Annotated in this window: 54 protein-coding genes and 1 tRNA gene (1 of these 55 only partly in view); 16 read left to right on the top strand and 39 right to left on the bottom strand. The window is 70.7% G+C overall.

The window, feature by feature from the left end; all coding sequences use genetic code 11:
- The 7 genes from QSK37_RS46195 to QSK37_RS46165 form a co-directional block, all read right to left on the bottom strand.
- Positions 1-1,999, bottom strand: partial view of an FUSC family protein gene (locus tag QSK37_RS46195; protein ID WP_285634864.1) — the 5' portion only. Its footprint begins 155 nt before the window's first position; only the first 1,999 of its 2,154 coding nucleotides appear in the window; it begins with the start codon at positions 1,997-1,999; the stop codon falls past the left edge of the window.
- Between the two features lie 102 nt (positions 2,000-2,101).
- Positions 2,102-3,223 (bottom strand): S8 family peptidase, encoded by a 1,122-nt coding sequence (locus QSK37_RS46190; RefSeq protein WP_285634861.1) that lies wholly within the window; start codon positions 3,221-3,223, stop codon positions 2,102-2,104.
- A 121-nt stretch (positions 3,224-3,344) separates the two neighbouring features.
- The gene (locus tag QSK37_RS46185) at positions 3,345-3,812 is read right to left on the bottom strand and encodes a SixA phosphatase family protein (protein WP_285634858.1); all 468 of its coding nucleotides are present in this window, start codon (positions 3,810-3,812) and stop codon (positions 3,345-3,347) included.
- A gap of 154 nt (positions 3,813-3,966) precedes the next feature.
- Positions 3,967-4,137, bottom strand: a complete 171-nt coding sequence (locus tag QSK37_RS46180) for a hypothetical protein (RefSeq protein ID WP_285634856.1) — start codon at positions 4,135-4,137, stop codon at positions 3,967-3,969.
- 154 nt (positions 4,138-4,291) lie between these two features.
- A complete protein-coding gene (locus QSK37_RS46175) occupies positions 4,292-6,703 on the bottom strand; it encodes a sodium-translocating pyrophosphatase (RefSeq protein WP_285634853.1) in 2,412 nt (803 codons plus the stop codon).
- A 405-nt stretch (positions 6,704-7,108) separates the two neighbouring features.
- Positions 7,109-7,555 (bottom strand): ATP-binding protein, encoded by a 447-nt coding sequence (locus QSK37_RS46170; protein WP_285634850.1) that lies wholly within the window; start codon positions 7,553-7,555, stop codon positions 7,109-7,111.
- Positions 7,556-7,562: 7 nt separating this feature from the next.
- Positions 7,563-7,916, bottom strand: coding sequence for an STAS domain-containing protein (locus tag QSK37_RS46165; protein WP_285584522.1), 354 nt, complete (start codon positions 7,914-7,916; stop codon positions 7,563-7,565).
- A 229-nt stretch (positions 7,917-8,145) separates the two neighbouring features.
- Between QSK37_RS46165 and QSK37_RS46160 the strand changes: the two genes are divergently transcribed.
- Both QSK37_RS46160 and QSK37_RS46155 read left to right on the top strand, forming a co-directional pair.
- Positions 8,146-10,479: a DEAD/DEAH box helicase gene (locus tag QSK37_RS46160; RefSeq protein WP_432705669.1), complete on the top strand. Its 2,334-nt coding sequence runs from the start codon at positions 8,146-8,148 to the stop codon at positions 10,477-10,479.
- Positions 10,480-10,554: 75 nt separating this feature from the next.
- Positions 10,555-10,962 (top strand): hypothetical protein, encoded by a 408-nt coding sequence (locus QSK37_RS46155; protein WP_285634847.1) that lies wholly within the window; start codon positions 10,555-10,557, stop codon positions 10,960-10,962.
- Positions 10,963-11,046: 84 nt separating this feature from the next.
- Here the strand turns inward: QSK37_RS46155 and QSK37_RS46150 are convergent, their stop codons facing one another.
- The 3 genes from QSK37_RS46150 to QSK37_RS51565 form a co-directional block, all read right to left on the bottom strand.
- Positions 11,047-11,841: an SDR family NAD(P)-dependent oxidoreductase gene (locus tag QSK37_RS46150; RefSeq protein ID WP_285634844.1), complete on the bottom strand. Its 795-nt coding sequence runs from the start codon at positions 11,839-11,841 to the stop codon at positions 11,047-11,049.
- A 560-nt stretch (positions 11,842-12,401) separates the two neighbouring features.
- Positions 12,402-13,586, bottom strand: coding sequence for a hypothetical protein (locus QSK37_RS46145; protein ID WP_285634842.1), 1,185 nt, complete (start codon positions 13,584-13,586; stop codon positions 12,402-12,404).
- Between the two features lie 310 nt (positions 13,587-13,896).
- Positions 13,897-14,292 (bottom strand): Rv3654c family TadE-like protein, encoded by a 396-nt coding sequence (locus tag QSK37_RS51565; protein ID WP_349498048.1) that lies wholly within the window; start codon positions 14,290-14,292, stop codon positions 13,897-13,899.
- 262 nt (positions 14,293-14,554) lie between these two features.
- Here QSK37_RS51565 and QSK37_RS46140 point away from each other — a divergent pair, with 262 nt between their 5' ends.
- Complete coding sequence (locus QSK37_RS46140; RefSeq protein ID WP_285634839.1) at positions 14,555-14,704, top strand: hypothetical protein; 150 nt, start codon at positions 14,555-14,557, stop codon at positions 14,702-14,704.
- A 28-nt stretch (positions 14,705-14,732) separates the two neighbouring features.
- Here the strand turns inward: QSK37_RS46140 and QSK37_RS46135 are convergent, their stop codons facing one another.
- The 14 genes from QSK37_RS46135 to QSK37_RS46070 form a co-directional block, all read right to left on the bottom strand.
- Positions 14,733-15,146, bottom strand: coding sequence for a TadE family type IV pilus minor pilin (locus tag QSK37_RS46135; protein WP_285635349.1), 414 nt, complete (start codon positions 15,144-15,146; stop codon positions 14,733-14,735).
- Between the two features lie 569 nt (positions 15,147-15,715).
- Complete coding sequence (locus QSK37_RS46130; RefSeq protein WP_285584512.1) at positions 15,716-15,907, bottom strand: DUF4244 domain-containing protein; 192 nt, start codon at positions 15,905-15,907, stop codon at positions 15,716-15,718.
- 296 nt (positions 15,908-16,203) lie between these two features.
- Complete coding sequence (locus QSK37_RS46125) at positions 16,204-16,944, bottom strand: type II secretion system F family protein (RefSeq protein WP_285634836.1); 741 nt, start codon at positions 16,942-16,944, stop codon at positions 16,204-16,206.
- A gap of 448 nt (positions 16,945-17,392) precedes the next feature.
- On the bottom strand, positions 17,393-18,109 hold the full coding sequence (locus QSK37_RS46120; protein WP_285634834.1) for a type II secretion system F family protein: 717 nt from the start codon (positions 18,107-18,109) through the stop codon (positions 17,393-17,395).
- A 454-nt stretch (positions 18,110-18,563) separates the two neighbouring features.
- Positions 18,564-19,718 carry a TadA family conjugal transfer-associated ATPase gene (locus QSK37_RS46115; protein ID WP_285634831.1) on the bottom strand — a complete coding sequence of 385 codons (1,155 nt, stop codon included), beginning with the start codon at positions 19,716-19,718 and terminating at the stop codon, positions 18,564-18,566.
- A 96-nt stretch (positions 19,719-19,814) separates the two neighbouring features.
- Complete coding sequence (gene ssd / locus QSK37_RS46110; protein ID WP_285634828.1) at positions 19,815-20,891, bottom strand: septum site-determining protein Ssd; 1,077 nt, start codon at positions 20,889-20,891, stop codon at positions 19,815-19,817.
- Positions 20,892-21,003: 112 nt separating this feature from the next.
- Positions 21,004-23,502 carry a CehA/McbA family metallohydrolase gene (locus QSK37_RS46105; protein ID WP_285634825.1) on the bottom strand — a complete coding sequence of 833 codons (2,499 nt, stop codon included), beginning with the start codon at positions 23,500-23,502 and terminating at the stop codon, positions 21,004-21,006.
- Positions 23,499-24,959 carry an APC family permease gene (locus QSK37_RS46100; protein WP_285634822.1) on the bottom strand — a complete coding sequence of 487 codons (1,461 nt, stop codon included), beginning with the start codon at positions 24,957-24,959 and terminating at the stop codon, positions 23,499-23,501. The genes QSK37_RS46105 and QSK37_RS46100 overlap by 4 nt, the downstream gene beginning before the upstream one ends.
- Positions 24,866-26,545: a PucR family transcriptional regulator gene (locus QSK37_RS46095; RefSeq protein WP_285634819.1), complete on the bottom strand. Its 1,680-nt coding sequence runs from the start codon at positions 26,543-26,545 to the stop codon at positions 24,866-24,868. The genes QSK37_RS46100 and QSK37_RS46095 overlap by 94 nt, the downstream gene beginning before the upstream one ends.
- Before the next feature lie 44 nt (positions 26,546-26,589).
- Positions 26,590-26,949, bottom strand: a complete 360-nt coding sequence (locus tag QSK37_RS46090) for a cupin domain-containing protein (RefSeq protein WP_285634816.1) — start codon at positions 26,947-26,949, stop codon at positions 26,590-26,592.
- Positions 26,936-28,564: a N,N-dimethylformamidase beta subunit family domain-containing protein gene (locus QSK37_RS46085; protein WP_285634813.1), complete on the bottom strand. Its 1,629-nt coding sequence runs from the start codon at positions 28,562-28,564 to the stop codon at positions 26,936-26,938. The genes QSK37_RS46090 and QSK37_RS46085 overlap by 14 nt, the downstream gene beginning before the upstream one ends.
- A gap of 24 nt (positions 28,565-28,588) precedes the next feature.
- Positions 28,589-29,551: an agmatinase gene (speB, locus tag QSK37_RS46080; RefSeq protein WP_285634810.1), complete on the bottom strand. Its 963-nt coding sequence runs from the start codon at positions 29,549-29,551 to the stop codon at positions 28,589-28,591.
- 34 nt (positions 29,552-29,585) lie between these two features.
- A complete protein-coding gene (locus QSK37_RS46075; RefSeq protein WP_285634807.1) occupies positions 29,586-31,022 on the bottom strand; it encodes an aminobutyraldehyde dehydrogenase in 1,437 nt (478 codons plus the stop codon).
- A 1,015-nt stretch (positions 31,023-32,037) separates the two neighbouring features.
- Positions 32,038-32,820, bottom strand: coding sequence for a Fic family protein (locus QSK37_RS46070; protein ID WP_285634804.1), 783 nt, complete (start codon positions 32,818-32,820; stop codon positions 32,038-32,040).
- Between the two features lie 142 nt (positions 32,821-32,962).
- On the opposite strand from QSK37_RS46070, the gene acs reads away from it, so the two are divergent.
- From acs to QSK37_RS46050, 4 genes are all read left to right on the top strand, one after another.
- Complete coding sequence (gene acs, locus QSK37_RS46065) at positions 32,963-34,930, top strand: acetate--CoA ligase (RefSeq protein WP_285634801.1); 1,968 nt, start codon at positions 32,963-32,965, stop codon at positions 34,928-34,930.
- Between the two features lie 217 nt (positions 34,931-35,147).
- A complete protein-coding gene (locus QSK37_RS46060; RefSeq protein ID WP_285584499.1) occupies positions 35,148-35,579 on the top strand; it encodes a phage holin family protein in 432 nt (143 codons plus the stop codon).
- Between the two features lie 3 nt (positions 35,580-35,582).
- On the top strand, positions 35,583-36,500 hold the full coding sequence (locus tag QSK37_RS46055; RefSeq protein ID WP_285634798.1) for an alpha/beta fold hydrolase: 918 nt from the start codon (positions 35,583-35,585) through the stop codon (positions 36,498-36,500).
- Positions 36,497-36,970: a DUF309 domain-containing protein gene (locus QSK37_RS46050; RefSeq protein ID WP_285634795.1), complete on the top strand. Its 474-nt coding sequence runs from the start codon at positions 36,497-36,499 to the stop codon at positions 36,968-36,970. Before QSK37_RS46055 ends, QSK37_RS46050 begins: the two co-directional genes overlap by 4 nt.
- Before the next feature lie 4 nt (positions 36,971-36,974).
- On the opposite strand, the gene QSK37_RS46045 is transcribed toward QSK37_RS46050, so the two are convergent.
- The 3 genes from QSK37_RS46045 to nth all read right to left on the bottom strand — a co-directional run bounded on the left by QSK37_RS46045 (position 36,975) and on the right by nth (position 39,655).
- A complete protein-coding gene (locus QSK37_RS46045) occupies positions 36,975-38,171 on the bottom strand; it encodes a MarP family serine protease (RefSeq protein ID WP_432705668.1) in 1,197 nt (398 codons plus the stop codon).
- 81 nt (positions 38,172-38,252) lie between these two features.
- A complete protein-coding gene (locus QSK37_RS46040) occupies positions 38,253-38,918 on the bottom strand; it encodes an NUDIX hydrolase (protein ID WP_349497929.1) in 666 nt (221 codons plus the stop codon).
- Positions 38,915-39,655: an endonuclease III gene (nth, locus tag QSK37_RS46035; protein WP_285634792.1), complete on the bottom strand. Its 741-nt coding sequence runs from the start codon at positions 39,653-39,655 to the stop codon at positions 38,915-38,917. Before nth ends, QSK37_RS46040 begins: the two co-directional genes overlap by 4 nt.
- 160 nt (positions 39,656-39,815) lie before the next feature.
- Here nth and QSK37_RS46030 point away from each other — a divergent pair, with 160 nt between their 5' ends.
- Positions 39,816-40,502, top strand: coding sequence for a Crp/Fnr family transcriptional regulator (locus QSK37_RS46030; protein WP_285584491.1), 687 nt, complete (start codon positions 39,816-39,818; stop codon positions 40,500-40,502).
- A 38-nt stretch (positions 40,503-40,540) separates the two neighbouring features.
- Positions 40,541-41,122, top strand: a complete 582-nt coding sequence (locus QSK37_RS46025; protein WP_285634789.1) for a hypothetical protein — start codon at positions 40,541-40,543, stop codon at positions 41,120-41,122.
- Positions 41,123-41,257: 135 nt separating this feature from the next.
- Here the strand turns inward: QSK37_RS46025 and QSK37_RS46020 are convergent, their stop codons facing one another.
- Positions 41,258-41,737: a MarR family winged helix-turn-helix transcriptional regulator gene (locus tag QSK37_RS46020; protein ID WP_285634786.1), complete on the bottom strand. Its 480-nt coding sequence runs from the start codon at positions 41,735-41,737 to the stop codon at positions 41,258-41,260.
- A 114-nt stretch (positions 41,738-41,851) separates the two neighbouring features.
- Here QSK37_RS46020 and QSK37_RS46015 point away from each other — a divergent pair, with 114 nt between their 5' ends.
- Positions 41,852-42,736: an alpha/beta fold hydrolase gene (locus tag QSK37_RS46015; RefSeq protein WP_285634783.1), complete on the top strand. Its 885-nt coding sequence runs from the start codon at positions 41,852-41,854 to the stop codon at positions 42,734-42,736.
- An 84-nt stretch (positions 42,737-42,820) separates the two neighbouring features.
- Here the strand turns inward: QSK37_RS46015 and solA are convergent, their stop codons facing one another.
- From solA to QSK37_RS45980, 7 genes are all read right to left on the bottom strand, one after another.
- A complete protein-coding gene (gene solA / locus QSK37_RS46010; RefSeq protein WP_285634782.1) occupies positions 42,821-43,975 on the bottom strand; it encodes an N-methyl-L-tryptophan oxidase in 1,155 nt (384 codons plus the stop codon).
- 7 nt (positions 43,976-43,982) lie between these two features.
- Positions 43,983-44,744, bottom strand: coding sequence for an MBL fold metallo-hydrolase (locus QSK37_RS46005; RefSeq protein WP_285634779.1), 762 nt, complete (start codon positions 44,742-44,744; stop codon positions 43,983-43,985).
- A complete protein-coding gene (locus QSK37_RS46000; RefSeq protein WP_285634776.1) occupies positions 44,744-45,580 on the bottom strand; it encodes an NUDIX hydrolase in 837 nt (278 codons plus the stop codon). The genes QSK37_RS46005 and QSK37_RS46000 overlap by 1 nt, the downstream gene beginning before the upstream one ends.
- A 54-nt stretch (positions 45,581-45,634) precedes the next feature.
- The gene (locus QSK37_RS45995; protein WP_285634773.1) at positions 45,635-46,093 is read right to left on the bottom strand and encodes a RidA family protein; all 459 of its coding nucleotides are present in this window, start codon (positions 46,091-46,093) and stop codon (positions 45,635-45,637) included.
- 34 nt (positions 46,094-46,127) lie between these two features.
- Positions 46,128-46,283: a Sp36 family protein gene (gene sp36 / locus QSK37_RS45990; protein ID WP_285584477.1), complete on the bottom strand. Its 156-nt coding sequence runs from the start codon at positions 46,281-46,283 to the stop codon at positions 46,128-46,130.
- 28 nt (positions 46,284-46,311) lie between these two features.
- On the bottom strand, positions 46,312-47,190 hold the full coding sequence (locus QSK37_RS45985) for a TY-Chap domain-containing protein (RefSeq protein ID WP_285634770.1): 879 nt from the start codon (positions 47,188-47,190) through the stop codon (positions 46,312-46,314).
- A gap of 80 nt (positions 47,191-47,270) precedes the next feature.
- The gene (locus QSK37_RS45980) at positions 47,271-48,257 is read right to left on the bottom strand and encodes a slipin family protein (protein WP_285634767.1); all 987 of its coding nucleotides are present in this window, start codon (positions 48,255-48,257) and stop codon (positions 47,271-47,273) included.
- A gap of 125 nt (positions 48,258-48,382) precedes the next feature.
- Between QSK37_RS45980 and bagA the strand changes: the two genes are divergently transcribed.
- Positions 48,383-49,378, top strand: a complete 996-nt coding sequence (bagA, locus tag QSK37_RS45975) for an ATPase BagA (RefSeq protein ID WP_285634765.1) — start codon at positions 48,383-48,385, stop codon at positions 49,376-49,378.
- Complete coding sequence (gene bagB / locus QSK37_RS45970; RefSeq protein WP_285634762.1) at positions 49,375-50,514, top strand: ATPase BagB; 1,140 nt, start codon at positions 49,375-49,377, stop codon at positions 50,512-50,514. The genes bagA and bagB overlap by 4 nt, the downstream gene beginning before the upstream one ends.
- Before the next feature lie 44 nt (positions 50,515-50,558).
- Here bagB and QSK37_RS45965 read toward each other — a convergent pair whose 3' ends face one another.
- Complete coding sequence (locus tag QSK37_RS45965) at positions 50,559-50,867, bottom strand: WhiB family transcriptional regulator (protein ID WP_285584468.1); 309 nt, start codon at positions 50,865-50,867, stop codon at positions 50,559-50,561.
- Positions 50,868-51,135: 268 nt separating this feature from the next.
- Here QSK37_RS45965 and QSK37_RS45960 point away from each other — a divergent pair, with 268 nt between their 5' ends.
- On the top strand, positions 51,136-53,382 hold the full coding sequence (locus QSK37_RS45960; RefSeq protein WP_285634758.1) for a penicillin-binding protein: 2,247 nt from the start codon (positions 51,136-51,138) through the stop codon (positions 53,380-53,382).
- Here the strand turns inward: QSK37_RS45960 and QSK37_RS45955 are convergent.
- The gene (locus QSK37_RS45955; RefSeq protein ID WP_285634755.1) at positions 53,375-53,803 is read right to left on the bottom strand and encodes a MarR family winged helix-turn-helix transcriptional regulator; all 429 of its coding nucleotides are present in this window, start codon (positions 53,801-53,803) and stop codon (positions 53,375-53,377) included. The two genes, QSK37_RS45960 and QSK37_RS45955, sit on opposite strands and share 8 nt — an antisense overlap.
- Before the next feature lie 61 nt (positions 53,804-53,864).
- On the opposite strand from QSK37_RS45955, the gene QSK37_RS45950 reads away from it, so the two are divergent.
- Positions 53,865-54,296, top strand: coding sequence for a MarR family winged helix-turn-helix transcriptional regulator (locus tag QSK37_RS45950; RefSeq protein ID WP_285634752.1), 432 nt, complete (start codon positions 53,865-53,867; stop codon positions 54,294-54,296).
- Between the two features lies 1 nt (position 54,297).
- Here QSK37_RS45950 and QSK37_RS45945 read toward each other — a convergent pair whose 3' ends face one another.
- Positions 54,298-54,756 (bottom strand): GatB/YqeY domain-containing protein, encoded by a 459-nt coding sequence (locus QSK37_RS45945; RefSeq protein WP_432705667.1) that lies wholly within the window; start codon positions 54,754-54,756, stop codon positions 54,298-54,300.
- A gap of 67 nt (positions 54,757-54,823) precedes the next feature.
- On the opposite strand from QSK37_RS45945, the gene QSK37_RS45940 reads away from it, so the two are divergent.
- Entirely contained in the window at positions 54,824-55,717 is an 894-nt protein-coding gene (locus tag QSK37_RS45940; protein ID WP_285634749.1) for a metallophosphoesterase, read from the top strand.
- Positions 55,718-55,798: 81 nt separating this feature from the next.
- Positions 55,799-55,872 (top strand) — tRNA-Pro (locus QSK37_RS45935).
- An 88-nt stretch (positions 55,873-55,960) separates the two neighbouring features.
- On the opposite strand, the gene QSK37_RS45930 is transcribed toward QSK37_RS45935, so the two are convergent.
- On the bottom strand, positions 55,961-56,590 hold the full coding sequence (locus tag QSK37_RS45930) for a hypothetical protein (protein ID WP_285634746.1): 630 nt from the start codon (positions 56,588-56,590) through the stop codon (positions 55,961-55,963).
- Between the last annotated feature and the right edge of the window lie 458 nt (positions 56,591-57,048).

Genomic DNA, 57,048 nt, shown 5'->3' with positions numbered 1-57,048 from the left:
GATCCAGGCCGGACAGGTGGTCGTCGAGCTCCTCCAGCAGACCGCCCAGGTCGAGGGCGGCCTCCGGCTCGGCGTCGGACACCAGTGCGTCGGCGCGGGCGTCGAGGTGGTCGGCGACCCGGTCGAGGATCGTGCCGACCGGCCCGGGGTCCACGTCCTCCTCCGCGAGCGCGACCAGCGTCTTGAGGTCGTCGCGGACGCTCCGCGCGGCCGCGGTGGCCTCGCGGACCCGCCGGAGGAGGTCCTCCGGCGGGATGGGCTCGCGGCCGAGGCGGTTCGTCGTGTCCTCCAGTTCGGTCTCGGCGGCCACGGCGTCCTCGGTCCGGCGTCGGATCGGGGTCTCGATGTCGCCGCCGAAGCGCGCGGCCACCGCGCGTACGAGCCGGGCGTGGGAGCGCAACAGGTCGGCGAGCTCCGCCGGGATCAGGCGGAGCTGGCCGGTCGGCCACAGGGTGCGGGCGGCGACCAGCGCGATCAGGCCGCCGGCGAAGGTGAGACCGATCCGCCACCACGCCGCCGACCAGTACAGCGCGTTGGAGAAGTCGACCAGCAGCAGGAGCATCGGCGTGCCGAACGTCATCCAGTAGGCGTGGTTGACCGACCGGTACGTGAAGCCGAAGACCGCGCCGACGAAGACCAGGGCGACGAGCGTCGGCTCCCCCGGCGCGATCGCCAGGGCAAGCGCGGCGATGATCGCGCCGATGCCGGTGCCGCCGACCCGCTTGACCACCCGTTTCACGGTGTCGCCGTAGGAGTCGCGCAGACTGATCAGGACGGTGATCGTCAGCCAGTGGCCGTACGTCAGCTTGAGCCCGGTGGCGAGTGCCATCGTCGCCGCGACCGCGACGCCGACCCGTACGGCGTGCCGGAAGCCCGGCGACCTGGTCACGACGTCCTGCTTCAGCCGCGTCCAGCCGCCCTCCGGCCGTTCGAGAAGGCGCGGGACCTCCAGGCCGAAGGACAGGCCCCGCTCGACGATCTGCCGCGACCGGTCCACGGCCCCGGCCATGCGGACGACGGTCTGCCGTACCCGCAGCAGGAGCGCGGTGGAGATCAGGTCGCTGTGCTCGGCGAGCCAGTCCTGGCGCACCTCTTCGGTCGCCCGGCCGAACCGTTCCAGGGCGACGCCGCCGCTGCCGCCGAGTGGCCGTTGTCCGCGCACCTCGATCGCCCCGGCGAGCAGCCGCAGCCGCGCGGCGACGGAGGAGATCGCGACCCGGAGTTCCTGCTCCCACTGCTCGGGCGGCGGCTCCGCGCGGAGCGCGCCGAGCGTGGCGCGCAGCGCGACCCCTTCGTCCATCGCGCGCCGGAACGTCTCGATCAAACGTCGCGGGCGCTCCTGGTCGTCGCGCCCGCCCGTACGGTAGAGCCCGTAGGTGACGCGTGCCTGCCGGACCGCCTCGTACGCCTTGGCGCGTCGGCGGATCCACTCGTCGTCCGGTCCCGGGTCGGGCAGGACGTCCAGCGCGGAGGCGACCGCGTTCGCCGCCTCGGCCAGCGACATCCGCAGCGGCCTGAGCCGATGCGTGATCCACGGCGCGAGCAGCAGCACGGACATGAACAGGCCGCCGGCCATCTCCAGGAAGCCGTTGAAGATCACCGGACTGCTCGATGGCCGGACCACCGCGAGCACGGTGCACAGCGTGGCGGTCGCGCCCAGCCACGGCAGCATCGAGGCGAGCGTCGCGACCACGGGCACGACCGCCACGGCGAGCCAGGGATGGCCGCTGACCACACCACCGAGCCAGGTGAAGACGGTGACGACCGCGACCGCGACGAACAGCGCACGGGCACGGGCGCCGTACGGCCCGCCGGGCGCGGCGATGGCGACATAGAACGCGCCCAGGGCGGCCAGCACGCTCTCCGAGGCGTGCCCGGTCAGCAGGCCGACCAGGAGGGGAACGACGATGCCGACCGCGGCGACCGCGCCGTAGACCGGCGCCGGCTGCCCCTCCGATTCGGAGTACGTGTCACGCAGCCATGCGAACGAGACCCGCATGACCACCCGACCCCTCTCGTACGTCCGTTATGTCACCGTCTAATACAACATGACGCCGGGGTCCCGTGGGAGCCCCGGCGTCGGTCGATACGAGCTGAAGGCCTACAGGCCGCCCGTGTTGAGCAGCGTGTTGGAGGTGTCGCCGGGCACGCCGCTGAGCGCGTTCCGCACGGCGTGCCCGGTGAGCCAGGCGGTGACCGTCGCCGCCGAGGCGTCGCCCGCGACCTCCTCGTACAGCGCGGCCACCCCGGTGACGTGCGGGGACGCCATCGACGTGCCGCTGACCGCCCTGACCGCGCCGGCCAGCCAGTCCGAGGTGATCTGGACGCCGGGCGCGTAGAGCCGTACGCACCGGCCGTGGTTGCTGAAACCGGCCGAGGCGTCGGCCCGGTCGGAGGCCGCGACGGCGAGCACACCGGACGCGCCGGACGGGGAGTAGCCGCAGGCGTCCTCGCCGCCGTTGCCCGCGGCGACCGCGAGGAACATCCCGGACCCGGTGAGCCGCGCGGCGGCGGCGTCGACCGCCGTCGACTTCTCGCCGCCGAGGGACATGTTCGCCACGGCGGGCCGCTGGGCGTGCTGAGCCAGCCAGTCCAGGCCGGCGACCACGTCGGCGTCCGTGCCCTGCCCCTGGCAGTCCAGGACCCGTACGGCCCGGAGCGTGACGGCCTTGGCCACGCCGTAGGTCAGGCCGCCGATCGTGCCCGCGACATGGGTGCCGTGCCCGCTGCAGTCCCGGCCGTCGCCGCCGGTCGCGTCGTAGGCGGTCGACGCGCGGCCGCCGAAGTCGGCGTCGGAGGCGTCGATCCCCGTGTCGATGACGTACGCGGTGACGCCCTTGCCGGTGTGGTGGAACGTGTACCGCTGGTCGAGCCCGGAGGCGGCGTCGATGCGGTCCAGGCCCCACGGCGCGCCGGCCTGGGTGTCCTGGGTGTGCATGGCGACGACCGGGACCACCGAGACGACGTCGGGGTCGTGGCGCAGCCGCTCCAGCTGGGACGCGTCGAGCCGGGCGGAGAACCCGTTGAGGACTCGGGTGTAGACGTGGGTGACCGCGGTCCGTGGCACCGTTGTGATCGCCCGACGCACGCCGCCCGAACGGACGGTCACGATGTACTGCCCGGCGGCCGGAACTCCATGGGCCGCCGCCGGTGTCGTCGCGGGTACGGCGGCGTGCGGTGTCGCGAGCACCGGCAGGGCGAGGAACAGGGCGAGTCTCTTCACGGTCTCTCCGTCCGTACTGACGCGCGACTCAGCGGACGCGCGTGGTGACAGACAGTCGTCCCCGACTTGATCGCCGAGCACGCTGACGGTGAAGAGAGAGGTTGATGGCCTGGTCGGGAGATCAGCCGCCGGGGGTCCAGAGCGAGACCAGCCGGCCGCCGCCCGGCCACAGGTCCGTCCACGCTCCGTCGAACTCGATGACCGCCGTCGCCGCGGTCGGAAAGTGATCGCCCGCCCCGCCGGTCAGGCCGAACACGAGCTGGTGCATCGAGGGATTGTGCCCGATCAGCAGCAGCGTGCCCAGGTCGTCGGGCTGCTCGCGCAGCAGCCCGAGGATCTCCTCGGCGTCGTTGTCGTACACCCGCGACTCGAAGTCGACGGGCGCGTCGAGCGCGAGCCCGTCGAGGGTCTGCCGGGTGCGCAGGGCGGTCGAGCAGATGACCCGGTCGGGCAGGCGGCTCGCGGTCCGCAGCTCCTCGCCGACCCGGGCGGCGTCGGTGCGCCCCCGCCCGGCGAGCGGGCGTTCGATGTCGGGGGTGCCGAGCGGCGAGGCCGCCTTGGCGTGCCGCAGCACGATGAGCGTCGGCATCAGCGCGGCGAGAGGAGCACGGCGACCACCATGATCGCCAACACGATCGCGACCATCACGCCGATGAGCAAAGCGAAGCCCTTGGCCCCGGACGGCTGGGAGTTCTGCATCCCCCCAGTCTGCCTTGCCGCCACGGTGTTCCGTCCACCACCCGTCATCGCGTACCGGCCCCGACCGGACGCTGGTGCACGACGTCGGCGTGCCGGCCCACGGTGTGCGCCGCGAACGCCCCGGCGGGCGAGGCCAGACCGCCCAGCAGCCCGAGACCGCTGAGCGCGACGAAGACGGCGAGAGGACGACGGTTACGGGAGCTCTTGGAGTTCATGCTGGAAACGCTAGGCGCGGCCCGAGGCCCCATCGATAGGGCGAAGTCCACTTCCGTGGTGGGCCTGGCACCACCCCGCGCCCTCCGGCGTACGGGACCGGAGACGACGAAAGGGCCGGGTGTCGCCACCCGGCCCTTTCCGCTCGCTCCTACGTCAGGAGGCCTTGGCGGAAGCCGTCTCCTCGTCCGCCTCGGTCGCGTCTCCCTCGGCGTCCGGCTCGCCGGTCACCTCGGCCGGCTCGCCCTCGTCCTCGATCGAGGACGCACGGCGCTTGGAGATCACGATCGCGCCGACGATCACCACGACGGCGATCACCGTGACGATGATCCGCAGCACGTCGTTCGCCGCGTACGTCACGACCGCCTGGGCGATCAGCAGGGCGACCAGGTTCATGACCTTGATCAGCGGGTTGATCGCCGGGCCTGCGGTGTCCTTGAACGGGTCGCCGACCGTGTCGCCGATGACCGTCGCCGAGTGCGCCTCAGAGCCCTTGCCGCCGAGGTTGCCCTCTTCGACGAGCTTCTTGGCGTTGTCCCACGCGCCACCGGAGTTGGACAGGAACACCGCCATCAGGGCGCCCGCCGCGATTGCACCGGCCAGGTAGGCGCCCAGCGGCGCGTACCCGAGTGCGAAGCCGACCGCGATCGGCGTCATGATCGCCAACAGAGCCGGCGTGGCCAGCTCGCGCTGGGCGTCCGCGGTGCAGATGGCGACCACCCGGCCGTAGTCCGGCTTCTCCGTGTAGTCCATGATCCCGGGCTTGGTACGGAACTGGTTCCGCACCTCCATCACGACGCGTCCGGCCGCGCGGCCGACCGCCATGATCGCCAGACCGGAGAACAGGAACACCACCGAGGCGCCGATGATCAATCCGATCAGCACGTTCGGGTTGTCGACGCTCAGGGTGAAGTTACGGAAGACCGGGCCCAGCGCCTTCTGCACATCCTTGATCGGATGGTCGGGGTTGTTGACCTTCGCGAGCTCGGATTCGATCGTCGTACGGAACGAGCCGAACAGCGCGGTCGCGGCGAGCACGGCCGTCGCGATCGCGATGCCCTTGGTGATCGCCTTGGTCGTGTTACCGACGGCGTCGAGGCTCTCCAGGACGCTCGCGGCCTCGCCCTCGACGTCACCGGACATCTCGGCGATGCCCTGCGCGTTGTCGGAGACCGGGCCGAAGGTGTCCATGGACACGATCACGCCGACCGTGGTCAGCAGGCCGGTACCGGCGAGCGCGACCGCGAACAGCGCCAGAGTGGTGTTGCTGAAGCCGAGCAGGAACGCGCCGTACACGGCGGCCGCGATGACCAGCGCCGTGTAGACCGCCGACTCGAGGCCGAGAGAGATACCGGACAGGATGACCGTCGCCGGGCCCGTACGGGCCGAGTTGGTGACGTCCTTGACCGGGCGCCGGTTGGTCTCGGTGAAGTAGCCGGTGAGCAGCTGGATCGCGCTGGCCAGAACGATACCGACGAGCACGGCACCGAGCGCCACCCACCGCGGGTCGACGTCGGCCAGGTGCGGGTCACCGGCGACCTGCGAATCAACACCGTGCATCTTGGCGAAGGAGCTCGGCAGGTACCAGAACGTCGCCACGGCCACGAGGATCGCGGAGATGATCGCGGAGATGAAGAAGCCGCGGTTGATCGCGCTCATGCCCGAGCGGTCCTTGGCCCGCGGCGCCACCGCGAAGATGCCGATCACCGCGGTGATCACGCCGATCATCGGCACGATCAGCGGAAAGACCAGGCCCTCGGTGCCGAAGGCGACCCGGCCGAGGATGAGGCTCGCCACCAGCGTGACGGCGTAGGACTCGAACAGGTCGGCCGCCATGCCGGCGCAGTCACCGACGTTGTCACCGACGTTGTCGGCGATGGTGGCGGCGTTGCGCGGGTCGTCCTCGGGGATGCCCTGCTCGACCTTGCCGACCAGGTCGGCGCCCACGTCGGCGGCCTTGGTGAAGATACCGCCGCCGACACGCATGAACATCGCGAGCAGCGCGGCGCCGAAACCGAAGCCTTCGAGCACGGCAGGGGCGTCGCCCTTGTAGATGAGCACGACGACGGCCGCGCCGAACAGGCCCAGGCCGACGGTGAACATGCCGGCGACGCCGCCGGTGCGGAACGCGATCCGCATCGCGAGCTTCTCGCCGTTCTCACGAGCCGCCGCCGCCACGCGGACGTTGCCGCGCACCGCCAGCCACATGCCGGTGAATCCCGTAGTGCCGGAGAACAGCGCACCGATGACGAAGAAGACCGATCTACCGATCCTTACTCCCCATTTGTGCTCCGGCAACAGGAGCAACAGAAAGGGAATCAGGATCACGAAGATACCGACCGTACGGAACTGGCGCTTGAGGTACGCGAGCGCACCTTCTTGCACCGCTCCGGCGATCTCTTGCATCTTCTCGGTGCCCTGGCCCGCCGCGAGAACCTCGCGGACCAGGACGCCGGCGACGGCCAGCGCAAGCAGAGCGATCACACCGACAACGACCACCAGAGTCAGGTCGCTGCCGCCGAGATTCAATTCCGCACTGGCCTGGGCGGGCACATGAAGCCCAGACATGCATCCTCCTCGACAGGGCGTTAGGTCCGGTCGCCTACGAGGGCTGACCGGCCATTACCACGCGTCAGGCGGGCAATGGTGCCGGGAGTCTACGCATGCGTAGCCGGAATTAGAAGCCTGCTCGATTGCTTAACGATATCGGGATAGAGATGTGACGTCACCTACACCTGACCTTAATCTGCAGGTGTTAGGTAAAGGCGTCTTTCCAGGTCAATGGCGCGCGCCTCGCAAATTAGTCAATTCGCAGTAGACCATGCGCCTTACCCAATGTGATCATATTGGGCCGCTTAAACGGACATTATACACACGACCCGAAAACCTCCTTTACAGGGGGTGGCCGGGCGAACACAAAGAGCCCCTCCGGGCCGCGGCGGTGCGCGGCCCGGAGGGGCTCTCGTCGGCGACTCAATCCTTCTTGGCCGGCCAGCTCATCGTTATCTCGACACCCGACGGCGTCGAGGAGATGTTCACATCGTCGGCGAGCCCGGCGATCACGGCGAACCCCAGGTTGAGGTTGCCGTTGAGTTCGGCCAGGTCGGGCGAGACCTCAGGGGTCCCTCCGGCGGCCGGGTCGTCGTTGGGCACGCGATCGGTCACCACGACCTCGAAACGGTCCGCCCCGTCCCGCAGCTCCACCCGGACGGGCTCGGCGGGGCACTGTTGCTGGTGTGCCTCCACCGCACGCGAGCAGGCCTCACCCACCGCCAGCCGTACCTCGTCGAGCAGGGTCTCCTCCACCCCGCCCCGCCGGGCGACGGCGGTGGCGACGAGCCGCGCGGTGCGTACGTGCACCGGCAGAGGGCTGAAGGTGAGCTCGACGGTCGCTGTCCTGGGGGCTATCTCGGGCGCCATCCCCGGCCTACTTCTGCTTCTTGCGGTTCTCTCGCGCGTCGTCGACCGAGTCGAAGATGCCGAAGACCTTGGTCAGGCCGGTGATCCTGAAGATCTTGAGGATGCGCTCCTGCGTGCAGACGAGCTCGAGGGATCCGTCGTGCGCCCGCACCCGCTTGAGGCCACCGACGAGGACGCCCAGACCGGTCGAGTCGAGGAACTCCACCTTCTCCATGTCAACGAGGAGGTGGTACTTCCCCTTGTTCACCAGGTCGATGAGCTTCTCGCGGAGCTTCGGCGCGGTGTAGACGTCGATCTCTCCCTCCACGTTGATGACGGTGAGGTCATCGTCAGTGGTGTAGTCGCTAACCTTCAGGTCCACAGATCCTCCTGCGCCGTACCGCGTATAAAAGTCGGGGCACGGGACCCCGCCGTGATTCAACCACGCTCCGCCACCGTGTCTACACGAAATCGGCACACAGGGCGACTTCCCCCACGTGCCGCGGGTCTCATGTGAGCCCTGGGGGGCACCACGGACGGCGGTTCAAAGCGTTGTGCCCAGGATGCCAGACTGGAAACCTCCACACGCCGAACCGCTCCGATGAGAAGGAGTGACGCAGGCCATAGACACCTCGCAGTCCAGCGGCACGCGGACGCCGCCCTCCCGGCCGACGTCCGACGTCCTGCGCCGGCTTCTGAACGATCCGCGCAACCGCGAGCGCATCACCCACGTCGAGAACGTCCCGGCACGCGAGGGACGACACGCCGAGTGGCCCTCGTGGGCACCCCGGCTGCTCCTCGACCGCCTGCGCCACGCGGGCATCGAGCGTCCCTACGAACACCAGGTGCGCGCCGCGGAGCTCGCGCACGACGGCACCTCGGTGATCGTCGCGACCGGTACGGCCTCGGGCAAGTCGCTGGCGTACCTGCTGCCCGCCCTCGACGCGGTGTTCGACGGCGGCGCCGTCCTCTACCTCTCGCCGACCAAGGCGCTGGCCGCCGACCAGCTCCGCGCGCTGCGCGGGCTCAAGCTGGCCCAGCTGCGCGCGTCGACCTTCGACGGCGACACGCCCCCCGAGGACCGCACGTGGGTCCGGCAGTACGCGAACTACGTACTGACCAATCCCGACATGCTGCATCGCACCGTCCTGCCGGGACACGCCCGTTGGGCCCCGTACCTGCGCCGCCTCCGCTACGTCATCGTCGACGAGGCCCACGGCTACCGCGGTGTCTTCGGCTCCCACGTCGCGCAGGTGCTGCGGCGGCTGCGGCGGGTCTGCGCGCGGTACGGCACGACGCCCGTGTTCATCCTCGCCTCGGCGACCGCGTCCTCGCCCGGCGCCGCCGCGTCCCGCCTGACGGGCGTGTCCGTCGCGGAGGTGTGCGACGACGCCTCGCCGCGCGGCGCGACCTCGTTCGCGCTGTGGGAACCACCGCTGACCGAACTGCGCGGCGAGCACGACGCGCCGGTACGCCGTACGGCGACCGCCGAGGCCGCCGACCTGCTCGCCGACCTCGTGGTCGAGGACGTCCAGACCCTGGCCTTCGTACGCTCGCGGCGCGGCGCCGAGTCGGTCGCGCTGGGCGCCAAACGGGCGCTGGCCGAGATCTCGCCGTCACTGCCCGCGCAGGTCGCGGCGTACCGGGCGGGCTTCCTGCCCGAAGAACGCCGCGCGCTGGAGAAGGCCCTGCGCTCGCGGTCGCTGGTGGGCCTCGCCTCGACGAACGCCCTCGAACTCGGCGTCGACGTGTCCGGGCTCGACTCGGTGATCGTCTGCGGCTGGCCGGGCACGCGCGCGTCGCTGTGGCAGCAGGCGGGCCGCGCCGGCCGGGCCGGCCAGGACGCGCTCGCCGTGCTCATCGCCCGCGACGACCCGCTCGACACCTACCTCGTGCACCACCCGTCGGCGATCTTCGGCACGCCGGTGGAGGCGACGGTCCTCGACCCCGACAATCCGTACGTCCTGGCCCCGCACCTGTGCGCCGCCGCCGCCGAACTGCCGCTCACCGAGGCGGACCTGCCGATGTTCGGCCCGTCGGCCGCCGAGGTGCTGCCCGACCTCGTACGCCGGGGCATGCTGCGGCACCGCCCGGCGGGCTGGTTCTGGACGAAACGGGAGCGCGCCAGCGAGCTGGCCGACATCCGCGGCGCGGGCGGGCCACCGGTGCAGGTGGTGGAGGCGCCGACCGGACGCCTCCTGGGCACGGTCGACGAGCCGTCCGCGCACACGATGGTCCACGAGGGCGCGGTCTACCTGCATCAGGGCGAGACGTACGTCGTGCGGACCCTGGACCTCTCCGACTCCGTCGCCCTGGTCGAGGCCGCCGACCCCGACTACACGACGACCGCGCGCGACGTCACGGACATCTCCATCCTCGAGACGCTGCGCTCGACGTCGTGGGGCGAGGCGACCCTGTGCTTCGGCACGGTCGAGGTGACGCAGCAGGTCGTGTCGTACCAGATGAGGCGGCTGGCGAGCGGCCAGGTGCTCGGCGAACGGCCGCTCACCCTGCCGCCGCGCACACTCCGTACGCGGGCCGTGTGGTGGACGCTGCCGGACACGTCGTTCCTGGGCGACGCCGACGTGGGCGGCTCGGCGCACGCGGCCGAACACGCCTCCATCGGCCTGCTGCCGCTGTTCGCGACGTGCGACCGCTGGGACATCGGTGGCGTGTCGACGGCGCTGCACCCGGACACCTCGCGGATGACGGTCTTCGTGTACGACGGCCACGAGGGCGGCGCGGGCTTCGCCGAGCGCGGTTACGAGCGCGCGGCGTCGTGGCTGCGCTCGACTCGCGAGGTCATCGCCGCGTGCGAGTGCGACCACGGGTGCCCGTCATGCATCCAGTCGCCCAAGTGCGGCAACGGCAACGAGCCGTTGGACAAGGCCGGCGCGCTGGACCTGCTCGACGCTCTGCTGAAACAGGCGCCCCAGGAATCATGACTTGACCGGATCGCCACTTTGGTTGGATGGTGTCACGTCTTACCGGTTTCCTCGCCGATGAGGGGATAACGTCCGATGATCTTGGTGGGCCTCATCCTGGCCGGCGCCGCCGTCTGCGTGGCCGTCGGCATCATCGCCGAGAACACCGCCCCGGCGACACTCAGCGTGTTCGGACAGCACGTGCCCGGAGTGACGTCGCAGGCCCAGGTCTTCGTCGCCGGCATCATCGTCACGATCTTCTTCGTCATCGGCCTGACGATCTCGTCGCTGGCCCTGGGCCGCTCGATGCGCGTCCGACGCGAACTTCGCGAACTGCGGGAAGAGCATGAGGAGTCGCTGACCACGCTGGAGATGGAACGCCAGCAGTTCCAGCGCGAACTCGCCCGAGCCCGCGCCCGCGGCGGAGTCCCCCAGACGACGAGCGACATCCCGGTCGCCGGCCACCGCGACCCGGTGTCCCCGTTCTTCGACCAGTCCGCCTGACAGCCCCACCGCCTGGTACAGAAAAACGTGCAGAGGTGATCACCATGCCGGCTGCCGTGACATACCTCGCTTGGTGATCGTGCTTTACGGAACCGGGGTAATGCCGCCGTCGACGCGCAGGTCGATGCCGTTGATGTAACCAGCCGGCGGACTGGCCAAAAAGGCCACCGCGGCTGCGACATCGTCCGCGGTACCGAGCCTTCCGCTGGGGTTCGGCGCGTACTCGGCCAGCACCTGCGGCTCCAGGTCGGCCCACGATGCGCGTCGGCCCTGCGCCGCCGAGCGGTCCTCGAACATCCGCCGCATGCCCTCGGTGACGATCACACCTGGGCTCACGGTGTTCGCCGTGATCCCCGAGCCGGCAAGGTGACGGGCCAGCCCGGTGGTCATGTTGACCACGGCGGCCTTCGCGGCCGAGTAGTCCACCATGTTCGGCAACGGGCTCGTCGCCGCACGACTTCCCACATTGATGATCCGCCCCCAGCCGCGCTCGCGCATCGGTGGTACGAGCGCGCGAATCAGCCGCACCGCCGAGACGACGTTGCCGTTCATCGCATCCAGCCACGCCGACGGCTCGACGGTGTCCCAGTCGTGCTCGACGAACGGCCCTGCGTTGTTCACGAGTACGTCCACGCCCCAGGAGCGGGCCCGCGCGGCCACCTCCGCAGCGGCCTTGTCGTCGGTGAGGTCGCCCAGCACCACCTCAGCCTCACCACCCTCAGCGCGCACCCCGTCGGCGACCTCCGTGGCCCGCGCGGCGTCACGGCCATGCACCAGCACCGCACATCTCTCATCGGCCAGCCGCCGAGCCACCACCGCGCCGATACCACTACTGCTCGCCGACACCAGCACGCGCCGCCCTGAGAGCTCAAGATCCATGGCTGGCAGCCTAAATAGGACCTCCGACACTCAGCCCACCGATCGCCAGCACATCGACCGGGCAGCCACGAGCCTGCACGATTATCCGTACTCGCCTACGCATCTGTAGGAGTACGCCGACACGGCTCGCCTTTGCCAGAGCACGGAGAACCGGCCGCACCGGCGGACCGGCTGGCTACAACCCCACCTCAGGGCTCAAAGGCATTCACCAGCCCCCGGCCGAAACCTCGCACCGGCTGGCTAAAACCCACCACAGGGCCCAAAGGCACTGAACAACCCTCGGCCGAAATCAAGAAACCCGCACCGACCGGCCCGCGGCTACCCCGCTGCCCGGTCACTTGGGCGACCCGACAGCCACCTGCCGAAACGCCGGAACCGGTCGACAGCCGGGCTTTCGCCCGGTCGGCGCCTCAAGGCGGCCCGGGGCGTCCGGATTGCAACGACGTTGCCCGTCATGCTCGGATGACCCGGCCGAAGCTCGTCGCCTCCAGCTCACCGACCGAGTCGGTGGAGCCACCCACGGCCGGTCCGATTGAACCGCTCTGGCCGTGTCGGACGGCTCAGTTACGGCGGCGGCGTCCTTGGTAGCCACGGCTCGAACCGCGGCGGCGCGAGGCGGACCCGTCCGGCGCCGTGCCGTCCGCCTGCTGGCCATCGGTGGTGTTGGCCTGGTCGACGGTCTCCGCCTCGTCGGGCACCTGGTCGGTGTCGACGGGCTCACCGAGATCGAGCGTGTCGGCGTCGGACGGCTCCGCCACTTCGGCCGTGCCCGACGCATCGGTGGTCTTGAGCGCGGCGGACGGTGTGTCAGAGTCGACCGCACTGGAGCCCGTCGCGGCCGACGAGGCTTCATCGGCCACCGGCTTGGTGAGAACACCCGTCGCAGCCATCGTCGCGGTGGCCTTCCGGCTCCTGCCGCGCTTGGCCTTCAGCCCTCCACGGCCGGCCCGCTTGCCGCCGCCGATGGCGCGTGCCCCTTCGGCGGCGAGGCGCTGGCGGCGGGACCACATGCCCAGGTGCGCCGAGATGATCAGCAGCACGAGCGCGATGGCGAGGCTCTGCCCCCACTTGATCGGGGTTGTCTGGGAGACGTTCCGCGCGACCGGCTGGGACAGCGGTGAAGCGACCTGCGGTTCAGGGCTGGGGTACTCGAAGCCCAGCCCGGAGCCGTCGGGCGCGACGGACGGAAGGCTGAACGGTGAAGCGCCGTTCAGCGGGTTGTTCCCGATCGTGGCGCCGTTGCCCACGTTTCCGGTCGGCAGCGAACCCGCACCGGACGACGTGCCGTTGCTGCCCTTGCTGCCACTGCCAGAGGTGGGAGTCTTGCTGGGCGCGGCGGTGTGCGTCGACTTCGCCGGCGATGGCCGCGCCTTCACCGAGAAGCCCTCGGTCTTGTACGTGCACCCGGTGCCGTTGCCGATGACCGCCAGCGTGAAGGCACCGGCTTTGGGAACAGTGACGTCGCCCTCGATCTTGCCGGACATGACGCTGTTGCCGACCTGCTGGTCCAGGCCGGGCCCGGAGATCTGCAAGTGGGCCCTCAGCAGCATCAGGCCGCTGATCTGGGCACCGACGTGAACGCTCGAACCCGCCGTGACGGTCCCAGAAGGAGCCGTGATGGTCGCGCTCCCGAGTGGCGGACACGACTCGGCGGCATGCGCGGGCTGGCTGAGACCGACGGCGATCGCTGCGGCGGCCATCGGGGTCATCAGGCCGACCGTGGCTGCCTTGCGGACCCTCGTCACGACGCCGTCCCTTCGTCGAGAACCCTTCATCGTCACTGGCCAAGCGGCACCAGACGACCAGCACCGATCCCCGAGTCGGCGGCCCCATGATGCCGGAGGGGTTCATCAGCCCCCGGTCGACCGCGAACCAAGTGATCACCGAAAGCCGATAGTCACCCTATCGGACTCTGTCTCTAATAGAGTCACGGTTTCCCACAAAATGCAACGATCGCAGTCGATCTCAGTAACGAACCCCCCGCGATTTCCCCCACTCACGCCGCGAACGCTCCGAACCGCGCGAACGCGAACGCTCTCCGACCCGCGGCAGCAGTCAACCGCCGGAGTGCCGCCTGGTCGCAGCCGCCGGGAGCCTCTCCGGTCCGGCACGAGCGCGCGCGGTAGCGGTCAGACGTCGAAGCGCCGGGACTTTTGCCACCCCGGAACTGACGATCACCTCCGAAATCCGCCCGTGCAGCACGCATCTACGCAGCCGGCCGCCGGAACCCCGGGCTATACGAGCGGCCAGGCCACAAGCGGCCCGTGGCCCGTCCGCGGAGTGCGAGGCGGCGGCGAGCGCCGCGAGATCCGCAGCGGCGTAGGCACGATGCCGAGCAGCACGCACCCCGCCGACCGTCATCGCCATCATGGCCAGCGCCCACGTCAGACCGATCAGCGCGAGCATCCAGACGGTTCCCGAGCCCCGATCGCCCACTCGACGGTCACGCATCGCCCTACCTCTCTCGCTCCGACGAGAACCGCGGACACACCGAACCCACTTGCCGAAGACGCCAGTCGCCCATTGCCGCTCAGGCCGACGCCCCCGGCGAAGGGGATCTGGCGGCTGAGAATGCTCAGAGCGATCTTGAAAGAACTGCGCCCCCGCCGGACCACGGCATACCGCCATCGCCGACGCGTGCCATGGACGGCGGCCGTGACCGGTCACACGCGGATGACGCACAGCGTGGCGGGCGATACCGAACGCTCCTGCCATGGCCGGATCCACCGTTCTGCAGTTCGCGGCCGACGGCACGAGCTGGACGGCGATCACCCACGGCGCGACCGACACGAAGGCGTACTTCGGCACCCCCGCGAAGGCCACGGCCGGCACCCCGAGAGGCCGGTCACGCAATCGGCGATGAGCGTCGCCCCCGCACGTACGCGTCTCGATCACTCGTCCGGCGGCACGTTGGCGTCTCCCTTCTTTGCTCCGGTCGGAATCGGTGGTGCACCGCCGTCCTCGGGCGGGCCGGTGTCGTTCGGTTGGGGTTCTGTGGCGGCGATGGCCTGGGCTTCGAGCTGCAAGGCGGGAAAGAGACCTCGCAGCGGCGAATCGGCCTGTGCCTGGACGACGACCTTCGTGGTGGTCTCGTCGCGGCTCAGGGCGACTCGGGCGTTCGGCGGCGCGGCGCGCAGCACCGCCGAACGCACCTCTGCCTGCGGCTCTCCTCGTGCCGCCGCCCTCGCCCCGGCGCGCGCCGCGTCGAGACAGGCGATCTGCGCGGCCGCCGCGCTCACACCCCACAACGCGACCGCCATGACGACCACCAGCGCGGGCAAGGCGACGGCCGTCTCAGCCGTAATCGAGCCACGCTGGCCCCATAAGAGCGGGACGCCCCGACCACCCGTCGCCGTACCGCGTCGCGCCCTTCGGCCAAGGCGCCGAGAAAACGCACTCCGGATGCGCACGTACCCTGACCACCGGCCCGCTGCGTAGCGGCCGGCGACCCACCCGCCGCCGCGCGGCCCGCCTACCGGCGGCCCGACCGCTGGCGGCCCCACAGCGCCCACACCCCCACTGCACAGCTGTGGGCAAGCCGTCGATTCCCGGCCCGCCTTGCCGCTGCCGCGCCTCCAGCGGCAGCGTGCGCACCTGGCGCATCGCCGATCAACCCTGGTAGGCGTGCGTGCACCGGACAGCCGTGGGCGGTCGTCGCCGGTGGGCGGACCTGCGCCACACGGCTGTGGGCCATAATCTGCGGCCGGTGCGCCTGCGCCGCTCGGCTGTGAGTGGTGATCCCCGGCGGGCAGGTGTGCACCGGACCGTTGTGCACGGCGTTGTCCGGCCCTCGGTCGGCCTGACGGAGGCGTCGGGGCTGCCACACGTGCGTCGGGGTACTCAGCCGAGGTGGCGCGAGCGTGGCTGAATCGGCTCATCCGACCAGGTTGAGCGCTCGATGGATGATCACTAAGAGCATCTTTCGGACTTCCGAACTGGTTACGATCTTGAACAGCACACCGGCGAAAGCCGCGGCCGCGACTGTGCCCACTGCGTACTCCGCGGTGGACATGCCTCGATCGCCGTAGTGGCGGCATCGACGCCACAGTGCGGACAGCTTGTGCATGAGATCCCTCCTCACGTGGTGGGCGCGGGAGCGCCATGACTCAGCGTGACGGAGCTGTTCCTGCCAGACCAGATGAATGCGGTTCTGTGGATAACTCGGTGACCTCGGCCAAGTCGTAGGCCGGACAAGCGGAGCTCCAGTGGTGAGCTCGGAGCTGAACGTGGATCTTGGGGAGTCGCTCACCCCAGTCGTAAGCGATCCGACAACAGGCCGTCCATCGCTGTGGTGCCGATGGGGGGTACGGCTGGCGGATCCTCGGTGGGGATCCCCGGATCCCCGGATCCACGGCCAGACTCTCAGGGGAGTAGCACGTTGCCGGCCATGCCGGCGATGGCCGGGACGATCCCCAGGAGGATGAAGGCGGGGAGGAAGCAGAGGCCCAAGGGGGCGACCGCGCGAATGCCGGCGGTGCGGGCTCGGGCCGAGGCGGCGGCGCGGGCGGTACGTCGTTGGTCGCGGGCCAGGCGGGCCAGGGTCGTGGCGACCGGGGCGCCTCCGGTGGCGGCTCTTGCGGCGGCTCGGCCCAGAGGGGCCAGGGTGGGGTCGTTGGCGAGGTTCAGCCATTCCCGGGCCGGATCGGCGCCCAGGCGGACGCGGGCCGCCACTCCTGCCAGCGCCTCGCCGAGTGGGCCGCCTACCGCTTCCGCGACGGCCTCTACCGACGCGTGCCACGCACCGCCGCCGCGTAGGCATGCGGCGAGCAGGTCGATCGCCAGAGGGAGTTCGGAGATGATGCGGGCTCGGCGCTGCCTCACGGCTCGGGGTTCGAGGCGGGAGAGCACGCGTATGCAACCCACGGTGATCAGAACGCCGGCCGTCCAGCCCGCGACTCCACCGATCAGCCAGCCGGAGACGAAACCGGCCAGGCCTCCGACCGCCCAGCGCATGCGCGCGTCTCGTTTGCCGTGTTGAGCGGCGACCGCGGTCGGGGTGAGAGAAATCCTGGCCAGTCGCCTGGTGGCCTCGTTGCCGGGTACGGCCAGGAAGCCTGCGGCGCCGCAGCAGAGTACGGCCAGCAGCGTCGTCGCCATTGTCATCGCTCGGCTTTGCGGGACAGGCCCGCCTGCGATGGGCGCCGGCCCCCTCCGTCGGCCCTCGGCGCGTCCCAGCGGCGAACGCCAGCGCGGCGGAACAAGTCCGGCCACGGACAGACTCTGCCGACAGGCGACCGTGCGATCAGATGCCGAGTACGGCGGAACGGATTCGGGAGCGGCCGGTGTACGCGACGGGAGGAGTGGAGGGCGGCAGCGCGTCGTCGGGATGGGGTTTCGGCCTGTACGGGCCAGGGGCCGACACCCCAGGACGATGACGGCGAACGCTTCGCCCGCGCAGGCAGAGCGGCGATGGCCGTGCCGCTGTGCTCCGTCGTGCTGCCGTGCCTCTTCATGGTGTCGCCGCTCGGTGGGGCGGCCCGGCGACCAAAGGGGATGGCTGACCTGTCCTGGCTTGTCGTCATGTGAGTGCTCTCGGTGCGTGGTTCGGCGGTCATTGGAGGTGTTCCGCTGACGTGGCCAGGTGGGAGGTCCACCACAGGCCCAGGGCGTCGAGTGCGGCGCCCAAGCAAAGGCAGAGGGCACCCGGCAGTGAGCCGAACAGGAACGTCCATGGCTTCGCGCCCAGGGCGGCGGCCATCGCCAGGCCGAGCGCGGGTAGGACGGCCAGGAGCCGGGCCGTCGCTCGCGGACCGGCCAATTGCAGGGCGATGTCCTCGCGGTGGGACTGCTCGTCGCGGAGAGAGTCGGCCAGCCCGTCGATGACGGCGGCGAGCATTCCGCCTCGGTCGACGCCGATGCGCCAGCAGCCGGCGAGAAGGCGTAACGCCTCGTTGCCCTGCGTTTGCGAGGCTCGGATCAGTGCCTCGGCCACGTCGTCGCCGTTCCGGGCGGCGTCGGTCACGGCGCTGAGGCCCGGCACGTCCTGGAGGGCTTCGGCGGCGGAGGTCAGGGCGGTAGCCGCCGGGCGGCCGGCGGCGAGTTCCGTCGCGATGGCGTCGCAGAGTTCGATGACGGCGCTACGCCGGGCGGCCAGCCGTTTTCGGCGGCCGGTCAGAGAGCCGGCCGTACCTCGCAGCCGGGCGATCACGGCGCTCGGCACCGGTCCCGTGGCGCCTGCCGGTCTCGACCCGAGGACCGCGGTCAGGCGGAACGCCGCCCGGGACGGCAACGACACCACCCACACCGCGACGAACACACACACCGCCATCGCCAAGACGATCACCGCGCCCACCCCGCGAGAACAGACGCGCCAAAACGGACATCCAGGTCGCCACCAAGGCGGTCATCGCGGGCGTCCGACGAGGCGGGTTCGCGACGTGGGCATGCCCGGGCCGTGGACGATGCCGCCGTCCGAGCCGAACAGGACGGCGGGGACGGCTCCACCACGCCCGCAGACACCGACCCGAACCTCAACCTCAGGCGGAACACCGCACGGGACGACAGCGACTGCGCCCCTACCGGAACGGACATACAGACCTCCGCCAAGACGATCACCGCAGGCATCCGACGAGGCGAGTCTTGTGGAGCTGAACAGAGCGACGGGGACGGCTCCACCACGCCCGCCGACACCGACCCGAACCTCAACCTCAGGCGGAACACCGGTGGGGACGACGGCGACAGTGTCCGCGCCAGGACGGGCGTGCAAGCCGGCGCCGAGGCGGTCATCGGGGGCGCCCGGTGAGGCGGGTTTGCAGACTGGGCATGCCTGGGCCGTGGGTGGTGCCGCCGTCCGAGCTGAACAGGACTGCGGGGACGGCCTGCACCAGACCGGTTTCGGTGCGTTCGAAGACGCAGATCTCCGCGACGCGGCGGCGGCCGCCTGGGGGCTCGCGGACCAGGTGGATCACGGCGTCCAGGGCGGCGGACAGTTGGCTGTGCACGGCGTCGCGGGTGAGGCCGGCCGCGCAGGCCAGAGCCTCCAGGCGGGCGGGGACGTCGGCCGGGGTGTTCGCGTGGACGGTGGCGCAGCCGCCCTCGTGGCCCGTGTTCAGGGCGGCCAGCAGGTCGACCACCTCGCGTCCGCGTACCTCTCCGACCACCAGGCGGTCGGGGCGCATGCGCAGTGCCTGGCGTACGAGGTCGTGGAGGGTGACGCCACCGGCGCCTTCGACGTTGGGCGGACGGGCCTCAAGCGTGACCACGTGCGGGTGGGCGGGGCGGAGCTCGGCGGAGTCCTCGACCAAGATGAGGCGCTCGCCCGGATCGGCCAGGGAGAGCAGGGACGACAAGAACGTCGTCTTGCCTGAGCCCGTGCCGCCGGTGACCAAAAACGCGACACGGGCTGCCACCAGGCCGCCGAGCAGGACGGCTCCGGCCGCGGGGACCGCGCCGGCAGACACCAGCTCGTCGAGGGTGAAGGCGCGGCGTCTCGGCAGCCGCAGGGACAGCGTCGTGCCGGCGGACGCGATCGGGGGCAGGACCGCGTGCAGCCGTATGCCGCCGGGCAGGCGGGCGTCGGCGTACGGGGCGGTGTCGTCCAGGCGGCGTCCGGCCAGGGCGGCCAGGCGCTGGGCCAGACGTCGTACGGCGGACTCGTCGGCGAAGCGCACCTGGGTCAGGCGGAGACCGTCACCCGCGTCCACCCATACCTCGCCGGGGCCGTTGACCAGGACGTCGGTGACGCCGGGGTCGCGTAGGAGGGGTTCGAGCGGACCGGCGCCGACCAGGTCGGCGCGTACCTCGTCGGCCAGGGAAAGGATCTCGGTGTCGCCCAGCATGCGGCCTTCGGCGCGTAACGCGGCGGCCACCTGGGCGGCGGTCGGCTGTACGCCGGCACCGATGAGGCGGGCACGTACGGCGTCGGTGAGGTCATTCATCTGCTACCTCCGAGGGCAGGGAAGAGCAACCGACGTCCGGTGGAGCCGGCGTATGGCGTTCGGCGTCGGTCGGGGCTGCGCGAGCGGTGATCTACATCAGGAGGCCTGGTCGTGGATGCGGGGGCGGCGGGCCTGGGCGAGACCGCCGAGGAAACGGGCGCAGAACGCGTTGAGCGGACCGCCGGTGCCCGGGGGCTCGCCGCGTTCGATGGCGGCGGCCAGGCGCCGGTCGGCGGACATGACGCCGGCCAGTGGCAGTCGCAGCGACTCCGCGATGACGCCGGGCTTGAGGCCGCCCGGCGCGGGGCCGCGCACGACGAGGCGGAGGTCTCGGGTGTAGGGACGGGCCTGGTCGGCGACGCGGTCGGCGGCCACGGCGGCTCGTACCTCGGCGGGAACGACGATCAGCGTCATGTCGGCGGTGGCCAGGGCCTCGGCGCTGGCGTCGGTGAGCTGGCGGGGCAGGTCCGTGACGACCAGGTCGAAACCCCGGGCGCCGGCGTCGAGGACTGATCGCATGGTGTCCGGAGCTACCGGTTCGACGGCTCCGCGGTGCCACGACAGGATGGCGAGACCCCCGCGGGCCGGTAACGAATCGTGCAGGGCGGTGCTGCTCAGGCGGCCTCGGCGCTCGGAGTAGTCGGACCATCGGGCGCCCGGAGCGCCTTCCGCGCCCAGGACCAGGTCGATGCCGCCGCCGAGCGGGTCGCCGTCGACGAGCAGCGTGCGGAGCCCGCGTTTCGCCCCGCAACTCGCCAGGGCCGCCGCGAGCACGCTGGCGCCAGCACCGCCACGGCCGCCCAGGACGGCGATCGTGGTCGCCCCGGAGACGGATGGCTCGGTGGCGGCGGCCATGCGTTCGACCAGCCAGGTCTCCGCGTCGGGGAGAGCGGCGACGTCTTGCGCGCCGATGTCGACGGCGAGACGGTAGACGATCTCGCCGTCCGGGTCGGCGGTCGCCACGACGACGCCCGGCCTGCGCGGCAGGGCGCAGTCGGCCAGCTCGGCGGCCAGGTCGGAGCCGGCGACGATGAGCGCGGCGTCGCGCCATGCCGATCGAGCGGCCAGGGCGTCGGAGGCGACGCGGGCCTCGACGTCGGCGGCGGCGGCGAGCCGGAGCAGGTCGTCGACCAGCTCGCTGTCGGCGGAGACGATCAGAACGGCAGCTGACATGGCATCCCCCTCGGTTCTGCGAGGTCAACGATGCGTCCGCGAGGTGAGCTCACGAAAGCCCCGTCCACAGACTGTGGATAACTTCGGCGGCACAGCGGTCCGCCTCGAGCGTTCAGCGGGGCAGGCGTCGCAGGATCGCGTGCCTCGCCTCGGTCAGGGGTTCTCGCAGGAAGTGGTCATGGTCGGGCGAGCCGTGGCGATGGTCGACCGGGCCGGGCCAGGTGGTCCGGGCGCGGTCGCCGATGTGCTGTTCGACTCCGTCGATGAGACGCAGCATCTGCTCCAGGACCGCCTCGTCGGTCCGTTCGTAGACGTCGCCGGCCGCGAGGTAGACCGGTGAAGTGTGCGCCATGATCGGGCGTTCCCAGACGTCCGCGTGGCGGGCGACGTCCTCGCCGGGGCCGTAGCAGCGGGCGGCGACCCAGGAGGACTCGTCCAGTGTGAGGTCGAGAGAGAGCGAACCGGCCGACACCGGTGACTCCCAGCGCCGCGACTCGGTCACCGAGCCGTTGACCACGATCTCCAGGCGGTCGACGGGGAAGATCGAACGGAACTCCGCGACGACGCCCATCGTCCGCTCCGCCGTACCGGTGAGCACCGCGCCCGGCGCGGCGCCGTCGACCGAAAGGCGCAGGTGCGGGCCGCTGGTGATGACGGTGTCGCCCGACCTGACCGCCGCGCACCAGTCCCAGTAGTCCATCGTCGCGGGGTCGGGGACCCTGGCGTAGGTGCGGATGAGGCCGATCGGCACCTCGCTGCTCATCTTGTCGGTGCCGCCGACAAGGGTGAGCCGGTATCCGGCGTTCAGGTACCGGTAGTACTGGCCGATGTTGTACTCGTCGTAGGCGATCATCTCGACGCCGTCGAGCCTGCCGGTGGCGATGAGGGCGGCCGCCTCGCCGTTCGGTACGGGGAAATGGGCGAGCACGACTGTGCCGCCCTGGGCGTGACACTCGTCGGCCCAGTGCGCCAGGGTGGTCTCCAGTTCCCCGCCGAGGTCGGCCTCCTCCGCGCCGCCCGTGCACCAGGGACGGATCGGTGCGCGCAGGCCGAGCAGGTTGATGTGGCCGAGCATCGCGGTCCGGTTCTCCTGACCGGTGTGGACGTGCGTCGTCCCGTCCGCGGAGGTGTGCGGGTTTCCGGTGAAGTCCTCCGTGTTGGTGTACAGGTGGCCCCACTGACTCATCAACAGGTTGGTGACCCGCACTCCCTCGCCGCGTGCCTCCAGCTCAGCGCCGAGCGTGGAGACGAAATGGACGTGGGTGTCTCCGGCCACGTATCCGTCCGCCTCCGGGTCGAAGAACGGTTTCAGCCGCAGTTCGAGCGTCCGCTGCCCCGGCCGGATCGTCACCTCCGTACGCAGCGGCGTGTGGTCGAAGCCGCGTGCGGCCTCCACGACGACGCGCCCGTGGGGAAGCCAGCCTTCGAACTCCCCGTCGACATAGGCGTAGGTGCGCTGTCCCAGGCGGACGTCACCGCCGATGTCGAGGTTCCAGGTGTTGCCGTCCGAGTTGATGTGCGCATGGTGCCCGTACGGGGCGAACGGGATGCCCTCGGGGGTGTGGAAGTGCAGGCGACAGGCGAGGGGCTCGCCGGTCACGTCATCCACGACCGACCCCTTGATCCAGGCCCGGCCGGCGTCCGGCAGGTGCCACGAGGTGCCGTCGTCGGTGACGATCCGCCCCTGGGAGAGCAGGTCGCTCCAGGTGAAGGCCGCCTGGACGGTACCGCCGACGGAGAGCGTGACCCGGGCGGAGGGCGTCGCCGCGACCTTGGCGTAGCCGCGGTGAGCGACCGTGGCGCCGCCCCAGCCGGGCGGGTTCGACCGGCTGGCGCAGTCGACCGTGCGGTAGGCGTAGGTGGCGGTGCCGCGGTCGACGACCACCGCGACGTCCTCGTCCACCGAACCCCCGGCGAGCGAGAAGACCAGCTCCCTGGCGCCCGTACGGCCGAACGGGTCCTCCTCCAGCCGGCTCAGCGTGACCGCTCCGATCAGCACCGCAGGCCCCGCGGAGGCGATCTCGATCGCGGCCACCCGGTGCCCGGGGCGAGGGTTGCGCCAGGGCCATAGATAGAACCGGTACGGCAGGACGTACGGGGTGCGCGCCTGCGGATCATCGATGTCGACGAACCTGGCCCCCGCCGCGTCGTATCGCCCGCACGTGCGGTGCATCAGCCGGTGCTGCGCGTCGGGCACCGCGAGGAAGGGCGTCTGCCCCCAGTCGAGCGGGATCGGCCGCCGCTGCCACAGCCGCGGGGTGGGCCCGATCTCGAACCGCTGCCGTACGGGGACGGTCTCGGCGCCCCCGTCGGCGTACCGGAACGTGTAGTGGGCCACCGTCTCGCCGACCGGGGCACCCTCGAACAGGCTCGGCTCTTCCAGGGCGTGGGCGAAGAGAACCCAGTGGCACTCCGCGTCCACCGGGATCACCTCTGACTGCCCGGCCACCCGTATCAGCGACGCCCCCGACAGCTCCGCGCCGAAGCGGAACGGCAGGCCGTACAGCAGCCGCGAGCCGGTGAACGAGACGTCCACGTCGTCGAGCAGCGTCATCGGGGCGTTCCACGACGCCGTCAGGTCCAGCGCACGGTAGCCGCGTATCCAGGTCATGCCCGCCCCGCCGCCGGTACGGCCTCGTCCTCGACGTTCGTCTCCGCCAGCCCGGCGTACCGCTGCGGCGCCCGCGCGCGCAGGGACAGGGCCGAGACGATCCCGGCCACGAAGGCGAGCACGCACAGGCCGAGAACGACGGCGTTGGTCACCGTACCGCCGCCGGTCAGCAGCGAGATGTTGGCGACCGTCAGGACGAAGATCAGGCAGAGCGCCAGGAAGCTGAGGCCGGGTGCGATCAGGCCGCGCCACAGCCCGGTCTCGGGGACGTTCCGCCGGAGGTAGGTGATCACGGCGAGGCAGCACAGCGCCCACAGCGCGATGATCCCGAGGAAGCCGATCGCGCTGCCCCACAGCAGCAGCCCGAGGTACGGGTCGAGGCCGAACACGGCCCACACCACGACCACGACCGCCGCCAGAACCGTCTGCACGGCGCCGGCCAGGTGGGGCGAGCGGGTACGCGGATGGGTGCGCCCGAACGCGGCGGGCACGAGCCGCTCCCGGCCCAGCGCGAACAGGTAGCGGTTCGCCGCGTTGTGCAGCGCCAGCAACGCGGCGAACGCGCTGGTGATCAGCAGGATCTGCGTGACCGCGGCGATCGGGCCCGGTGTGTACCGGTCGAACACCCCGGTGACCAGGTTGGCGGTGTCCTTCTCGGCCGCCCCCTGGATGGCGCCGGCGCCGAACGCCTGCACGATGGTCCAGGTGATGAAGGCGTAGAACACGGCGATGAACGCGACCGCGATGTACGTCGCGCGCCGCACCGTGCGGATGCCGCCGCGCGCCTCCTCGCTGAAGATCGCGGTGGACTCGAAACCCATGAACGCGCCGAAGACCAACGTGAACATCGCCCCGTTCTCCGGCGTGAGCACCGTGCCGGGGGAGAACGAGGTGAACGACGTCGAGCCCGCGCCGCCCTTGGCCAGCACGCACACGGCCATCACCACCAGTACGGTGACCTCCAGGACGAGCAGGATTCCCAGGATCCGCGCGCTGGTGTGGATGCCGGTGAAGCCGAGCCACGCCACCAGCGCGACGCCCACGAGCGCGAAGACCCACCAGGGGAGCGACAGACCGGTGTACTTCTCGAAGGACTGCGTCGCGTAGAGGCCCAGCGCCCCGTACGTGCTGATCTGCAGGGCGTTGTAGGCGAGCAGGGCCAGTGTCGCCGCGCCCGAGCCCATCGGCCGGCCGAGACCCCGGGTGATCGTGGCGTAGAACGCCCCCGCGTTGCGGACGTACCGGCTCATCGTCATGAAACCGACCGCGAAGAGCGCCATCACGACGCCCGCCACGAGGTAGCCGCCCGGGACGGCGGCGCCGCCCTTGAGGAAGTGCAGGGGCGCCACGGCGACGATCAGGGTCAGGGGCGCCAGGGCCGCCAGGACCGTGAAGACGAGGTCCTTCGTCCCCATCGCGTTCGTCGCCAGGCGGTCGGTGCCTGGGGGTGTTGACATGGTCCATCCGCCTCCGGAGTCCAGGGAAGGCAAACGCTAGGCAGCGGCCTTTCCCGGCAGAAGTGGACGTTGCGCCCCAGGCCGGCCCCGCCGTTGTACGGATCGTCCCGGCGGCATAAGCGCGCCTCGCTCCGCCGGCGCAGCGCGAACCACAGCTCCATGCGTACGTCGGGGTCGGTCAGGTCCCGGTCCAGGAGCCGGGTGATCTGGCGCATCCGGTGACGCACGGTGTTGCGGTGGACGCCGAGGTCGGCGGCGGTCCGGTCCCAGCTCCCGTTGTGCGCGAGCCAGCTCCGCAGCGTGCCGAGCAGCAGGGCCGAGTCCTTGGGCGTCCCCGCGTCGAGGCCGGCCAGGAGCCGGTCGGCGTACCGGGAGGCCTGCGGGGTGTCCAGGAGCGCCAGCAGACCCTGGGGATCGGCACCGGCCACCACGCTTCGGCCCCGGATCCGCGCGCCGTCGAGGGCGGAACCGGCCTCACCCCACGCGGGATCGAGGTCGGCGGCGGGATGCGGACGGCTGATCCCCGCGAGGAGGCCCGCGTCGTCCACCGCGCGCAGCAGTTCGCCGGTCGGACGGTCGTCCGGCAGGATCGCGACGAAGGTGTCGTCGTCCTGCTCGACGAACGGGGTGTCCAGCAGCACGGACAGCCGCTGGGTGATCGTCTCGCGGGAGCCCGGTGGTTCGCCTAGCAGGCCGCGGACAAGGCGCCACGGCACGTCCTCGGCCAGGTCGAGCGGGGCGGCCAGCCCGCGGGCGAGCGTGGGGAGCCGCAGCAGGCCCGTGACGACGGCCGCGCCGAGCGCCTCCGGCGAGCTCGCCGCCGAGGGCGCGGTGAACAACAGCGACAGCGCCGAGGCGGCCACGCCGACGAGGCCACGGTCGGCGACGGTGAACGGCGTGCGTCGCGCGATGGCCACGGCGTAGCCGGCCGGGGCAGGGCCGAGGAGCCGCTGCACCTCGACGTTCTCCTCCGCCGCGGTGAACGCCGCGCTCCACGGCGACCGGCTCGCGCAGGCGCGCTCCAGCGCCTCCGCGACCTCCGGGTCCCGCCGTACCGGCCCACCGGACCAGGTGCGGTCGCGGTTCCGATCCACGACCAGTACCCAGCCGTCGAGGAGCTCGGCCAGCCGCTCGACCACGGCCCGCAGCGGCCCGGGGCCGGCGGCCGCTCTGATCAGCAGTCCCTGGCCGTCGGAGAGTCGCTTCAGGTCGCGGGTCTCGGCCCGGACCAGCTCGGCGTGGTGGAGTTCGACGATCGAGGCGAACGGCACGTGCGGCGGCACCTCGAGCAGGGCCATGTCGTGCCGGTCGCACGCGGCGACGAGCTGCGGCGGCACGGCGTCGAATACAGGTGTCACCCCGAACCCGACCGCGACGACCCTGGCGTCGCTCAGGCGTCGCACGTACTCGTCGCTGTCGGCGGGACGGAAGCCGGTGCCGGCGAGCAGGAGGAGTTCGCCGCCTCGCAGGAACGGCGGATCGGGCAGTTCGCTCACGTGCACCCAGCGAACCCACCGATCGGCCGGGTCGGCCGCGCCCAGCGGGCGCAGCGCGAGCCGGTCCACGAAGAGCCGGAGGGGAACCACGGGTCAACGATAGGCGGACCGCTCACCTGCTCTGATCGTGCGTTTCAGCGGGTCACGGCCACGAAGATCTTGGTCGTGGGCTCGATCGTCACCCAGTCGCCGGCGAATCCCCGCGGGATGAAGAACGCCTCGCCCGCGCCGAACTCCTCCCGGCCGCCGTCGAGGTCGACCACGGCGACCCGGCCGCTGAGGAGGACGCAGATCTCGTCGTACGGCCACGGGTCGATGCGCACCGCGCCGGGCTCGCCGGTCCAGTATCCGCCGGAGTACTCCCGTGCCGGTCCGCCGTAGGCGAGGTACTCGGTCTCCTCCCAGCGCTCCGACAGCACCTGATAGCCGTCGAGGGGCGGCACCGTGGCCGTGCCGTTCTCGGGGGTGAGACGGACGATGTCAGTGATGCGCATGGGTCGCTCCGATGTCGCGAGTCAGGAACCGGTCCAGCACGTTGCGGACGATGCGGTCGACGAACGGATCGCCGGCCTCGAGCGCGTGCGCCCACTCCGTCGAGCCCCCGTTGAACACCTCGCCCCGCCCCCGGGTGAAGGCCGCGATCATGCCCGCGCCGCGCATCTCCCCCTCGTGGACGTAGTCGGGCAGGTCCGCGCCCAGCTCGCGGTTGTAGGCGTAGACCTCCTCCTCGGGGCCGCCGATGGGCAGGAGACCGTCGAAGCGGTCCTCCTCACCGCGGACCGCCGGGGTCATCGCGAGGATCTCCAGCGTCTCCGGCGCGCCGTCCTCGAAGGTCGGGTACGGCAGGCCACGCCGGAAGGTGTACTCGACCGAGTCGACCTCGAACGCGGCGAGGAAGGTCGGTGCCGCGCCGAGCTGGTCGCCGTAGTACAGGTCGGTGTCCGCGAAGGCCCAGTGATGGGGACGGTAGACGGTGAACCCGCCCGACGAGCGGGGCGTGGCGACCCCATAGCGGGTGTAGATGCCGCCGAGACCGTTCAGGCCGATCGTGGTGGCCCCCGGGCGTCCCACCGACTTGGCCTCCCACACGGTGGTGGCCGTCTGCGGTGACCGGGCGGCGTCCGGGTCGAGCGAGGGAAGGCGGTAGCAGAACTGCGTCGTCAGGTCGTCACTCAGCCTGACCTGCCACTGGTAGTTGCCGCCGAACCGGGCGAGGCCGCCGCCGCCGTCCACGAAACGGTCGACGGCGTCGCGCATCCGCCAGCTCCAGTACTCGTCGTGCCCGACCACGATCACGCAGCGGTAGGGGTCGAGCACCGTCTCATCGGCGTGCAGGTCGTGCTGGGTCAGGTAGTCCAGCTCGTACCCGTGCCGCTCGGCCCACCGGACGAACGGCCGCTCGTAGGTGGCCCAGAACGCGTCCGCGTGGTGACGGCTGTAGCCGTTCAGGCGCGCCCACTCGTACGAGGCGTAGCGGGGGGCGCCGTGCATCGGCAGGGTGAGGTGGTTCGCCTCCCGCGGCGCGCCCACGGGTTTGCGGATCATCCCGCGGGCGATCGGCCGCCGTGTCGACGACAGCGGGCTGCCCGTGTCCTCACGCGGGTCGTCGCCCAGCCCACGGTAGTGGTTGGCGCCGCCCCAGTCGTTGTAGGCGAGCATCGTGCTCGTGGTGAGGACGATCGCGGCCCTCGGCCGCCGGGCGGGCGCGGCCTTGACCACGAAGAAGTGCTCGCGTTCCCAGAGCTCGCCGTCGCTCAGCGTGGCCCGTACGGTGACGACGTAGAAGCCCGGACGCCAGTCGCCGGGGATGTCGAGGGTGAGGCCGACGGGCCAGCCGCACCCGGTGGCGTAGGCGTCGGCGGGTGCCTCGAACCGCCCGGCGGTGACGCCGTCGCGGCTCCAGACCGTCTCCGGACGCAGGCCGTCACGGGTGACCTCAACGGTGAAGGTCGGCACGCTCGCGCTGAGGTGGAAGGCGACCGTCTCACCGGGGAAGTAGGAGAACCGGTCGGTGTAGCACCACACCTCCTCGGTGTCCGGAGCGGCGTACGCACGCTCGGACGGCCACTCCCTCGGTGACCAGACGAATGCGGGCTTGGGGTTGTGCACGGTTCTCTGCTCCTCGGTCGTTCTTCAGGGCCGCCCGCCGTCACGGCCCACGGCCAGGACGCTGAGCAGTTCGTAGGCGACGTGCGCCGCGGCGATCCCGGTGATCTCCGCGTGGTCGTATGCCGGGGCCACCTCGACGATGTCGGCTCCGACGATCTCGGCACCGGCCAGCCCCCGGAGCGTGGCCAGCAGCTCCCGGCTCGTCAGCCCGCCGGCCTCCGGCGTACCCGTACCCGGAGCGTGGGCGGGGTCGAGCACGTCGATGTCGACCGACACGTACACCGGCCGGTCGCCGAGCCGTGCCCGCATCCGCTCGACCGCGGCGGCCGTGCCGCCGGTCTCGTAGTCGTCGGCGCGGATGATCTGGAATCCGAGCACGCCATCGTCGGTGAGGTCCTCGCGCGAGTACAGCGGGCCACGGATCCCGACGTGCATGCAGTGCTCGGGATCGAGCAGACCCTCCTCGGCGGCCCGGCGGAACGGGGTGCCGTGCGTGTAGGGGGCGCCGAAGTAGGTGTCCCAGGTGTCCAGGTGGGCGTCGAAGTGCAGCACCGCGATCGGGCCGTGGTCGCGGTGCAGCGAACGCAGCAGGGGCAGCGCGATGGTGTGGTCGCCGCCGAGCGTCAGGAGCCTGGCGCCCTCGGCGCGCAACTCGTCCGACCGCCGCTCGATCGTGCGGATCGCCTCCTCGATGTCGAACGGATTCACGCCGATGTCACCGGCGTCGGCGACCTGCTGGAGGCGGAACGGCTCGACGTCGAGCGGTGGGTGGTAGGGCCGGAGCAGCTTCGACGACGCGCGGACGTGGCCCGGCCCGAAGCGCGCGCCCGGCCTGTAGGAGACGCCGGTGTCGAACGGCACACCCACGATCGCCACGTCCACCTGGTCGACCTGGTCGGTGCGCGGCAGCCGCGCGAAGGTGCTCGGCTCGCCGTAGCGGGGGATCTCCGTCGCGTCCACCGGGCCGATCCTCGGTGCGTCCTTCATGAGTCGCAGCCTCCAAAGACAGGGATGGGAGAGGTCACTCGGCGTCCTCGCCGAACGCCGACATGACGTGCTTGACGCGGGTGTACTCCTCGACGGAGTAGAGCGACAGGTCCTTGCCGTATCCCGACTGCTTCACGCCGCCGTGGGGCATCTCATGCACCGGGGGCAGGTGGCAGTTGACGCCGACGTGACCGGCGTCGATGGCGCCGGAGACCCGCAGCGCGCGGGCGTGGTCGCGCGTCCACACACTGGAGGCCAGCCCGTACGGCGAGTCGTTGGCCTGCCGGATCGCGTCGGCCTCGCCGGCACAGGTCTGCACGGTGACCACCGGCCCGAAGATCTCGGTACGGCTGAGCTCGTCGGCCGCGGTGATCCTGTCGACCACCGTCGGCCGGTAGAAGTAGCCGGGCCCGCCGGCGGCCTCGCCGCCTTCGAGCACCTTCGCGTGCGACGGCGTCCGCGCGACCAGCCCCGCGACGTGCGCGAGCTGGGCGGGGTTGTTGAGCGGCGGGATGGCCAGCGTGCCGTCGCCGGTCTCCTCCGGCGACGGCTTGATCTCACGCACCCGGTCCACGAGCGCGGCGACGAACGCGTCGTGCGCCCGCTCCGCGACGATCACCCGGGTGGCCGCGGTGCAGTCCTGACCGGCGTTGAAGTAGCCGGCGAAGCCGACCGCCTCGGCGGCGGCCTCCAGATCGGCGTCCTCGAAGATCACCACCGGGGCGTTGCCGCCGAGTTCCAGGTGGGCGCGCTTGACGGTGTGCGCGGCGGACCGCGCGACGGCCCGGCCCGCCGCCGTGCTACCGGTGATCGAGACCATGGCCGGGACCGGATGCGCGGCCAGCGCGGCGCCGGTGTCCCGGTCGCCGCACACGACGTTGAGCACCCCGGGCGGCAGGATGCCGGCGAAGAGCCCGGCCAGGTGCACCGCGCTGGCCGGGGTCGTGTCCGAAGGCTTGAGCACGATGGTGTTGCCCGCGGCGAGCGCGGGGCCGATCTTCCAGATCGCCATCATCGCCGGGTAGTTCCACGGCGCGATCGCTCCGATGACGCCGACCGGCTCGCGGCGGATCGACGAGGAGTGACCGCGCACGTACTCGGCCGTCGCCTTCCCCTCCAGCATCCGGGCCGCCCCCGCGAAGAACCGGAGCTGATCGACGATCGGGACGATCTCCTCGCGCAGGGTCAGCGCCGGCGGTTTGCCGGTGTCCCGGCACTCGACCTCGACCAGTTCGCCGGCGTGGCGCTCGATCGCGTCCGCCATGCGCAGCAGGTGGCCCATCCGCTCGGCGGGCGTCGTCCGCCGCCAACCGCCGAACGCGCGCGCCGCCGCCGCGCAGGCCCGGTCGACCTCCCGCGCGTCCGACCGAGGGGCCGTCGCGTACACCTCGCCGGTCGCGGGGTCGACGATCTCGGTCCGGTCGCCCGTCGGCGGGGCGAACTCCCCGTCAACGAAGTTCGCAAGCTCCATGAAGGACCAGGCTAGGAAGCCGGTCGCCCGCCCCGCTTGGTACGAACCGGCCCAGCCGTCGGACCCGGTTGTGCAGTCCGGACAACATCCGGGCGTCGGGCGTGACCACAGTCGGACATCTCGTGGACACCGCCGACGCGACCCCTACAACGGTCCACCGCCGGGGCGCCTCCCGAATACGGGCGTCCGAAAGGAGCGCTGCCGCCGCAACCGAGCCGCCGACCGGGCCCGAGGCCGCCCGGCGCCCACCCGGAATGGTCGGCGAAAAGCCAGGAGAACACCGGACGGCCTGCGGAAACGAGGCGACCCCCGCCGGGGGGGAGAGCGGGGGTCGCCGTACGGTCCGGCTCTGGGGGGGTAGAGCCGGTCCCGTTTTTCCGAGGGAAGTCTCTTCGTCAACCTAAATCGGAAGACAGGCCATCGTCAGCAACAACGTATACCTAGCTTCCTCAGTGTATGCAGATTCGACATATGCTGCCCCATCACAGGCCGTTGCGTCGAGAGGCGTTCTATTTCAAGAAGCATCCAGGACACTACTCCCATGACATATTCGGACATACACCACCTGTGTCACAGCCTGAACACCGACCGCGAGTTCCGCAGCGTAGCGGACGAGTTCGCGCCGGTTCTGAACGCCGCTTGACCGAACCGGCTGGAACATAGATCACTCTAGGTAACCGCTTGACCTGAGGGCGGGAACGACACGCCCCTTCCACCCCCACGACCGCCAACACGGTGAACATCCGGCGAAGAGCACAGGCCGGACCGACCGCACAGGGCTTGTCAACTGCGAGAATTCGGCGTAGACAGGTGTCACGGACGCATAGTCCGAGCACGGCAGCCGGGCACCCACGCGCGACCAGCCGCGGTAGGCGTGTCGAGACGGGCTTGACCCGGTCCGACTGATGAAGGTGCACGCTTGGTAACCCGGTCTGACGTGACGGCGAGCGACGTTCCCACGGGAACGCCGCTCGCTTTGGTTGCACTCTCAATTTCGTAAATTCGGGCATTAAGCTCATCTACGTGTGAATGCCTCGCAAACCGCCAAGGCGTCCCGGGCGCCAAGTGCGGTGGCCTCGGCGCAGTGACTCACCCATTGCCCGACTCCCGACGGAGTGCCCGAGACATAGGCGCGGATCGCCTCGACATAAGCGGAGCCGAGTTCCACATGCCCCACTTCCGGCGCGGCCAGCGACTTCGGGTCCAGACCGCGGTCGATCAGCGTGAGCCGGGCCGCCGCGCGCGCCACCAGACCGTCCGCCGAGCCGAACGGCCGCAGCGCCAGCAGTTCTCCCTGGGCGACCGCGGCGACCACCAGCGCCGGCGCCTCGGTCGGCGTCGTCAGCAGGTCGCTCAGGGACGACAGCCGCTCCGCGACCTGCGACGGGGACGGAGGCGCCCCCAGCGACAGCGGATCGGCCGCCTCAAGCGACGCACGGGGACGCCCCAGCGAGCCGGAATCCGAGCCGGAGACCGCCAGCACATGCAACCGCGCCAGCGCCTGACGCGGCGCCACCCGCCACGTCGGCGCCAGCGACCCCAGGGACGCCGACACCCGCAGCGCCCCCTGGATCAGCGGATCCTCCACCAGCCCCGCCCGTACGTCCTCGAGCGAGGCCGGTGCCCCCTCCAGCTCCGCGGACGCACGGGCGCCGCGCAGGGCCGACTCCGCCGAGACCTCCGCGCTCCGCCGCCGCAGGATCCGATGACCGAGCAACCGGTCCACCGCCTCCCGCGCCGCGGCGACGGATTCAGGAACCCCGGGCAACCCCGCGACATGGGCAAATGGGTCGTTCATTCGGACGACCCTAATCGGCGGGCACCGGGTACCCTTCGCGGGGCCCGGTGACAGGGATCGATGCCCCTTGTCACCACCGGCTTCGAACTGCTGGAGTGGCTAGACAGACCACCGACTCACCCATTGGCCGAAGGAGCGCACCGTGGCGCAGGAACCCCCAACCGAAACCCTGTCCAACCTTCTTCAAGAGAGCCGGCGGTTCGCTCCCCCCGCGGAGCTGGCCGCGGCGGCCAACGTCACCGAGGCCGCCTACGGCGAGGCGGCGGCGGACCGTCTGGCGTTCTGGGAGAAGCAGGCGGAGCGGCTGCACTGGCACACCAAATGGGACAACGTGCTCGACTGGTCGAACCCCCCGTTCGCCAAGTGGTTCACCGGCGGGCAGCTCAACGTCGCGTACAACTGCGTCGACCGCCACGTCGAGGCGGGCAACGGTGACAAGGTCGCCTACCACTGGGAGGGCGAGCCGGGCGACACGCGGACGATCACGTACGCCGACCTCAAGCGCGAGGTCAGCAAGGCCGCCAACGCGCTCATCGAGCTGGGCGTGAACAAGGGCGACCGGGTCGCGATCTACATGCCGATGATCCCGGAGACCGTGATCGCGATGCTGGCCTGCGCCCGGCTCGGCGCGCCGCACACCGTGGTCTTCGGTGGCTTCTCCTCCGACGCGCTGCGCAACCGCATCGAGGACTGCGACGCCCACGTCGTCATCACCGCCGACGGCGGATACCGCCGTGGTGCCCCGAGCGCCCTCAAGCCCGCCGTCGACGAGGCGATCGCGGGCCTCGACCACGTGCGCAACGTGCTCGTCGTACGCCGCACCGGCCAGGACGTGGCCTGGACCGACGGCCGCGACGTGTGGTGGCACGAGTTCGTCGACCGCCAGAGCGAGGAGCACGAGGCCCAGCCGCACGACGCCGAGCACCCGCTCTACGTCATGTACACCTCCGGCACCACCGCCAAGCCGAAGGGCATCCTGCACACCTCGGGCGGCTACCTCACGCAGGTCTCCTGGACCCACCACGCGGTGTTCGACCTCAAGCCCGACACCGACGTGTTCTGGACCGCGGCCGACATCGGCTGGGTGACCGGGCACTCCTACATCGTGTACGGGCCGCTCTCCAACGGCGCGACCAGCGTGATGTACGAGGGCACGCCCGACACGCCGCACAAGGGCCGCTGGTGGGAGCTCGTCGACAAGTACAAGGTCACCATCCTGTACTGCGCGCCCACCGCGATCCGCACGTTCATGAAGTGGGGCGCGGAGATCCCGGCCCAGCACGACCTGTCCTCGCTGCGGCTCCTCGGCTCGGTCGGTGAGCCGATCAACCCGGAGGCGTACGTCTGGTACCGCACCAACATCGGCGGCGACCGCACCCCGGTCGTCGACACGTGGTGGCAGACCGAGACCGGCGCGCTGATGATCTCGCCGCTGCCGGGCGTCACGCACGGCAAGCCCGGCGCCGCGATGCGTCCGCTGCCCGGCATCGAGGCCGACGTGGTCGACGACCAGGGCAAGCCGGTGCCGGACGGCGGCGGCGGGTTCCTCGTGGTCAAGGAGCCGTGGCCGTCGATGCTCCGGACGATCTGGGGCGATGACGAGCGGTACGTCAAGACGTACTGGTCCCGGTTCGACGGGCTGTACTTCGCCGGCGACGGCGCGAAGAAGGACGAGGACGGCGACCTGTGGCTGCTCGGCCGCGTGGACGACGTCATGCTCGTCTCCGGCCACAACATCTCCACGACCGAGGTCGAGTCGGCCCTGGTCTCCAACCCGAAGGTCGCCGAGGCCGCGGTCGTCGGCTCCACCGACCCGGTCACCGGCCAGGCGATCGTCGCGTTCGTGATCCTGCGCGGCGACACGGTGGACGACGGTGACGCCCTGGTCGCCGAGTTGCGCGACCACGTGGGCAAGCACCTCGGCCCGATCGCGAAGCCGCGGCAGATCATGATCGTCCCCGAGCTGCCCAAGACGCGCTCGGGCAAGATCATGCGCCGCCTGCTCCGTGACGTCGCCGAACACCGCTCGCTCGGCGACGTGACCACGCTGACGGACAGCACGGTCATGGACCTGATCAAGGAGAAGCTGCCGGCCCAGAAGGAGGAGTAGACACGCCGACGGGCCTCAGCCAGTACGCGACACGGGAGGGCGCGGCCGGTGGGCCGCGCCCTCCCGCGCGTGTACGGCGCCCTGAAGGGGAATCCGAAAAGGGATGGTCACGACGTGTGACGCCGGACAGGACTAACCTCTGACTAGGCGGTCTTGATCAAGCCGACCGCCGTCGCCCGCGCCCGGGGACACGTCGTCCCGTACGGAGAGGAGAACCATGACGGAGGTACGGTCCGACGGGCAGCTCGAGGACAAGTCTCTCGGTGAGCTGGTCGCCATCGCCACCGGAAGTGTTTCCCGCCTGGTCAAGTCCGAGATCGAGCTGGCCAAGCTCGAGCTCAAGGACGACGCCAAGAAGGCCGCCCTCGGCAGCACGCTGTTCGCCGTCGCGGGGCTCATCGGCGGCATCGTGGTGATCCTGCTGTCGATCGCCGCCGCGTACGGCCTGATGACGGCCGGCATCTGGAACTGGGCGGCCTTCCTCATCGTCGCCGGCGCGTACGTCGTGCTCGCCGCGATCCTCATCGGGATCGGGCTGTGGCGGATGAAGAAGATGACCGGCGTCAGCCGGACGCGCCGCACCATGAAGGACGACATCGCCATGCTCCGCCGTGGCGGCGACGAATCCAAGCCCGCCCTCACCGAGTAAGTCATGTCCGACGAATCCGCCGCCCTGATCGAAGGCCCCTGGCGGCATCGATCGGTGAGCGCGGGCGGCACCCGCTTCCACGTCGCCGAGCTCGGCGGCGGGCCGCTGGTCCTGCTCGCGCACGGGTTCCCGGAGTTCTGGTGGACCTGGCGCCGGCAGCTGGAGACGCTGGCCGCGGCGGGATACCGCGCGGCAGCCGTCGACCTGCGCGGGTACGGCGGGAGCGACAAGCCGCCGCGCGGATACGACCTGGTCACGCTGGCGGGTGACGTCGCCGGGCTGGTGCGCTCGCTCGGCGAGGCGAACGCCACGGTGGTCGGCCACGACTGGGGCGGCCTGCTCGCCTGGACGATGGGCGTCTACTACCCCAAGGTCGTGCAGCGCCTCGTCGCGGTCTCCACCGCCCATCCACTGCGCCTGGGCCACTCGCTGCTGACCGACGTGCGCCACCAGGGCTGGGCGGCACGCCACGTGTTCGGCTTCCAGCTGCCGATCGCACCCGAGAAACGCCTGGTCAAAGACGATGCCGCCCTCGTGGGCGAGCTGCTGCGCGACTGGTCCGGGCCGGGCTGGCCGGACGCCCGCACCGAGCAGGTCTACCGCACCGCCTTCCAGATCCCGGCCGTCGCCCACTGCGCGCTGGAGTACCACCGCTGGACGATCCGCTCACTGCTGCGCCCGGACGGCATCCGCTACTCCCGCCGGATGCGCGCCCCGATCCGCGTACCGGTGCTGCACCTGCACGGCGCGCTCGACCGTACGGTGCTGCCGCGCAGCGCGCAGGGCTCGGGCCGCTACGTCGAGGCGCCGTACCGCTGGAAACTGATCGAGGGCGCCGGGCACTTCCCGCAGGAAGAACGCCCCGAGAGCTTCGACGAGGAGCTCCTCGGCTGGCTGTCCGACCCGGAGCCCGACCGTTGAACGACCGCGACCGCGACGACGCGGGCCGTGCCCGCAGCTCCCGCCCCCGAGACGCGTACGGCCGCCCGCTCCCCCGCGGCGCGCGGGGCGAGGACCGGGTGCCGGACGACTACACCGCGCCGCCGGAGGAGGCTCTGGCCGAGGCGCAGCGGCTGCTCGACGCCGACCGCCCGTTCCACGCCCACGAGGTGCTGGAGGCCGCCTGGAAGGCCGCCCCGGACCCGGAACGCGAGTTGTGGAAGGGCCTGGCCCAGCTGGCGGTGGGCTTCACGCACGTACGGCGCGGCAACGCCCAGGGCGCCCAGGCCCTGCTCCGCCGCGCCGCCGACCGCATCGCGGCCTACGACCCGGCCCCGTACGGCATCGCCGCCGCTTCGCTCGCGGCCCACGCCCGGCGGATGGCCGATCGCATCGAGAAGGACGGCCTGGCGGCCGTGACCGACGCCGACCTGGCACCGAACCTCAGCTGAGGAATCAGTCGGAGCAGGACTGGGTGGAGACCTCGTTGACCGCGTTGACGCCGGCCTGGGCGTCCGGGGCCACCTCGGCGGCGGTCAGGACATAGCCGGTGTCCTTGTTGTCCAGCGCGGCGGCGAAGACCACGCCGTACACCTTGCCGTTCGGGGCCAGGAGCGGTCCACCGGAGTTGCCCTGCTCGACCAGGGCCCGGATCGCGTAGATCTCGCGGGTGACCTGGCCGGAGTGGTAGATGTCCGGGCCGCGCGCCTTCTGCTTCGCCCGGATGCGCGCCGGGCGGGTGGTGAAGGGGTGGTTCTTCGGGAAGCCGGCCACCACCGCGTCGTCGCGCGTGTGCGCCGTGCCGTCGAACTTCAGCGTCGGCAGGGACAGGCCCGGCACGTCGAGGATGGCCACGTCGCGCTTGTAGTCGTACAGCACGACCCGGCCGCTGAACGTGCCGCTGCCCATGGTGAACACGTGTGGGTTCGAGTCGACGCCGGCGACCACGTGGGCGTTGGTCATCACGCGGCCCGGGGCGTACACGAAGCCGGTGCCCTCGATCTTGCGCTGGCAGCTGCGCGCGGTGCCGATGATCTTGACGATGCTCTTGCGGGCCTGGCGCAGCTCGGGGGTGTTGAGGATCTTGGTGTCCGGGGGCGGCACGTCGACCACCGACTCGCCGCCGAGCCCGCCGAAGACCTGCGGGAAGCCGGTCTTGGAGACGAACCCGCGGAAGGAGGAGAACCAGGTCTCGGCCTGGTCGGGCATGAAGGTGTTCACGCCGTGCAGGACGGTGGAGTCCTTGACCTGCGTGCGCAGCCACACGAACGGCGAGGTGACCAGCGCGCTGCCGATCAGCCAGGCGACGACCAGGAGCGCGACACCGCTGACGCACGCACCGCCGACCGCGTCGACGCTGCGGGCGGACTCCCAGGTCACGCGGCTGCGCAGGGCCGAGCCCACCGAGGAGGCCAGCAGCTGACCCAGCGTCGCGGTGAGAAACGGGATCACGATGGCCAGCAGCGCCTGCTGGGCCGGACCGTCGACGACCGCCTTGACGATCGGCGGCGCGATGAGCATGCCGACGATGACGCCGCCGACGAAGCCCACGAAACTCAGCGAACCGACGATGAACCCCTGCCGGTAACCCGAGATCGCGAACAGGACGACGAGCGCCAGAAGAATCAGATCGAGAAGGTGATCGCCCAGCACTGGTTCACCGTATAGGGGAAAGGCGGTCGCGCACGTCCCCTCGGCGGACCAGATCCGCTCCGGCGCGGTACATACGCGGGACTACTCGCGCTTGGCGAGATCGATGACCTCGGGCGGGAGCTCTTCGACGCGACTTTTGTCCCATGGACGCTCCCAGCCTCCGACCTGGAGAACACGGTGGAGGATCCCGGCGGTGAACCCCCAGACGAGCATTCCGCGCGCGCGGAAGGCGGGCGCCAGATGTCCCGCCGGGCCCCGGATCCGCAGCCGGTTGGCCGGATCGGCGAGTTCGGAGATCGGCACCCGGGCGACCGAGGCGACCTCGCCGGGGTCGCCGGCGGCGATCGCGGACGGCTCACGCCACCAGGCGACCACGGGGGTCACGCGGTAGCCGCTGTGGGAGACGTACAGCTCCGGCATGGTCGCCAGCACGGCGACGCCGTCGGGGTCCAGACCGGTCTCCTCGGCCGCCTCGCGCAGCGCGGCGCCGACCGGCCCGTCGTCGCCGGGGTCGATGCCGCCGCCGGGGAAGGCCGGCTGCCCGGCATGCTTGCGCAGCGTGTCGGCACGCTGCAGGAGCAGCAGGTCGGGCCCCTCCGGACCCTCACCGAACAGGATGAGGACCGCGGCGGCGCGCGCGCCGTTGGCGGGCGGCCTCAGCTGCTCGGGCACCTCCGTGGCGGGCGCCACGGCCACGAAGTCGCGCAGCCACTCCGGGCAGTCCGGGACGTCGAAGACGCGGGTCACGAGAACGGACCCGGCCGGACCAGCTTGCTCGCCGTCTTCTCATCCGTCGGTCCCTCGCCGAACGAGGGGCACAGCGGGGCGAGCGGGCAGGCGCCGCAGGCAGGGCGCCGCGCGTGACAGATCCGGCGACCGTGCCAGATCAGCCGGTGCGACAGGATCGTCCAGTCTTTGCGCGGGATCAGCTCACCGACCTCGTACTCGATCTTGACCGGGTCGGTCTCGGCCGTCCATCGGAACCGCCGGACCAGCCGGGAGAAGTGCGTGTCGACGGTGATGCCGGGCACGTCGAAGGCGTTGCCGAGCACGACGTTGGCGGTCTTGCGCCCCACCCCGGGCAGCTTGACCATCTCGTCGAGCGTCCGGGGCACCTCTCCGCCGAAGTCGTCCCGGATCGCCGCGGAAAGCCCCATGACGGACTTGGTCTTGGCGCGGAAGAACCCGGTGGGCTTGAGGATCCCCTCGACGTCTTCGGGGTCGGCGGCCGCCAGGTCCTCGGGTGTGGGGTACTTGGCGAACAGTGCCGGGGTGGTGAGGTTGACCCGCTTGTCGGTGGTCTGCGCCGACAGCACCGTGGCGACCAGAAGCTGGAAGGGGTTTTCGAAGTTCAGCTCGCAGTGCGCGTCGGGGTAGGTCTCGGCGAGCACCCGGTTGATCTTCCGCGCCCGCCGCACGAGCCCCAGACGCGTCTCCGACTGCCACTTGCGGGCTCGCGCTCGTGGGGTCACATCCGTCGCCATGCCTGTCAGGGTAAAGCGTCCGGGCGGGGCCGCGACCACGAACCGGAAACCGGTCATCCCTGGTCGCCGCGGACGGAACGTGAGAGTAAAAGGGGGGCCGCGTCACGTTCACACTGCGACGTGCGTCACACTTATGGTCGTAGGTTACCGAGGAGGAAACGTGAACGACCGCGACGTCGAGGTGCTCGGCCGGGCGCCGCTATTCGAGGCGCTCGACGAAGAGGGAGCCAGGGCGCTGCGAGCCACGGTCACAGAGGTGCACCTGTCACGTGGTCAAACGCTGTTCTCCGAAGACCAGGAGGGCGACCGCCTCTACGTGGTCCTCGAAGGCAAGATCAAGCTTACCCGTACGGCCCCCGACGGCCGGGAAAACCTCCTCAGCGTGTTGGGACCGAGCGAGATGTTCGGCGAGCTGTCGCTGTTCGACCCGCGGCCCCGTACGGCGAGCGCGATCGCGGTGACCGAGGGACGGCTGGCCGCGCTGAGCCACAGCGACCTGTGGCCGTTCCTCAAGGGTCATCCCGAGATCGGCATCCACCTGCTGCGCGCGCTGGCCCAGCGGCTGCGCCGCACCAACGAGATCATGGCCGACCTGGTCTTCACGGACGTGCCGGGCCGGGTCGCCAAGGCCCTGCTCGACCTGGCCGAGCGCTTCGGCCAGCCCACCGAGACCGGCCTGCACGTCCACCACGACCTGACGCAGGAGGAGCTGGCCCAGCTCGTCGGCGCCTCCCGCGAGACCGTCAACAAGGCGCTGGCCGACTTCGCCCAGCGCGGCTGGCTCCGCATCGAGGCCCGCGCCGTCCAGGTCCTCGACATCGAACGCCTCCGCAAACGCTCCCGCTGACCGGGGCACCGCCCTCAGCTCCAGAGACGGAGATCCAGGTGCCGGAGTTCGTCGTCGAGGCCGACCCGGACGCGGTGGCGAGGACGCGAGCCGCCCTCCTGCGTTCCAGGCGCGGTTCCGCGTGGAGCTCCGCGGTCGGAGGCTGCCTCATCCTGGGCATCGCGATCGGCGCCACGGCGATCGCGGGATTCGGCCTGGTCTCCTTGCCGATGGCCGGGGTGGGAGTCGCGGGCCTGATCCTGGTGGCCGATGCCCGGAGGCAGTTCACCGCGGTTCGGCGCATGCGGGCGACCTGGACGGCCATCGGCGTCCCGCCGGAGGTACTCCTCCTGTCCCCGGCCGGGCTTCGCTGCCGCGTCGATATCGCGCCGGAGCCCTGCTTTCTCCCCTGGTCCAAGGTCGCGAAGGTCGGTCTGCGCGGCGGGCGGTCGCTCACCGTCGAGCTCGCGCCGGGCGTCACCGCGGCCACGCCGGGCGTGAGCGGGCTCGACCAGCCCGAGGTACGACGCGCACTCCGCCGTCGTGAACTCCGCTTTCCCCTCAGCTCACTCCGCCGGCCGCCGGAGGAGATCGACCGAGCGCTCACCACGTTCACCGCCGGCCGACTGCGCCTCGGCTAGCCTCCCTTCCGCGGCCTTCCGCGGCCTTCCGCGGCCGGACTGGACATCCGTCCGGTGGACCACACCCGAACAACTCTCCGACTACGCCACGGTGCTCGCCGCCGACCAAGGTCGGGACATGGCCCGGTCCTGGGGTTAGGAGCGGCCGTCGGAACCCTCGGCCATCCACCCGAGAGTGTCGAAGCGCATGGGCGCGGCCCCGACCAGCTCGGTGAGCCGCTCTTCGAGCTCCTTGAGCTGGTCGGTGCCGATCCGCTGCTCCCACTGGCGCCGCAGGCCCTCGAAGACCTCCTCGCCCTCGCGCAGCAGGTCGGAGCCGCGCGGCGTTATTCGCAGCCGCTTGCGGCGCCCGTCGGCCGGGTCCGGTTCGCGGGCGACGTAGCCGCGCTCCTCGAGCACGTTGATGATCTTCGCGGCCGCCTGCTTCGAAATGGAAAGGCGGCGGCCGAGTTCGGCCGCGTTGTCCGCTCCCGAGAGCATCGCGTGCATCGCGAAGTCATGCAGGGGGCGGTGGCCCGGGTAGCCCCGCCGGGCGAGTTCGGCCGTCGCGGCGTCCGCGAAAGAGCGGAACCCGGCCAGCAGAAGGAGCGCCAGGTCGGCACCGGTGCGAGGCATCGGTCCAGGCTAACGCACCCCAACAATATCGACAACCAAGGGGACTACCTGGACATCGACAACCCTGGGGACTATTTTGGTCGACAACCAAGTAGTCGAAATTCGGAGAGCACGATGACCACCACCCCCGGCGCGACCCTGCCCGGCGTCACCCACCACACGGCCGATCTCAACGGCACGCGCCTGCACTACGTCTCGGCCGGCGACAGCGGCTCGCCCATCCTGCTGGTCCACGGGTTCCCGGAGACCTGGTGGGCGTTTCACAAGCTGATCCCCCTGCTGACGGCGAGCCACCGGGTGATCGCGGTGGACCTGCGCGGCTTCGGCGACTCGGCCATCGGGCCGGGCGACTGCGACAGCCGGACCGCGGCCGAAGACCTGCACCAGCTCATCCGGCACCTCGGCCTCGGCCCCGTGCACCTGACCGGCCAGGACATCAGCGGCGCGACCGTCTTCCGGCTGGCCGTCACCCACCCGGAAGATGTGCTCAGCCTGACCGCCATCGAGATGGGACTGGCGGGCTTCGGACTGGAGGCACTCGCCGACGTCACCCACGGCGGCGCCTGGCACATCGGCGTCCTCGCCGCTCCCGGCATCCCCGAGATGCTGCTGGCCGGGCGCGAGCACGAGTTCCTGAGCCGGTACGCGTTCCCGTCGATGACCGCGGTGCCGGGATCGATCACCGCGGCCGACATCGGCGAGTTCACCCGCGCCTACTCCCGGGCGGACGGGTTCCGCGGCGCGGCCGGCCTCTACGGCTCGATGCTGCGCGAGGGCGCCGAACTGAAGAAACTCGCCGAGGCGGGCGGGTTCCGGGCCCCGGTGCTGGCCATCGGGGCCGGCGGCGGGCAGTTCACGTTCGCCACCATGTCCCGGGCAGCGTCCGGCGAGATCCGGTCGGTGCTCTTGGACGGAGTCGGCCATTACGCCGCTCAGGAGGCCCCGCAGCGCGTCGCGGACGCACTGCTCGAATTCACCGCGGACATCGACGCGGCCTAGCGCTGCCACCACGCGCAGGTCGCCGGAGTCTGCGACATCTGCACCATGGCCACCGCCGACGCGGCGACGGCGGCGCCATCACCTCTACCGTCGCCGGCGAAAGCGCCCGGGGTCGAGGAAGTCCACGGCGCAGTACGGGTCCTCGCCGGTGATCAGCTGGGCGAGGAGCTCGCCGACGCCGGCCGCGTGTTTGAAGCCGTGCCCGCTGTCCCCGCCCGCGACCACGATCCGGGGCCGCTCGGGCAGGCGTCCGACGAGGAACTGCCCGTCGGCCGAGTCCGTGACCATGCACGGGATGACCTTCGCCGGCCGCGGGTCGAGTCCCGGGAACGCCGCCGCGACGGCGGAGGACAGCTCGTCGAGGTCCGTGCCCGGGTGGATGTACCGGTCGAGCTCTTCCGGGTCGACGGCGTCGTGCGGCTCGTCGCGGTCCAGGCCGACCTTGACGCCGAAGTCCTCGTCGGAGCCGTGCCCCCACAGCCCGTCGCCGTTCTCCCGTCGCCAGATGAACGCGGGGAAGCGCGCAAGGGTGAAGTCGGACGACGCCGGGTCGCGCGGCGCGAACCAGTACAGCGGGGTACGGCGCGGCCGGAGCGGCAGGCCGGGCACGAGCGTGCCCAGCCACGCTCCGGCCGCCACGACCACCTGCGACGCGTGGAAGGCCACCGTCGGCGTCCGTACGGTGACGCCGTCGTCGTCGGCCTCGATCTCGGTGACCATGGTGTGCGGGTAGACGTCGGCGCCCAGCCGTCGCGCGGCGGCGACGTGGGCCCGTACGTTCCGCTCGGGATAGCAGACGCCCGCTCCCGGGTCCCACACGGCGACGTCGCCGGGCGCGAGGCCCGCGTACTGCGGCTGCCGCGCGACCAGCTCGTCGTGACTCAGGGACGTGACGGGGACTCCGGCGGCCGCGGCGGCCTCCAGCGCGCCGCGTACCGGCCCGCTGTCCGGCGCACCGACGCTGAGGCAACCGGTCTGGCGTACGAGCGTCTCTCCGGTCTCCTCGCCCAGCGAGGTCCAGAGCGCGAGCGTCTTCAGCGCGATCGGCGGCAGGCCGGGATGCTCCTGGCACGCGACGCGGAACAGCCGGGTCCGTCCGTGCGAGGAGCCCAAATGGTGGCCGATGGCCTGGCGTTCGACGCCGGCCACGTCGACGCCCCGCTGCGCCAGCCGCCACAGCGCCGCCGAACCGAATCCGCCCAGCCCGACCACCACGACGTCCTTGTTCAGGATCTCCATCGGGCTGTCAGACCCCGCGTTCGGCGAGGTAGTCCAGCTGTGCCTGGACCGACACCTCGGCGACCGGCCACAGCGAGCGGTCCACGTCCACGTACACCCGCTCCACCACCTCCCGGGCCGTACGGGCGCCGGCGGCGAGGGCGTCCTCGACCTGCTGGAGGCGTTCACGGCGGTGGGCGATGTAGTAGTCCAGCGCGCCCACCGGGTCGTCGAGCTTCGCCCCGTGGCCCGGCAGGATCACCCGCGTGCCCTCGGCCATCGCGCGCAGGCGATCGAGGGAGGCCAGGTAGTCGCCCAGGCGATGCACCACCGTCGTGCCCCGGCCCAGGACGGTGTCGCCGGTCAGCACCGCCTGGTCGGCTGGCAGCCAGAACGTCAGCGAGTCCGGCGTGTGCCCCGGCGTCTGCATGACCCGCAGCTCCAGGCCGTCCAGCTCCACCACGTCGCCCTCGGCCAGGCCCTCATCGCCGAGCCTCAGCGCGGGGTCCAGCGCGCGTACGGGCACCCCGCCCACGAGCGAGGCGAACGTGCGGGCGCCCTCCGCGTGGTCCGGATGGCCGTGGGTGAGCAGGACGAGCCCCACCGGTCCCGCCACCTCGGCGACGCGGCGCAGGTGCCGCTCGTCCTCCGGACCCGGGTCGATGACCAGGGACCGCGCGCGGCCCGGCTCACGCACCACCCAGGTGTTGGTGCCGTCGAGCGTCATCTCCGAGGGGTTCGGCGCCAGAACACAGAGCGCCCGCTCCGTACCCATACCGTCGATGCTCATCACAGCGTCACTCCCTCGGGCATCACCAGATACACGCCGCCGTCGATGACGCGGGCGGAGGGGACGAGCGGCTGGATCGTACGGCGGGCCGCCAGGACGGCCGCCACGGAGTCGTACTGGGCCAGTTCGGTCAGCGTCACCAGGGTCGGCGGGAGCATCGGCATGTCACCCCGCCGGGCGGCGTCCGCCGCGTCAGCCGGGCGGATCCACACGACCCGGTCGGACTCGGTGCTGACGTCGCGGGTGCGCTGGCCCTCCGGGAGCGCGGCGACGAAGAACCTCGTGTCGTAGCGGCGCTTTTCGATCTCCGGAGTGATCCAGTGCGCCCACGGGCGCAGCAGGTCGCCGCGGAGCACGAGGCCGCGCCGGGCGAGCAGCTCGGCCAGTGACAACGACCGGTCCAGCAGCGCCTCCCGGTCGGCCTCCCACTCGTCGGCGCTGGTGTCGGGCACGATGGCGTCCTCTGCCGGGCCGGCCAGCAGCACGCCGGACTCCTCGAACGTCTCGCGTACGGCGGCGCAGACGAGCTCGCGGGCGAGCGTCTCCGTGGCGCCGAAGGCACCGCCCCACTCGGCCGGGGACGGCCCGGCCCAGCCGATCGTGACGTCGCCGTCGCGCCGGTCGACCGAGCCTCCGGGGAAGACGTGGGCGCCCGGCGCGAACTTCATCGACGACACCCGTCGCAGCAGGTAGACGAGGAGCCCGGCCGGAGAGTCGCGGAGGAGGATCACGGTGGAGGCGTCGCGTGGGACGGCCACCTCCACCCTGCCCTCGCTGATGTCTCGTGCGCGTTCGGCCAGCCCGTCGGGCAGCCGGAAGCCGGATGCGTCCGCCAAGGCGCCTCCTCGCTCAGGACGGTCCCCTGCCGACAGGGGCGTACCGACCGAAAGCTATTCGACTTCGGCGATCAGCTCTACCTCGACCGGGGCGTTCCGCGGCAGCACCGCGACGCCGACCGCGCTGCGGGCGTGCCGGCCCGCGTCGCCGAACACCTCGCCGAGCAGGTCGCTCGCCCCGTTGATCACCTGCGGCTGGCCGTAGAAGTCCGGCGCGCTGGCCACGAACCCGACGACCTTGACGATGCGGCGTACGCGCGACAGCTCGCCCACCTCGGCACGTACGGCGGCGATGGCGTTGAGGGCACAGACCTTGGCCAGCTCGGCGGCGCGTTCGGGGTCCACCTCGGCGCCCACCTTGCCGGTGGCGATCAGCTCGCCCTTGACGATCGGAAGCTGCCCCGAGGTGAAGACGTGCGCGCCCGAACGCGCCGTCGGCACGTACGAGGCCAACGGCGCCACGACGTCGGGAAGCTCCAGGCCGAGCCCGGCGATGCGCTCCTCGGGCCTCATGGTCGCGCTCCCCTTCTCACTCGCTCCGGCGTACTCACGCCTTCTCCCGCTTCAGGTACGCGACGAGGTTCTCCGGGTTGGGGCCGGGGATCACGGTGACGAGCTCCCAGCCGTCGTCGCCCCAGTTGTCGAGAATCTGCTTGGTGGCGTGCACCAGCAGCGGCACGGTGGCGTATTCGTAGCGTGTCATGAGCGGCACTCTAACCGCCCCGGCGGCGTCACCTCGGCCGCAGGCCCAGCTCCGCGCCGAGGTGGTCCGGGTCATCTTTGGACCCGTTGCGGAACGTGCTGAACTCCAGCCCCGCCGGTGACTCACAGCCCAGCGCCCGCAGCGCCTCCACCGCCTGCGTGGCCAGCGGTCCGATGTCCGCCCACACCACCGGCTCGCCGAGCGTCCATTCGGCGAGCCCCGGGGTCTGCTGTCGCGGTCGCCAGCCGAGTTCCAACATCCGCCGCTCGCGTTCGGTCAGGTCGTCGTCGTCCGGCTCCGGCAGGTACGCCGACATCAGCTCGGGGTCGAGCGCGCTGGTCGCGATGGTGCCGTTGCCGAAGTGGGTCATGAACTGCACCGTCGTCCTGGGTTTCCCGGGCCCGCTGATGAGCACGGCGGCGTCGGTCGGCAGGGTCTGCAGCACCCAGTCCAGCCGCTGCCGCAGGTCCGCCCAGTCGGTGCACTCTCCGGCGGCGCCCCGCTCCGTGGGCCGCTCGTCAAGGTGCGAGAGCCGGTACGGCACGGCGAAGGGGCCGTCGTCGCCCCAGGCCCGGCACCGCACCCGGTCCTCCGGCACGGCGAGCACGTCGCGCAGCGCGGAGATGACGCTCTCCGCCCGGCCGGCGAGGAAGTCGCCCTCCTCCTCGTACCATCTCCAGCCGAGGTTCCAGGTCGGCATGATCGGCGAGGTGCCGCTGCTCCCCAGGTCCCATCCCAGCGCCTTGAGGCGCTCTTCCTGGTCGCCGGACAGGCCGCGGGCATCGAAGATCTCCGCGACGACGTAGCGGTCCATGAACCGGCTCAGCATGACGTACGCCCCGGTCGCCGGGTCACCCAGCCGGACGCGATCGCCGGGCTCGTAGCCGTCGCCGAGCCACCGGGTCACCTCCGGCGCGCCGTCCGCCGTGCTGTACGGCCCCGCGAGGATGTCCCAGAGCGACCCGCCGTGTTCCGCGGCAGGCGGGTTCAGGCCGGTCCCTCCACGTTCGGCGTCTGCGTGGACCGGTCCCTCGGCGCCTCGATCCCCTGGTGTCCCACGGGCGCGTCGGACTCGAGGCCCGGCACGGGCGGGACGTCCTTGACCGAGTCGATCGAGGAGGGTTCGGCGGCCCTGGCCAGGTCTTCCTCGGCCTTGGCCAGACGCTCGGCGAGGTCGGTGCGCGGCGTGCCCTCGCGGGGCGTCTGGTCACCGCCTGCGGCGCGGTCGAAGAACCGCAGCAGTTCGACCGGGAAGGGCATCACCAGGGTGCTGTTCTTCTCCGCCGCGACCTCGACGACGGTCTGCAGCAGGCGAAGCTGGAGCGACGCCGGGTCCTGGGCCATGACCTCGGCCGCGGCGGCGAGCCGTTTGGAGGCCTGGAACTCACCGTCGGCGGTGATGATGCGCGCCCGCCGCTCCCGCTCGGCCTCGGCCTGACGGGCCATCGAGCGCTTCATGCCCTCCGGCAGCGAGACGTCCTTGATCTCGACCCTCTGGACCTTGATCCCCCAGGGCGCCTCGGTGGCCTGATCCATGATCCGCTGCAGTTCGGCGTTGATCGTCTCGCGGTCGGACAGGAGTTGCTGCATGTCCGCCTGGCCGATCACCGACCGCAGGGAGGTCTGCGCCACCTGGGAGACCGCCCAGTTGTAGTTCTGCACGTTGACGATGGCCTTGACCGGATCGATCACCCGGAAATAGACCACCGCGTCGACGCGCACGCTCACGTTGTCCTGTGTGATCCCCTCCTGAGCGGGCACACCCATGGCGACCGTCTGCATATTGACCTTGGTCATCCGGTCGATCATGGGAAAGATCAAGGTCAGCCCGGGCGCGCGGAAGTGCGACTGCACCTGACCGAGGCGGAACACCACGCCACGCTCGACCTGCTGCACGACCTTGACGGACGAGATGACGATGAGCAATACGAAGAATGCGAGGACGCACAGGAGAATGATCGCCGCTTCAGCCACGAGGCTCACCTTTCTGACGGCCACTTCCCTCTATGTCCGACACTAGCCCGTCCCGTGGTAGGCGTGTCGGACGTCACTTGTACTCGCCGGGAGACGTCCCCGAACCGGACGATAACCTCGCAAGAGTGAGGGCGAGAGACACCGATTGGGACGGCGTGCGCCTGCACGTGGTCACCGGCAAGGGCGGCACCGGAAAGACGACGGTCGCCGCCTCACTCGCGCTGGCCCTGGCGGCCGAGGGTCGCAAGGTCCTGCTCATCGAGGTGGAGGGGCGGCAGGGCATCGCCCAGCTGTTCGACTGCCCACCGCTGCCGTACGAGGAGCGCAAGGTCGCGGTCGCGCCCGAGGGCGGCGATGTGTACGCCCTGGCGGTCGACCCCGAAGAGGCGATGCTCGAGTACCTCGAGATGTTCTACAACCTGCGCCGGGCCGGCAGGGCGCTCACCCGCCTCGGCCTGATCGACTTCGCCACGACGATCGCCCCCGGCCTGCGGGACGTCCTGCTCACCGGCAAGGCCAGCGAGGCCGTACGCCGCAAGGACAAAAAGGGCCATTTCATCTACGACGCGGTCGTGATGGACGCGCCGCCGACCGGCCGCATCAGCCGCTTCCTCAACGTCAACGCCGAGGTCGCCGGGCTCGCCAAGGTCGGACCGATCCGGCACCACGCCGACACCGTGATGAAGGTCATCCGCAGCCCCGAGACCGCGGTGCACTTCGTCACGCTCCTGGAGGAGATGCCCGTCCAGGAGACGGTCGACGGCATCGCCGACCTGCGCCAGATCGGCCTGCCCGTCGGCGGCCTGATGATCAACATGGTCCGGCCGCCGATGCTGCCCGAGGCCGACCTCGCGGCCGCGCTCACCGACGAACTGGACGTGGAGTCCATCCGCATGGGCGTCAAGGCGGCCGGCGTCGAGGACGACGCCGCCGAGATCGCCCAGGCTCTCGCCGCCGAGGCCGCCGACCACGCGCGGCGTACGACCTTGCAAGGACGCGAGATGGCCCGGCTCGCCGACACCGACGTACCGCAGTACGAACTGCCGCACCTCAGCGACGGCATGGATCTGGCCGGGCTGTACGAACTCGCCGACGAACTCAGAAGGCAGGGGGCGGCGTGAAGGTCCCTCCGGTGTTCGACATCGACACCCTCATCGACGATCCCGACACGAAGATCATCGTGTGCTGCGGGTCCGGCGGCGTGGGCAAGACCACGACCGCGGCGGCCGTCGGCGTACGCGCGGCCGAGCGCGGCCGGGACGTCGTCGTGCTGACCGTCGACCCGGCGCGGCGGCTCGCGCAGGCGCTCGGCCTGTCCGAGCTGGACAACACCCCGCGCGCGGTCGAAGGTGTCGAGGGCGACCTCTACGCGATGATGCTCGACATGAAGCGCACCTTCGACGAGATCGTCGAAGCGCACGCCGACCCCGAACGCGCCCAGCAGATCCTGGCCAACCCCTTCTACCAGTCGCTGTCCTCCAGCCTGTCCGGCACGCAGGAGTACATGGCGATGGAGAAGCTCGGCCAGCTGCACCGCTCCGGCGACTGGGACCTCATCGTCGTGGACACGCCGCCGTCGCGTTCGGCGCTGGACTTCCTCGACGCGCCCGAGCGCATGGGCCGGTTCCTCGACGGACGGCTCATCAAGCTGCTGATGGCGCCGGCCAAGGCCGGCGGGCGGTTCGGGATGAAGGTGGTGACCGCCGGGTTCGGCATGTTCACCAGCGTCATCACGAAGGTGCTCGGCGGTCAGCTGATCCGCGACATGCAGACGTTCGTACTGGCCTTCGACACGGTGTTCGGCGGCTTTCGCGAGCGGGCCGACCAGACGTACCGGCTGCTCCAGGCACCGGGCACGGCGTTCCTCGTCGTGGCCGCGCCCGAACCCGACGCGCTGCGTGAGGCGTCGTACTTCGTGGAGCGGCTCGCCGAGGAGCACATGCCGATGGCCGGTCTGGTGGTCAACCGCGTGCACCGCTCGGACGCCTCACACCTGTCGGCGGTGCGCAGCCAGGCGGCCGCCGAGACGCTGGAGGCGCGTGGCAGTCACCAGCTGACCGCGTCGCTGCTGCGGCTGCACGCCGAACGCATGCACATCACCGCACGGGAGTCGCGGCTGCGGGAGAGCTTCACCTCGTCGCATCCGAGCGTGCCGGTGGCGACCGTCGGCGCCATGGCCGAGGACGTGCACGACCTGGAGGGTCTGCGCGCCATCGGCAACGACCTCGCCGGCGAGGCCACCGAGCCCGCGGCATGACGATGGCCTGACCGCCCTCCATCGGCTGCCAGGCCAGGTGAGTATCAGCTCGCGACGAGCTCTTCTTCTGGGTCCTGAGACCGCTCGTACTGCTCCTTGGCGGTCTCGAGCAGCTCACGCCACGACGTAACGTCGGGACGCCGGCGCAGCAGCGCACGCCGCTCGCGCTCGGTCATGCCGCCCCACACACCGAACTCGATGCGGTTGTCGAGGGCGTCCGCGAGACACTCGGTACGCACTGGGCAGCCACGGCAGATCAGCTTCGCCCGGTTCTGAGCGGCGCCCTGCACGAACAACGCGTCGGGATCCGCGTTACGGCAGGCGGCGCGGGCGGTCCAATCAGTGATCCACATCTTGGCCCCACTCCCCTTGGTCGGTTGTCGTTGCGAGCCCAGGCCGGACGGGCGCGGACGTCAGGCCGCCATACGAAAGCCGTGGGGAAGAACTTACGGAACGACGGGAGGATTCAACAGTCCCCGATGGGCCCATTCTCGAAATAGCCCCTCCGGGCCATCCGACGGCAACGAACTAGTCATCCGTCTGCGGTGACCTGTGCCAAATGTGCGTCTCGTCCCGCGTAACCTATGGTGCGTGATGGGTGCGAGGGAAGATCAAGAGCGTGTGATCGTCAAGCTGCTGCGACTGCTCGGGGCGGCTGCCTTCGCGGGGGTACTGGTCGGTCTGCTGGCATTGCCGGGTGTGGGCAGTGTGGGGATGGCGGCGCGGGACGCGTCGGACAACTTCCAGAACATGCCGGATGACTTCAGCCTGTCGCCGCCGCCGGAGCGGAGCACGGTGTACTCCGCGGATGGTCAGGTCCTCGCGGTGTTCTATGAGCACAACCGTGAGTCGGTGAGCCTGAACCAGATCGCGCCCGTCATGCAGAAGGCCGTCGTCGCGATCGAGGACGACCGGTTCTACGACCACGGGCCGCTGGACTTCAAGGGATCCTTCCGCGCGCTGGTGACCAACGCGCAGGACGGCGGGATCAAGCAGGGCGGTTCGACCCTCACCCAGCAGTACGTCAAGAACCTCCTGGTCGAGAACGCCAAGGACGACAAGGAGGCCCAGGCGGCGAAAGCCCCCAACTTCGGGCGGAAACTCCGCGAGTTGCGGTACGCGGTCAACGTCGAGAAGCAGCTGACCAAGCAGCAGATCCTCGAGGGCTATCTCAACATCGCGTACTTCGGGTCGGGCGCGTACGGGGTGCAGGCGGCCTCGCAGTACTACTTCAGCAAGAACGCCTCACAGCTGACGTTGTCGGAGGCGGCGCTGCTCGCCGGTGTCACCAACAGCCCGTACTTCTATGACCCGGAGATCAACCAGAAGGGCGCCACCGACCGCCGCAACACGGTGCTGTACCGGATGGCGCAGCTGAAGATGATCACCAAGGCGCAGGCCGACGCCGCCGCGGCGACACCGATCACGCTGCACATCAAAAAGCCCAAGGCCGACTGCGTCGACAGCAAGGCCCCGTTCTTCTGCGAGTACGTCAAGGACGAGATCCTGGGCAACCCCGCGTTCGGCAAGACCGCCGCCGACCGCGAACGACTCCTCTACCGCGGCGGCCTCACCATCCGCACCACCCTCGACATGAAGGCACAAAAAGCCGCCCAAAGAGCACTGGCGCTACGACCGAACAAGACCAAGACCGCGACCGAGGCGATGGTCAAACCCGGCACCGGCGAGATCAAGGCCATGGTCGTCAGCAAGACCTACGGCGACAGCAGGAAGAAGGGCCAAACCACCCTCAACCTCGCCGCCGACTACGCCCACGGCGGCAACGGCGGCTACTCCGCCGGCTCCACCTTCAAGATCTTCACCCTCGCCGCCGCCCTCGACAAGGGCTACAGCGTCGGCACCACCCTCCCCGCACCCAACAGCACCACCGTCAGCGGCTACACCGACTGCAAGGGCAACCACTTCGAGCCCTGGACGCTCAGCAACGCCGAGACCTCCAAGCAGAAGTCGGCCAACCTCAACACCGGCACCTGGGAATCGATCAACACCTTCTACGCGTATCTCGAACAGCGCGTCGGGCTGTGCGAGGCGTCGAAGATGGCCGCCAGTTTCGGGATGAAGCAGGCGAACGGCCAGCCGCTGCAGCAGGTGCCCTCCCAGGTCCTCGGCACCAACAACATCGACGTCACCCACATGGCTGCCGCGTACGCCGGCTTCGCCGCCCGCGGCCAGTACTGCACGCCGATCGCCATCACGGACGTCACCGACTCCACCGGCAAGAAGATCAACGTCCCCAAGGCCAAGTGCGGCAAGGCGGTCGACACCAGCGTCGCCGACGAGGTCACCCGCATCCTGCAAGGCGTGATCACCAACGGCACCGGCCGCGGCTTGGGCATCGGCCGTCCCGCCGCGGGCAAGACCGGCACCTGCGAAGCCCACTCCTGCGCGCTGTTCGCGGGCTACACGCCGGACCTGTCCGCGGTCGTCTGGTTCGGCGACCCGGCCGCGCCGTTCGGCAACCCGAGCCCCGGCGTCTACGGCTCGAACGTCGGCCCGGTCTGGCGGGCCTCGATGGAGGGCGCGCTGCGCGGCACCAAGGCCTCGTCCTTCCACACCTCCGTCAACGACTTCAGCGACCTGGGCCAGGCACGCATCCCGAACGTCCGTGGCCTGTCGGTCCAGGAGGCGACCCACCAGATCGAGGCGGCCGGCTTCAGCGTGCAGGTCTCGCCGCGCGCCATCGACTCCGACCAGCGCAAGGGCACGGTTGCCTACACCTCGCCGAGCACCGGCGTGAAGGCCGACAAGGACACCTCGGTCGTCATCTTCGTCAGCAACGGCAACGGCCCACGTACCAAGCCGCACAAGGGAAAAAAGCGGGGCGGCGGCATCTGGCCGTTCAACTAGCGCCCGTCCGGCGTTCGAGGTTCGCGGCCATCCGGCTGAGCGTGCGGACGGTGGCGACGTAGTCCTGCTCGGTCAGCCCGTCGAGCACGGCGCGTCGCGTCTCGCCGACACGCTCGGCCACGGCGGCGTGGGCGGTCCGCCCGGGCGCGGTCAGCGCGTACCGGCCGTCGTCCTCGGTGACCCAGCCGCGTTCGGCCAGGTCGCCGAGGACGTCTTCGAGGGTGATCGCTCCTTCGCCCCAGAAGGGGCGCAGCGCGTCCCTGAGGCCGTCGGCGGTCAGCGGCGCGTCCCTGATGGCGTTCATCGCCTGCCAGTGGCGCCGGGACAGCGTGTGCCCGGCCAGTGCGCGGTCGAGGGTGGACTCCAGGAGCCCGTCGAGGTGCTTGAGCCAGTAGCCGATCGGCCGATCCGTGGGTTCCATGCCCGCAGTTATATATAGTTTGACAACTACATGTCTACTGACATCTATCGAGGGGACATCGATGCCGGTTGAACCCGTTGAGGTGGTCGAGCGGGCCATGGTCCGCCTCCGCCGGCGGATGACGCGGCGGACTCTCGCCGGCGAGGCCCAGGTCAACGACGCGACCTTCGGCGTGCTCGACGCCGTCGAGGCCGCCGAACACGCGGGCGCCCCGATCGGCGTCTCCGAGGTCGCGACCGCGCTGAGCGTCGACCAGCCCCGCGCCAGCAAGCTGGTCGCCGCCGCCGTGGCGGCCGGCCTCATCCGCAGAGAGGCCGACCAAGCCGACGGCCGGCGTACGCTCCTCGCCCGTACGGAGGCGGGCCGTGACCTGTCCGCACAGGTTCACGACCACCGCCGTACGAAGTTCGCGGCGGCGATGGCCGACTGGTCACCGGCCGACCGCGCCGACTTCGCCCGCCTGCTGACGCGCTTCACCGACGCGTTCGGGTGAGTCACTCCGCGAGCTGGCGCTTGACCTCACCGGACACGCGACGGCCGTCGGCCCGTCCCGCGACCTTCGGCGTGACGACCTTCATCACCTGACCCATCGCCCGCGGTCCGGCCGCGCCGGTCTCGGCGATCGCGTCGGCGACGAGCGCGGTCAGCTCCTCGTCGGACAGCTGCGCGGGCAGGTACTCCTCGAGCACGACGCCCTCGGCACGCTCGGCCTCCGCCTGCTCCGTACGGCCCGCCCCGTCGAACGCCTCAGCCGCCTCACGGCGCTTCTTGGCCTCGCGCTGCAGCACCTTGACGACCTCGTCGTCGGACAGCTCACGCGCCTGCTTGCCCGACACCTCCTCGTTGGTGAGCGCCGTCAACGCCATACGGAGCGTACGGGTGCGAACCTCGTCACGCGCCTTCATCGCGACCGACAGGTCGGCCTGGAGCTTCTCCTTCAACATGGTCAACATCTAACCGTGCCGTCGCGGGCCTGCGCTTTCCAATAATTCGGCGTGGCACGTCTGGCACGATGGGTGTGTGCTCAAGAGATACGCCGTCCCCCTCGGGGCTCTGGGTCTTGGTGTCGCCGGCATCGGCTACGCGTCCGTCATCGAACGCAACTGGTTCCGCCTGCGGCGCTTCGACGTACCCGTGCTCGCCCCCGGCCAGCGGCCTGTCAAGATCCTGCACATCTCGGACACGCACCTGACCCCGGGCCGCCGCCGCCTCATCAACTGGGTCGCCGCGCTGGACTCCCTGGAGCCGGACCTCGTCGTCAACACGGGAGACTCGATCTCCCATCCGGACGCCATCGGCCCGTTCCTGTCGCTGCTGGGACCGCTGCTCGACCGCCCCGGCGTGTTCGTGTACGGATCGAACGACATGTACTCCCCGGTGCCGAAGAACCCGGCGCGCTACCTGTGGCGTACGAGCCGTGCCGACTACGCCAAACGCCGTACCGTGCCCGACCTGCCGTACGAGGAGCTGGGCGCCGCCCTGACCGCGGCCGGCTGGCTGGACCTCAACAACCACACGGGCAGCCTCAAGGTCGGCGACGTCGAGGTGGAGTTCGGCGGCATCAACGACTCCCACATCGGCAAGGACCGCTACGACGAGATCGCCGGCCCGGTGTCCCGCGGCGCGCTGAGCATCGGCGTCATGCACTCCCCGGAGCCCCGCAACCTCGACCGCTTCGCCGCGGACGGCTACCAGCTGCTGCTGGCGGGCCACACCCACGGCGGACAGCTGTGCGTCCCGTTCTACGGTGCCCTGGTGACGAACTGCGGCATCGACCGCCCACGCGTCAAGGGCCTGCACCGCCACGCGAGCGCCTGGCTCCACGTGTCGGCCGGCCTGGGCACGTCACCGTACGCCCCGGTCCGCTTCTGCTGCCCCCCGGAGGCGTCGTTGCTGACATTGGTCCCGGCATGATCAGGGCGCGACGGCGCGGGCAGGGGTGAACGTCCGCTAGAGTAGTTCCGGCGCAGGCGTTGAACGACGATCTGTGGCCACCGGGGTGTAGCGCAGCTTGGTAGCGCGCTTCGTTCGGGACGAAGAGGTCGTGGGTTCAAATCCCGCCACCCCGACGCAGGTCAGAGGCCTTGTACCACTGCGGTACAGGGCCTCTTCGGGTGCTTGGCCGCCTATCGACATGGGGGCTCGCGCCTCACCGCTTTATCTTGAGGGCGAGTCTTCAAATCGCGTGACCAACTGCTGAACGAACGCCCGATACAGGTACTCCAGCGCCCCATCGTTGGTCTCATACTCGGCGAGGTCGCGTTCGATCACTTGCTGGGCCTCCTCGCGTCGCCCCCGCAGGAACAGGAACGCGACGTGATGAAACGGGCTGTAGCTAACGTTCGCCACCAGACGAAAGTCCCTCAGCGCGATCTCGAAGCGCTCATCATCGGCGAGGTCACGCGCGAACGGCATCCCGTACGCCTCGACCAACGTCCGCAGCCGCTCGGCCGCCGGCGTCGCGTCCTCAACGGTCTCGACCTCAAGCTCCAAGAACGAGTTCGCCGGAGTCAGGTACCCGATCGACCTGCGGACCGTACAGCCGATTCCACGGGAGCGGTCCACCAGCCACTCGTCCAGCAGACGTTCGAGCGGGTCACATCGCACGCCCATGACCGGGTTGACCCAGAGCGGATGACGCTTCGTCGAGGTGTTCAGGCCGAGCCACGCCAGATAGCCGTTGCCCAGGTCGTAGGTAAAGATATCGCCGGCCCGCTTGCGCCAACCCGCCGCCTTCATCTGGTCGCGGGCCGCCGCGCTGAACGCGGCGATCAAATCGCGCATCACGGGCGACACAGTACGCCGCCGCGTAAGTGAGGAAGGACTCCGGATACGCGAGAGCGGATGGGACCCCTGCGGCGCTGATGCCGAGTCGGTGCAACCCCTGGAGCCACCAGCGGCGTATCGGAGCATCCCACGGCTGCGCCAGAAGGACCGGACCGCCTAAGAGGCCGCCCATCCCTGCGCTCCACCACGAACGTCCACGATCCTCGGTGCAGTGCTCGGCGCTGGTCGCAGGGTGCGCACGCAGGTCGCGGGAGGCTTGGGATTCCTTCGGGACGAAGAGGTCGTGGGTTCAAATCCCGCCACCCCGACCGGCTCAGAGCCCCCTTCCGATCCTTCGGTTCTAGGGGTCGTCGCAACACCGGTTGATCAACTGGTTGGTGTCAGGAGTTTAGTGAGGCGCTCGGCTGGGGTTTCCCAGCCGAGCGTTTTGCGTGGTCTGGAGTTGAGTTCGGCGGCGA

This window comes from Actinoallomurus iriomotensis, assembly GCF_030269445.1.
Classification (GTDB): Bacteria; Actinomycetota; Actinomycetes; order Streptosporangiales; family Streptosporangiaceae; genus Actinoallomurus; species Actinoallomurus iriomotensis.
The sequence above is the reverse complement of the archived record's forward strand: the minus strand, read 5'-3'. Positions and strand labels throughout refer to the sequence as shown.

Excerpts from the sequence above, each read along its gene's own strand:
- QSK37_RS45945 (WP_432705667.1), bottom strand. The coding sequence starts at position 54,756 with ATGTTGACCATGTTGAAGGAGAAGCTCCAGGCCGACCTGTCGGTCGCG.
- solA (WP_285634782.1), bottom strand. The coding sequence starts at position 43,975 with ATGGAGATCCTGAACAAGGACGTCGTGGTGGTCGGGCTGGGCGGATTC.
- nth (WP_285634792.1), bottom strand. The coding sequence starts at position 39,655 with ATGGCGACGGATGTGACCCCACGAGCGCGAGCCCGCAAGTGGCAGTCG.
- QSK37_RS46115 (WP_285634831.1), bottom strand. The coding sequence starts at position 19,718 with ATGAATGACCTCACCGACGCCGTACGTGCCCGCCTCATCGGTGCCGGC.
- QSK37_RS46125 (WP_285634836.1), bottom strand. The coding sequence starts at position 16,944 with ATGACAATGGCGACGACGCTGCTGGCCGTACTCTGCTGCGGCGCCGCA.
- QSK37_RS45950 (WP_285634752.1), top strand. The coding sequence starts at position 53,865 with ATGCCGGTTGAACCCGTTGAGGTGGTCGAGCGGGCCATGGTCCGCCTC.
- QSK37_RS46075 (WP_285634807.1), bottom strand. The coding sequence starts at position 31,022 with ATGGAGCTTGCGAACTTCGTTGACGGGGAGTTCGCCCCGCCGACGGGC.
- QSK37_RS45965 (WP_285584468.1), bottom strand. The coding sequence starts at position 50,867 with ATGTGGATCACTGATTGGACCGCCCGCGCCGCCTGCCGTAACGCGGAT.
- QSK37_RS46070 (WP_285634804.1), bottom strand. The coding sequence starts at position 32,820 with ATGAACGACCCATTTGCCCATGTCGCGGGGTTGCCCGGGGTTCCTGAA.
- QSK37_RS45995 (WP_285634773.1), bottom strand. The coding sequence starts at position 46,093 with ATGAGGCCCGAGGAGCGCATCGCCGGGCTCGGCCTGGAGCTTCCCGAC.
- QSK37_RS46055 (WP_285634798.1), top strand. The coding sequence starts at position 35,583 with ATGTCCGACGAATCCGCCGCCCTGATCGAAGGCCCCTGGCGGCATCGA.
- QSK37_RS51565 (WP_349498048.1), bottom strand. The coding sequence starts at position 14,292 with ATGCGTGACCGTCGAGTGGGCGATCGGGGCTCGGGAACCGTCTGGATG.
- QSK37_RS46170 (WP_285634850.1), bottom strand. The coding sequence starts at position 7,555 with ATGGCGCCCGAGATAGCCCCCAGGACAGCGACCGTCGAGCTCACCTTC.
- QSK37_RS46175 (WP_285634853.1), bottom strand. The coding sequence starts at position 6,703 with ATGTCTGGGCTTCATGTGCCCGCCCAGGCCAGTGCGGAATTGAATCTC.
- QSK37_RS46005 (WP_285634779.1), bottom strand. The coding sequence starts at position 44,744 with ATGAGCATCGACGGTATGGGTACGGAGCGGGCGCTCTGTGTTCTGGCG.
- QSK37_RS46185 (WP_285634858.1), bottom strand. The coding sequence starts at position 3,812 with ATGCCGACGCTCATCGTGCTGCGGCACGCCAAGGCGGCCTCGCCGCTC.
- QSK37_RS45955 (WP_285634755.1), bottom strand. The coding sequence starts at position 53,803 with ATGGAACCCACGGATCGGCCGATCGGCTACTGGCTCAAGCACCTCGAC.
- ssd (WP_285634828.1), bottom strand. The coding sequence starts at position 20,891 with ATGTCAGCTGCCGTTCTGATCGTCTCCGCCGACAGCGAGCTGGTCGAC.
- QSK37_RS46090 (WP_285634816.1), bottom strand. The coding sequence starts at position 26,949 with ATGCGCATCACTGACATCGTCCGTCTCACCCCCGAGAACGGCACGGCC.
- QSK37_RS46100 (WP_285634822.1), bottom strand. The coding sequence starts at position 24,959 with ATGTCAACACCCCCAGGCACCGACCGCCTGGCGACGAACGCGATGGGG.
- speB (WP_285634810.1), bottom strand. The coding sequence starts at position 29,551 with ATGAAGGACGCACCGAGGATCGGCCCGGTGGACGCGACGGAGATCCCC.
- QSK37_RS46060 (WP_285584499.1), top strand. The coding sequence starts at position 35,148 with ATGACGGAGGTACGGTCCGACGGGCAGCTCGAGGACAAGTCTCTCGGT.
- QSK37_RS46155 (WP_285634847.1), top strand. The coding sequence starts at position 10,555 with ATGATCTTGGTGGGCCTCATCCTGGCCGGCGCCGCCGTCTGCGTGGCC.
- QSK37_RS46020 (WP_285634786.1), bottom strand. The coding sequence starts at position 41,737 with ATGCCTCGCACCGGTGCCGACCTGGCGCTCCTTCTGCTGGCCGGGTTC.
- QSK37_RS46140 (WP_285634839.1), top strand. The coding sequence starts at position 14,555 with ATGGCCGGATCCACCGTTCTGCAGTTCGCGGCCGACGGCACGAGCTGG.
- QSK37_RS46015 (WP_285634783.1), top strand. The coding sequence starts at position 41,852 with ATGACCACCACCCCCGGCGCGACCCTGCCCGGCGTCACCCACCACACG.
- sp36 (WP_285584477.1), bottom strand. The coding sequence starts at position 46,283 with ATGACACGCTACGAATACGCCACCGTGCCGCTGCTGGTGCACGCCACC.
- QSK37_RS46130 (WP_285584512.1), bottom strand. The coding sequence starts at position 15,907 with ATGCACAAGCTGTCCGCACTGTGGCGTCGATGCCGCCACTACGGCGAT.
- QSK37_RS46180 (WP_285634856.1), bottom strand. The coding sequence starts at position 4,137 with ATGAACTCCAAGAGCTCCCGTAACCGTCGTCCTCTCGCCGTCTTCGTC.
- QSK37_RS46120 (WP_285634834.1), bottom strand. The coding sequence starts at position 18,109 with ATGGCGGTGTGTGTGTTCGTCGCGGTGTGGGTGGTGTCGTTGCCGTCC.
- QSK37_RS46150 (WP_285634844.1), bottom strand. The coding sequence starts at position 11,841 with ATGGATCTTGAGCTCTCAGGGCGGCGCGTGCTGGTGTCGGCGAGCAGT.
- QSK37_RS46105 (WP_285634825.1), bottom strand. The coding sequence starts at position 23,502 with ATGACCTGGATACGCGGCTACCGTGCGCTGGACCTGACGGCGTCGTGG.